Genomic DNA, 57,671 nt, shown 5'->3' on the forward strand with positions numbered 1-57,671 from the left:
CGGCGCCGACCCTCACCCAGAGTAGACGATTGGTGCCAGGGCCATCGAAAGGGCCTAGACGGGCTGCACAAGGTCGCGCAGCACGTCCTGGGCGCCAAGCCCGAACCGGGCGTAACGTCCGGTACGCCACTCACGGACAACGGGGAGGATGCGCGCCGCGTACGCCGCGGGCAACGAACTGCGCACGACTTCGTGGGCAAGCTTGTCTTCGAGCAGGTACAGGACGCTGGGTTCGGCGGTCGGCCCCAACAACGACGGCGCTCGCTCGGCCAATGCCCGAGCACGCGCAAGGAGCCGCCTGTTCCGCTCCGTACGTGGCGCTCGGAGCCTGCCGAGTCGTCCGGCTGTGTCGAGATTCGTGACGCCGATCTGGTTGGCATCGTGCTGGCGGTAGTCCACGAGTTGCTCGTCGAGCAGATCCATCGTTCCCGTCAGCACCGCGACCATTGCCAGCCATTCGTCGTGCACCCAGGCCGCTGGAAACGGCCGTGCCCGCTCGAGGAGCTCGCGACGCACCATCATGGTCGCCCCCGTCACGATATTCCGCTGCACCAGCAGCTCGAGGGCCCGCCCGTCGTGTTCGAGGGCTTTCGCGACGTCGGTCACACCGAGGGTCTGCAGCAGGGTCATCCCCAGCGGATGCCCGTCGCCGTCGACCAGGCGGGCGTCGGTGTGCAACAGCACCAGCTCCGGCCTGCGGGTGAATTCTGCCGTCATGAGTTCGAGCCGACGTGGATGCCAGATATCGTCCTGGTCGCTCAGCGCCAGGATATCGCCCGAGCATGCTGCGAGGGCCTGCTCGAAGTTCCCGGTCACGCCGAGCCCGCTCGCGTTGCGAATCACCCGCACCTCAATGGCGCCCAAGGGATTACGGGCGCGCCACTCCGCCACGACGGACTCCACGAGTTCGGGGGTCCCGTCACTCGACGCGTCGTCGGAGACCACGATCTGGGCGGGAGGCCGAGTCTGGCCGAGGATGCTCCGGAGCTGCTCCGTTACGTATGCCGCCCCATTGAACGTGCACATGGCGACCGACACGGGCGATCGCGACTCGATGCCGCTCATCTCACGCTCCCGTCACGAGCATGCCGCGAGCGCGGAACCGGGAACGCCGGGCGGACTTTGCGGTCGACCGTGGACGACCGGTTGGAATCGGATCTCGTGCGTTCGCTACGGCATGCCAATGGGCTCCAGCGTCGATTGTTCACTGTCGGGACGTCGTCACTTTACGCGCAAGGGCAAGATACTCACGCGAACGTATCCGCCATGACCATCGAGCCTCAAGAACCGCCCGCGACATCGGCGGCATTGGATTCCGCAGTGCGTCCTGGACAGAATCCACGAGATTGTCGAAGGACCCACGCGACACAAGACGAACAGGTCCGCCGTCAGCGAGCAACGGCGGGACGGATGGAACCGGATACGAAACGATCTGAGCGCCAGCAGCAACTGCCTCGAGGAGCGTCACTTGGAATCCTTCAGCGAGTTCGCTCGGGTTTACAAGCACCGAACGACTTAATGCGTCTCTGACCTCTTCCAGTTGGGCATGACCGTGAATCTCGACGGACTGTTCAATCCCTCGAAGGCGAACCCTCGCGATCACAGCATCGGCATCCGGACCGTCCCCCAGGATATGCACGACGAGGTCGTCAAAACCACGAACCTTAATAAGCTCAGCAGCAACGTCGATGACGGTTTCCCATCCTTTGCCGGGCACGAGCCTGCCGAGAAATGCGATTCCGTTCAGAGTCTGGGAAACCCCGTTGCTCGGCCAGTTCGCCATTTGTAGGGCATTCGGAAAGACTCGCGCATCGATTCCAGCAAGATAGGAGACGAATTGCGCCGACTGCTCAGAGACAGCCAGCACCTGCGCCGCACCGCGAAGCACGAAGCGCCCGAATGTGAGATCGACCAATCGAGAAAACATTTGAATCATGTTCGACGGGTTCTTCACGAAGCCGGCCCCATGTTCCGTATGAATGACGGGGATCCTGCGACTGGCTGCGGCACGAAGCCCCACATAGGACATCGGGAAGAACCTCGTATGCGTCGACACCAGGTTGATGTTTTCGGAAACAAGCAAACGACTCAACCTACGAGTCGTCCCATACGCAGGAAAGGAAATGACCGACGCTATGGGAAAGTGCATCTTCAACCGGATCACACGCACTCCGGCTTCAAGAGTGTCCGACGCTTGCTCGGCGAGACAGATGACGAGTACCCGCGCCCCAGCCGACTTCAATTCGGTGGCCAGCTGAATGACGTGACTCTCGAGGCCCCCTAGACGGGGCGGATAGCTATTGACGACTATGGCCACCCGCACATCCTCTGTGGGGGCGTCTTCAGACACTGTCTTTGCTCGCTCTCAGGGACGGCCATTCTTCCATCGCACCGAGTCTATCCGGGATACCGACTGCCACAGCATCGAGTGGGGTGGTCTACCATTCTCAAGTGGCGTCGAAACTGGTGAGGAACCGAGGACTCGTAACGACTGGCACCTCCTGCCTTGCAGTGGTGGGAAGAAGACGTCGTGGCGTGCGACCAGCGGAATCACAGCCGGATAGGATCGCGACGTGAAACGAATAGGCCTGACCAGCACCCGAAAAGGTCTACTGGCCGCCATACTCGCTCCGATCCTACTTTTTGTTGCGCTAGGCAGCTGGTCAGTGGCGTCACCCGCTGGGGCCAGCCCCGACGACAACTTCCACCTCGCAAGCATCTGGTGCGGGGACGGTCTGCGGCCCGGCTTGTGCGAAAGCGGTGTCAATCCCGATTGGCGGCTTATTCCCAAGGCACTAGCCGACTCTTATTGCTTCGCTTTTAAAGGAGATTTAAGCGCGGCATGCCAGACCTCGGCAGTCACGTCGTATTCGACGACACTCACTCCGACCTCTCACGGGAACTGGTCCGGCGCCTATCCTCCGGTGTTTTATGCATTGATGGGGCTTCTCGCCGGCAATAATGTGGCTGTCTCGATAGTCCTGATGCGCCTCGTCAATGCGGCCCTGTTCATTGGGCTTTCGACGTGGCTCTTCTTCTTACTGCCACGCTCACGACGAACCGCCTTAGTGGCCAGCCTGGCCGTCACCGTTGTGCCACTTGGAATGTTCCTGATTCCGTCAAACAACCCCAGCAGTTGGGCCGTCATTTCCGCCGGAACTCTGTGGATTTCACTCCTCGGCTATTTTGAAACCACAGGCCGTCGCAAGACCAGTCTGGGCGTTGTTGCCGTTCTTGCCACTGTGATGGGGGCGTCAGCACGCGCCGATGCTGCGATCTATGCGATCGTTGCAATCCTGGCCGTCACGGTACTCAAGATGAACGTGCGCAGGCGTTTCCTAGTCTCGTTTCTGTTGCCTTTGGGATTGGCGCTCGTCGCGGCATTCTTCTATTTCTCCGCCGGGCAAGCATCATTTGCCACCTCGGGTCTCCCCTCAGATGCCCCTCCAGATCCGCACCGGAGCTCTCAGTACTTACTATTCATTAATTTCCTCAACGTGCCGGAGCTCTGGGCAGGCACGCTCGGCCTAGGGAATCTGGGCTGGATGGATACCCATCTACCCGCCATCGTGGCCGTTATTGGTGTTGGGGTGTACTGCGCGATCACGTTCACAGGGCTTCGTTACATGAGCAGGCGGAAAGCAATCGCAATTGCGGGAGTGCTCGCAGCACTTTGGCTGGTTCCGCTGTTTGTCCTCTTACAGTCAAAGGCCATAGTCGGCGAGCAAGTCCAGCCTCGATACGTGCTTCCCCTCGTAATCCTTCTCGCCGGGATCTCCCTCGTGCAGCGTTCCGGAGCGCCTCTGAACATCACCCGTTCGCAAACAACCGTCGTTGTCGCCGGACTCGGTGTGGCCAATTCCGTTGCTCTTCACTTCAACATTCGGAGATATGTCACGGGACTCGACGTGGTGGGATGGAATCTCAACGTGCAACCAGAATGGTGGTGGCAGGGCGCTCCGTCGCCCATGGCGGTCTGGGCGATCGGGACTATCGCTTTCGCGGCCGCCCTCGCGATCCTCGCCGTGCAGTTTCATGCCTCATACACGACACCGAACTTATCGGTCCAGACTGCGCCTGTCGCCGTGAGGGACAAGAAGCCTCGCTGAGGCCACGATCTCCGACACACTGCCACCTCTCACCGGCGAACCTTCCCACGAGGGCGACCTAGCCTGGCGACTTGGGCAGGTCAGGCAGTCCCTTGGCCGCACTTCTCCTGGCCTAAAGGCGAACGGAGGATTCAGTAGATATGGCGATATGGCGCGTCGCCTCATCGGGTAGCGCTGTTCCGGCGATCCGGTGTGTGATCTCGTGGCATCGTGGACAGTGGATCTCATCACTTCGTAGACGCTGGGTCTCATGGCTTCGTGCACAGCTACCGCCCTGGCTCGCCGAGCACTGCGGGGAGGTCGGTCTGGCGCTGGGCGAACTGGGTCTGATACTCCGCGTTCTTGTGTTCCCAGGCCTTCGTCGGGTGGGCCACGCTGACGCCCTGAATAGAGTACGAGGCGACGTATCGGCCTCGGACGTTCAGCGCGACCATCGGCAGCGGGAACGAGAACACGATCTCAGCGGTGACAGGGTCGGTGAGCAAGAACTCGTCGTCGGTGATCGTCCGGTAGAACGTGCGGTCGGCGTACGTTGTCGGGAGGGAGACGTGGTAACCCTGAAAGTAGACCTGCCGGTTCGCTTTAGTGACCTCCACGAGTGACTGATCGGCGGTCTGTGGTCGCGCGCTGTCGTCGGGCAGGATCTGTCCGGTCTTGGAGATCGTCAACGACGCCCGGTGAAGGTCTGACTGTCGTCTCGAGCGAGCCTGCCGGTACTCTGAGGCTTTCGCTTCCAGCACCGACAGCGGGATCGGCTCGGTCGCCGGCGTGTGTTCGAGTAGGTCCCACGCGGCCCGCGGCGTGGCGTGTTCGAGGGCTTGATGCGGTCGGCGGTTGTTGTAGTGCTCCCGGAATCGCTGGATCCGGGAGCGTAGCTGCTCGAGAGTTGCTGGCCGGTCGGCGTCGAGGTATCGGATCAGCGTCTGGTGGGAGCGCTCGTTCTTCCCCTGTGTGGTGGGCTTGCCCGGCAGCCCGCTGATCGGCATGGTCCCCTTCGATGCCAGAAAAATTTCCACGGAGCCGATCGTGCCTGCCCGCAGCTGGTTGAACGCCAGCGAGTTATCCGAGAGCACCTCCTGGGGCGCCCCGTGCGCGGCGATAGCCCGTTCGAGCACGTCCTTGGCGTCGGCACTGTTCTCATGACGCGAATACACGTTGGTGCCCACGTCGTATCGGCTGGCGTCGTCGAGCAGTTGATACACCGTGACGACCTGCCCGCCAGCCAGCCGGTACTCGAACGCGTCCAGCTGCCACAGCGACATCACCGTCGCGCGCACGAACGGGATGTATGACGACTTCGGTCGCTTCTTTGGCGACGCGTCCACCTGCCCGACGCTGGCCAGCAGACGCGCGATCGTCGCCACCGACGGCACCTGCCCTCCCGGAAACCCGTCGTCCATGGCAGCTTCGTAGTAGACCGAGCGGGGACCATAATCCCAGCCATCCGCCTTGAGCTTTTTGCGGATCTTCACCAGTTCATTCACGACCACCTGCCCATACCGCCGGGCTGGGACCTTCGGGGCTCGGGAGCGCGGGTGCAATGCAGCAGCAGCCTCGTGGGCAGCTCGACCTCGGATCTTGTAGAACACGCTCCGAGAGATCTTCAGCGAGCGGCAGAACCCGGTAATCGACAGCGCGTGCGGCTGGGTCGGGTCGTAGTTCATGATCGCGGCACGAGTCTGGGGAGAAAGAGAATTCGTCATCCCCCGACTATCACCGGCGCAAGTGTCTCCGAAGCTGTGAGACATCCTGTCCACGATGTCATGAGATCGTGTGTCCACGATGCGTTGAGACAGGACATTCCGGCGATCCGGTAGTGCTCTTCTGGGGAAGTGGTAGCGGCCCGGGCTGTTTGCCCGGGCCGCTGTGGTGTCACTCCCAGTAGGTGTCGTGGCTGCGGGTTTGTTCGTTGCGGTGCCGGCGCATGTCGATCTGGCCCAGGTTGATGATTCGGGCGTGGTTGGTGAGTATTAGCGCTTGTGGGGGCCACCGTTATTGACTTTGGGGGCCACCGGGCGGTGTGGCCAGTAGTGCGCTCGGGGGCCACCGAATATTGCTGTTGGGGGCCGTCTGCTTAGCTCCTTCCGCCGCGTGTATAGGCACCCGGCAGAAGGAGTAATCAACAATGGTACGAAGGATCAACGCGAAGCTCGTGCTTCAACTCCGCGCCGAGGGCATGACGGGGCGCGCGATCGCTCTCGCGCAGGGCATGTCGCGGAAGAGTGTGCTGGCGGTGTTCGATGCCGCGGAGAAGACCGGCGTCGGCAGTGACGGCCATGCCGGCCGCAGCGAGGCCGAGGTGTATGCGCTGCTGTTCCCGGGCCGGGGCGAACACGAGAGTGTGTTCGTGCAGCCTGATTGGGACGGGGTGCACAAAGAGCTCGCCAAGGTCGGGGTGACGCTGAAGCTGCTCCATGGCGAGTACGTCGACGGCTGCACGGTGACAGGGCAGCCGGCGATGGGATATGACCGATTCTGCAAGTCCTACGCGGCGCACACCCTGGTCACGGGGGCGGCGTCGCGGGTGGGCCACAAGGCCGGGCGGACGGTCGAGGTCGACTGGTCGGGGCCAACGATGCAACTCACCGGCCCGGTCACGGGCGAGACGTCTCGGGTGTATTTGTTCGTCGCGTGCCTGCCGTTTTCTCGGTATGCGTTCGTGGAACCGGCGTTGGATATGCGGCAAGACACCTGGCTCCTGGCCAACGTCGCGATGTTCGAATGGTTTGGCGGAACGGTTCCTAGGATCGTGCCCGACAACCTGAAGACCGGCGTAATCAAGCACCCTCGCGAGGGTGAGGTCGTGTTGAACGACGCCTACCGGGAACTGGCGGCGCACTACTCGGCCGCGGTGCTGCCGGGCCGACCCCGGTCACCCAAAGACAAGGCGTCCGTGGAGAACACGGTCTCTCATGTTGCTACTTGGGTGATCGCCGGACTGCGTCATCGGAGCTTCGGAACGCTTCCCGAACTGCGGGCCGCGATCCGGGAGCGGATGAATGCCTACAACCGGGAACCGTTCCAGAAACGCGCCGGCTCCCGCCTCAGCGTGTTCGAAACTGAGGAGAAGGCGCTGTTGCGGCCGTTGCCGTCGGCGCCTTTCGAGATCAGCCGGTGGATCGTGGGGCGTCGGGTGCAAAAGAACGGGCATGTGGTCTGGGAGAAGAACTTCTACTCCGTCCCCTACGCGCATATCGGACAGGGCGTCGACCTGCGCATCACCAGCCAGGTGCTCGAGGTCTATCGCAACCATGAGCGGCTCACCAGCCACCTGTTGTTGGGTGAGCATGTCGTGAACGAATACCGCACCAACGATGGCGACCAGCCCCAGGGCGAGAAGTATCGGGAGTGGGACACCGTCCGGATCCGGGCTTGGGCCGAACGAGTCGGACCGAACATGGTGACCGTGGTGAACAGGATCTTCGAGGCCGTGCCGGTGGAAGAACAGGGGTTCGACGCCGCGCTGGCCGTGCTGCGGCTGAGCCGCCGCTACTCCAGCGAGCGAGTGGAGAAAGCGTGCCAGATCGCTTTGGAGGGTCGTGTTCGCTCGCCCCAGTATGCGCACTTGCAACCGATCCTGGAGACCGGGCAAGACAAGACAGGCATCCGCAGGATTCCACGCTTCGAACCCGTCGAACCTGAATCGGGCGGATACGTCCGCGGCGCCGACTACTACGGAGGCGGTGCACGGTGAGCCGGATCGATATCGAGACCAAACGCAAGCTCCGTGAAATGGGAGTGGCCACCCTGTTGGACGCGTTCGACGCCCAGGACGCCACCCTCACCCTCGGCCTCGCGTTCGAGGAGCGAGTCAAACTCGCCGTTGACGACGCGCACTCCGTCTTCACCCAGACCAAAGTCGAGGGGCTGATTCGCCGGGCGAACCTGCGCTACCCAAACGCTGACCTGCGCCGCCTGGACCTCGTCGAAGAACGCGGCCTCGACCGGTCAATGCTCGCGGGGCTCGGCACCTGCTCGTTCATCGATCGACAGCAGAATGTCGTTTTCCAGGGCTTCACCGGGTCGGGGAAATCGTATCTGGGCTGCGCGCTGGCGAAGGCCGCCTGCCGGCACCGGGTGCGAGCGCACTACATTCGGATGCCGGAGCTCGAAGAGGCTTGGCAGCTGGCCCGCGATAAGCCGTCCGGGTCGACGAAGTTTCTGAACAAGTACGCCGCGTTCTCGCTGTTGGTAATCGATGAATGGCTCCTGGACGAGCCCGACGAGAGCACCAGGAGCATGCTGCTCGAACTCCTCGAGCGCCGCTACGACCAGGCATCAACGGTGTTCTGCACTCAATACGCCCAGAAGGATTGGCACCAACGCCTCAGCTCCGGAGTTCACGCCGACGCGATCATGGACCGCATCGTGCACAACACCATCTGGGTCGAGACCGGCGGACACAACATGCGAGAACACACCGCCGGACAGGTCAACGCATAAAGGTTCGCGCGGTCGGGAGCCAGCGGCCCCCGACCGCGCGACAGCCTGGCACCCGGCGGCAATATCAGTGGCCCCCGAAGGCAATACTCACTGGCCCCCAAACCCGCAAATACTCAGTGGTTCACGATGGAGTCCGCCGCGACCCGGTCGGGGAGTTCGGCGACCCAGTGCGCGGGTCCGGTTTGTGAGGCGATCATCGTCGGCACCGGTGTTCCCGGTTCGCGAGCACGGCGAACAAGTCGCTGGCGGCATCGCTGTCGATGCCGACGGTGAGGAAGTCATCGATGATGAGTAGGTCGATGTTGGAGAGCTCGTTCAGCAGCTTCTGGTGCGCGATGCCGTTGCCGCGGGCGATGACGAGCCTCCGGGCGAGGTCGTCCATCCGGAGGTAGGCGACCGTGTGTTCGCTCTGGCAGGCGCTGATCCCGAGCGCGCAGGCGAGGTAGGTTTTCCCGCCTCCGCTGGGCGAGATGATGAGCAGGTTCGTCGAATCCGCCCGCCACTGATGGGCGGCATAACGGCGCATCCGAACCGGGGTGATGCCGCGCCCGTCGCGGTAATCGACTTCCGCGACTGTTGCTGCGGGAATCGGGAACTGTCCCTGGCGGATCAGCCGCTCGACCTTGTTCACTCGCCGGGATTCCAACGCGTCGTCAACGGCGGTGAGGAACAGCTGCTCCGGGGTGAGGGTGTCGTTGGCCTCGTCCTGGATGAGTTCCTCCAGCCGGGTCGCAACATGGGTGACCCGCAGCGCGCGGAACTTGTCGTAGTCGATACTCGTGAAGCTCATCGCCCGGTCCCGTCGCTGATCTCGTAGTGGGACGCGTCGCGAACATAGACGTCCGGTCCGACATCCCGGAAGACGACGGTGCTGCCGCGCTTGCGGGTCGAGGCTGCCGGGATCAACGGCTTGGGTTTCTTCGCGTCGCTGTCGATCGTGGCCATGAGGTGTTTCAGCGTCGTATAGGTCGGATGGGTCCGGCGGTTCAGTAGCTCCTGGCAGGCGGCGTCCAGCCGTTGCCGGTTGTTCTTGCCGAGCCCGTCGAGGATGTTCTGGCAGGCCAGATACCCTTGCGCCTCGATGCTCTGGGCGTCGAGGATCTGCTCGATCACCGTGACCGTCGCCGGGCCGAAACTGCGGGCCCGATCGGTGAACCACCGCCTGGACCACAGCCCGTCGATATTGCGGTGCTGCGGTGGAACATGCTCCGGCAGGGTCGAGTACTGGCCCTTCCGTCCCGTCAACCGCGGGTGTTCGCAGAGGATGTCGTTCCCGTCGAACACTGTCACCGTCGAGGCGGTCAGCCTCACCCGCAACAGCTTGCCGGCCAACGCGAACGGCACTGAATACCGCTGGGTGTCGGCGGTGACGTGGTAGTTGCGGCCTGCCTTGAGCTCCTTCCACTGGACGTCTTCGAATGCCGCGTCCGGCAACGATCCCAGCAGCTGCCTCTCTTCGGCGTCGAACCTCTCCCACCGGGTCGAGCCGTCAGCGCGGCGGATATCGTGGTTGATCTCCCGCACCCGCTCAACAATCGCGTCGTTCAACTCGGCCAGGGTCGTGAAGACATCGTCCTCGAGATACCCGATGACGCGTTTGTTGACGACGTTCACCGCGTTCTCGGCCGACGCCTTGTCCCGGGGCTTCTTCACTCGGGCGGGGACGATCGCGCACTGGTAGTGGTCGGCGAGCTGTTGATAGCGGGCGTTCACGACCCGCTCCGCATCGCCGGGGTGGGACCGGTTTGTCGCCGTCGTCGGGTTGTCCGGCACGATGATCTGCGGCACCCCGCCGAAAAACGCGAACGCCTGAACGTGGGCGTTGAGCCAGGCCGGCGATTTCATATCAATGAACGCGCGGCAGAACATCAGCCCGGAGAACGGCAGCACCGCGACGAACAGCACCGCCTTCGTGACCTCGCCAGTGATCGCGTCGACCAGCTCGATGGTGTCGCCGGCCCAGTCGACCAGCATCGCCCGGCCCGGCTCGTGGTTCAGCACCGCGACCAGGTCGTGGCTGCGGACGTAGTCGGTGAACAGGGCGCAGAACTGCGAATAGCCATACTTCTTGCCCGTGTCCTTCGTATCGACATAGCGGCGCCAGGCCAACAACAAGGTGAAGTGCCGGTTCGCCTTCATCGACGCCAGCACCCGAGACAGGTCGGGCTGGTCATACTCCTCGGACACTTTCCTGCGCCCGTCCGGGAACCACCCGGCCAGGTCAGCGTCGCTGACCGAATCCGCCGCGGTCACGCCCCGCGCCTGCATTTCCTGGCTCACCCGGGCCACGGTGCGGTGTGAGCACCCCGCGATCTCCACCACGTCCCGATAGCTGCGCCCCTCCAGCAACAGCACCAGGATCTTTCGATAATCCGTCATGAATCAGCACTCCAAACGTGAAACGACAACACCCCATGTGTTGTCGTTTCACAGCAGAGCAGCACACCCGCTTCGAGCGCTACCCTGTCCCCGGAATCCTGCTACCGCATCGCCGGAACACTGCTACCCGATAGGGCGACTCGCCAGCGATAGGTCGCTCGATGAGAGAGCCCCGTCCGGAGGACTCATCGAGCCCTGTGAAGGCTCAGATTCGGCTAGTCTCGCACGGCAAATCGAGTAGCGCTCAACGAGTGATTGCCGCTGAGTCCGTCCCTTTTCGTGGTCACGCAAGCGATGAGTCCGAAGACGGCACCGGCGAAGGAGAGTGTTCCAATTACCCAAACCCAGTTGGGAGTGACCGGCAGATTCCACCACCACTCGACGCTGGTGCTCAGGTTCACATCGACCACATCTATTCCGGTTACATAACGGCGGATATTGACGTGCAACGCATTCGAATTCGCAAGGGTCGCCAGGCTCCCCGCGATGATGAGCTGGGTCCGTGACATTCCAAGGTCATCGCGCTTGAGCTGAAGCAGCAACAGGCCCGCGAACAAGATCATCAGGGGATAGATGTAACGCGGCTGGACGCCCGCTCCCACCAGTACGCGATCGTGGATAAGGATATACATGGGCACGACAACGAGACTCAGCGCAACGAGCGCGACAGCGATCGCCTTGCGTGCACCCACCTTTTGCAGCCCCCAAAAAGCAAAGCCTCCGAATATCGCGAATGTCGGCACCCAGACGATGCCGGGCATAGCAGTGTCGAGCCAGCCAAGACCGAACGTACCCAGCGCTCCTGCCCAGAGCTGGGGCAGCTGCACCACGTTCGTCTGGAACAGTTCCCAGACGTTGATGTCCGTCGCCTTATCAAAGCCATCGGTATTCACGACGGACGACTGCCCCGATGTGAAGAATATGAAGATCGAGAACGCTGTCAAGACAATTGGCAGCAACAACATAGCCGAATGACCGCGTGTCCTCTTGAACGTGAGAACGAGCGCAACCAGGACCGCCAGAACGCTGTAAACCGCCGAATCGCTGCGGGCACCGGATCCGACAAGTGTCATCAAGGCCGCAATACCAGCGAAAGCCACCCGACGTTTCACGTTCTTTTCACGAAAGAAGCCGACAAGGGCGACCCACAACGTTCCTGCGGAAATAATGGCCCAACTACTCGGGTTCACACTCGGAATCAAAAACATGCCGAGGGGCACGATCGTAATTGCAGCACCCCAGACAAGTGGACCTCGACGCGAGCGGGGCAGGAGAAAGAACAAGGCCGAGACGACTGCCACGAAAAGGAAAGCGTTGAATGCGCGCATGAGCACTATGGATGCTGACACATCGCTACTCACGAAGATGCTCATTACGGCATAGAAGACGGGTGGGTAGCCGTGGTCGAAGAAATTGCCACGAGTGGTGTTGGCCATCACGTTCGACGGCATTTGCGTACAGGATGCGCTTTGATCCGCCTTGAAAGCGAAGCATCGAGACGAATCAAGCAAAATGGCAGGAACCTGCCTCGTCTGTGCCGAGTCTCCGGTTTCGCAAATTCCAGCCTTGATACCGCCACCGCACCAGATACTAGCCAGGTGATAGTCCTCATCGGGACTCGCGCCTACGGGAGAGGCAAGCGCCCAACTTACCAGTGAAATGAAGAGCATAATCGGTACCACGACAGCAGCAATGACTCGGGCTGGCAGACGATTCCCCATGACAAGCTCCCCACAACGACGCAGTCTCACTAACCGGCTACGTGCACGGCAGACTGTCCAACTCTAGTTTCTATTGCCCCGCCTGCCGACCCCGCCTCGACAAGAGACGCTGATTCGGGGTGGAAGGAGAACTCACCAACCACTTCGGCCTACCTACGGTGGACCCAGGAGCTCGCACCCTCATCACTCGAAGATCGGCACTCCCGTCCACCGCAATGCCGACCTCAGGTTCAGTGCGGTTCAGGGACGACGACGCACTGGAACGTCGGTAGCGCCCTCGGAGCGAACCGACCGTACTCTTGCCGATGATTCAAGTCGCCCGATACGCAGGTCCTGCAGCGCGGACATCTCCGCCAATGTTCTTGCCTTGCTTTCCAGATCAGTGAGCTCAGCACTGTGCTGGATGCAGACCAGCACCAGAACAGCAATACTCACGAAGAACACAAGGTTCGTCGGTATGTCGACCCCGACCAATCCGGCCGCCCATTCGAGTGCACCCGGAAAAACGCCAATCACAAGCGCGGCAGTGCCTGCTATGAGCCACCAGATAGCGTGCCGTTCCCGAAGCCGCCGACGGCGGAGCATCTCAACGACGACGGCAAGAGTCGCCAACGCCGCAAGGATGCCGAAAATGTAAGACGTGACGGTCATAGTTTTTGGGCTTTCATCGTAAGTGTCGATGGCGGGCGAACCAAGGCGAACCCGAGAGCCAGAAACGCACGGGCCAAGTACGTCGCGGCCTTGATCGGATTGTGAGATGGCTTGCCCCCAGCCCGAGGCCGCATCGCTACGGGAATCTGGAGGATTACGCAGCCGGCCTTTGCCGCAATGACTAGCGCTTCGATCGTGTCACCCAAATATTCGGCCGGATAGTGCTCCGCAAACAACCTAACTGCTCGTGGCCCGCACGCTTTGAGACCCGAGGTGGTATCCGTCAGACGTGTCCTTGTGGTTCGACTCAGGATGGCGGAGAGGAAACGCATTGCAGCCTTGCGCAGGCCGTGGACTTCGTAGTCGCCTTCGCCGGCAAACCTCGCCCCAATGACAAGGTCGGCGGTCTCAAGTTGAGCGAGTAAATCAGGGACACTGGCCGGGTCATGCTGTCCATCGGAGTCGATTTGAACAACATTGTCATAGCCGTATTCGAGAGCGTACTTGAATCCGAGGCGCATGGCCCCACCGACTCCGAGGTTAAAGGGAAGCACCGCCACGGACGCCCCAGCAGCCTGCGCAACGGCCGTCGTGTCATCATCTGAGCCATCGTTTACGACGAGGCAGTGCGCCCCCGGGAGCTTTGCGAAGACCTCCTTGATGACGTCCCCCACTGTATCGGCTTCGTTGAACGCGGGCATGACAATTAAGGTGCGCTCATACGGGGAATTCATAGCTTTAGTCTAACTATCTAACCTTGCGCACACGCAGGGACGCCCACGTGGCACCTCTTCTGTCTACTCGTCCTGTCTCGAACGAGATGCTGGTTCACGACTCGACGCCGCGACCATCAATCTTCGAGGACCTGAGGTGGACAAGGAAGAGGACAACCAAGGCAGCAAACCCGAGTATCCCGTTCAAGGCAATCATGGCGAGCACATCCGGGAGCAGTGCGGTAGAACCAATCCATTGGACTATTGCGACTACGACGAGTGCGACCAAGGCCAGTTTTGAGCTCGAGGCGGTCAGCCGGATAAGGAGTCCCTGAGCCATCGCCCAGGGCAGCCACGCCAGCGCGAGCCATGGCAGGAGTTGCAGGCTTGATTGGTATCCCGGTCCGAACACGGGAACGATCAGCCCACCAGCCAGGGACACGATAATGAACATGGCAACGCCAGACAAGAATGTAATGGCCAGCGTGACATTGACTCCATATTTAGTCATGGACGCATCCTTCTTTCGGCTCACGAAACGCGGCAGCAGGTAGAGGGAGAGGGTGGCCGGCACGATCAGGGTCGTCTTGATGAGAACCGCGGCGGCGGCATAGGCCCCCGCGATGTTCTCCGGCGATCCGGCCCGCACCAATACGACGTCCATGTTCGTCAACCAGGCGAATGTGATGGTCAGCAGGAGCACCACGGAACTCTCGACCGTAAACGGCCGACCGGACAGTCGAACCGATGATCGGCGTGCTTGAATACTTGATCCCGCGGCGCCAATAACCGCCGTGACTAAGAGAACAGAGAGAATGCCCAGCGCGCCAAAACCACACAGAAGTACTGCAATGCTCAGTAGGAGCTGTGCAATTTGGGCTCCAGTCGACCACCAGATCACCGAACGGGGATCTCCCGCACCCTGGAGAATTCCCTGGGCACGCGCGAATAGGAAGTACGGCGTGATTGTGCCGGCGACGAAGAGCAGTGCAATGACATCGGAGCTTTCGCGGCCCGTTCCTACTCCCAGCCACGGGACCACAAGCACTCCGACGGTGCAGATCGCGCCAAGTGCCAAGGCTTCGATCAGCGAACTGTCCATTCGCCTCTTACTTGCTACGGCTGAAGTCTCGCGCGAGGCTCCGCTCGCCGTCGCGACGGCGACCGAGTTCCTCAGTGCGCCGCTCCCAATCGACGCAATATTGATCAGCGCAAGGAAGGACGCGAGGAGCCCGAACGCCTGTGGGCCAAGACCTCGGATCGATACGATCTGAAAACCGGCCGACGCAAGGATCCCGAGCCCGCTGATCCCTCCAATGACGAAGATCGCTCTACCGTGCTGCGCAAGAAACGATCCTCCACGATTTGCCTTCACCGGCGATCGTTCAATCGCAGAGCCCCCGGAAGGGAACCTTTGTTAATTCTGGGCATAGCCGCGCTCAATCAGATCGTCAACGATGATCCCTGAAGGAGAGAACTTGGGCCGAGCGATTGGCTGTCGATAGCGCTCAAAGTTCTTGAGGAAGTCGATCAGGACCTCCGTTTTCCATTCCGAAAGGACGACGTTCTTACCCAACCCTTCACCGCGTTCGGTGGCTTTGCGATGGACGAGTGTCGGAACGCCCAGGAGGGCCGTCTCTTCCTGGATGCCACCGGAATCGGTAATAATGAATTCCGCTCTCTTGAGCAGCTGCACAAACTCCTCGTGCCGGAGTTTGGGTTGAGGCGTCAATTTCCCTTGTCCCAGCTTGAGGACAGCCTCCTCCATTGCGCCTTGGGAATACGCATCTACCAAGAGCTTGAGCGGGTATCGACTCTCAGCGCCCAAAGTCGAAATCGCTTCCTCGACAAGATGCTTATTAGAGATGAGCTCAAAGCGATGCAGCAACACCACACCGAACTTGGCGTCGTCACTACGTTTGACTTCACTGTGATCGAGAACAGCATCTACAACGGAGTTACCGTGGGTGAATACAATTCCGCGGCGCGATTTCAAGTTCGCCGAGGCTTCAAGTGACGGCGTGTAGTGGATTGAGGCCAAGACGCCGACAATTCTGCGGTCAATCTCTTCCGGAAACGGATGCCGCCAATTGCCGGACCGGAGACCCGCTTCCACATGAGCGCACTTGGCGCCGATCAGACGCGCGATTACTGCGCCGACGACACTCGTCATAGTGTCACCGTGAACGATGACGATCGTGTTCTTCGGGAGCTCTCTCCGGATGGCCCACGCGTTGCGAAGGACCCATCCCAGAATATGGAATAGCCAGACGAGCACGTCACTATAGCCACGCAGCGGCTGTCCGCGATTGCCATTTGCAATGATGCGATCTGGTTTCGGAAGGCCCAGGGTCGGAAGGCTATCGGCTAATGCCTGAGTGTGTTGGAAGGTCAACCACTGCTGATATGGAATCTTCCGCTCGTCGAGCCGCCGAGCGATCGGCGCGAGCTTGATCGCCTCGGCAGTCGTACCGTAGATGAAAATGATCAAGTGTTCGCCCCGTTTGAGAATTGCTTGTGAAATTGAAATGACTTTCGGTGAACCAGAATTCCTCTGACAAGGCCGGCCCAAAATGTTAGCCCGAAGGGGACGATGTAGCAAAGATAGGAGGCGCCTGCCCGTGGGGGGCAACCACGCGCGGACGCGATCAAGAACGGCGCGAGAATCGACCCGAGCCCGGTTGCCAACAGGACCGCAAACAGCACCCAAAGGCCCTGCATGGCGAACGCTGCGAGACCTAGCGCGACAAGCGGAGGCAGGATGGCCAAGAGGATGAGGATGAGGTCCCGGCCAGCGCTCGTTCCCGCGTAGCTGTCAACGAACAGCGTTCCTCGTCCTCGGCTGTGGGAAAGGAACCCCCGGAACGTCACACGAGGCCGATACGTGGCCGAGAACTCAGGATCGAGAAGTATCGGCGTCTCTTCGATTATGAATCGGAGAAGCTTGGTGTCGTCGGAGACTAGGTGCGCGTTCTCGCTTGGCCACGAAGCGAGGCACGCGCGTTCATAGAGGTCTTTGGGTAGCAGAAGGCATCCCGTTCCCTTGGGCAGCCTGTCGAAATTGTCTTGTGTAATCAGTGTGGGACGTGGATGGGCAAGATACCGACCCCAGAACAAGAAGGTCGGCACCTCCCAAAAACGTCCGACGAGGGGAGCTGTGGGATCGGTAATGACGTGGCCATTCCACACCATCACCCCTGGCCGTTCCAGAAGCGCACTTTCCAAATGAGCCAGTGCACTCTCGTGGATCAGAACCCGCGAGTCCAGAACGAAGACCTTGCTACTCGAAGCTCTCTGAATTCCCTCCCATCGAGCCATGAACCGGCCCTTGTTCTCCTGGTTCACGATCCGAAGTGGGTACGGGCTATTCGATATCTGTGATTCGATAACCTCGATAGTCGCATCGGTCGACCCGTCGTTCACGACAATGATTTCAGCCGTCCAGGATGTTTTAGAGAGCGCGAGCGCCAAAGCCGCGATAGTCGTCGGAAGCCATTCCGCCGAGTTGTATGTGGGGATAACCACCGACAAATCCGGGACGCCAGCGCCCCCGTGTCCGCTGTACAAGAAATCACTCCTAGCTCAATGGCATTCTGCCGGTACGTCCCAGTGTAGCGAGCAGCTCCTCCGGGTCCGGCGAGACAGACGAGCCGGAGTCACCTCGGGCGCCATCTCGTTGGGGAGTTAGGACCCGGCGCGTCTCATCACGGCATCCGATGACGAAGCTCTCGCACGAACCCGCGATGCAATGCGTTGCGAGAGGTGGTGCGCCGGTCGTTCAATTGCGAAATAGAAAAGGCATGCCACCACAAGGCTCACCACCACTGTCAGTACCGCCGATGTCTTGCCGATATGCAGCGCGAACGCCAACGCCACGGCGATGGGGCGATGCACCAAGTAGAGACTGAAGGAAATGGTCCCGAGAAAAACAGGCACCCGAGAACTCAGGAGAGCCCGAAGGGGAATCCAAACCTGGGCAAGCACGAGCAGCAAGGAGATGCCGCCGAGCGCGAGCGGCAAGGTCACGACGCGCGGCGGCCATCCTGCGTTCGAGATATCGCGTCCGAGCAGATAAAAGGAGCACATGGCCAAGATGCTGACAGTGATCAGCACGACTCCGGCCGCGAACGACCTGACACTTCTTGTGGTGAGAAAACTGAATGCTCGAGCAATTGAACTCCAATACTGTGCGAGTAGGGCGCCCAGTAGGAACATCGGGAGAAAGGATGTGACGGGATCGTTGATATACCAGCCAAGGAGGCAGGCCACGCCCGCGATAATCCCGGCCGCAAGACCATGGCGGCGCACCAAGAACAAGTACACGGGAAGCGAAAGTGAAAAGATGATTTCCCATTGGAGAGACCAGAGAACGCCCAACGACGTGCTGGTACCGCCTACGACCGTCAAATCATGAACGATCGAGAGCAACGGATAGTCGGTTGCAAGACCGGTGAGCGTATCCCCGTCGGCAGCGGTCGGCACGTGCGCAACGACGACGAACGAAACCCAAGCGAGGGCTACGGCGGCGAAGACCGGGAGATAGAGGCGGACCATCCGACTCGGATAGTACGCATCCCAGGAAAATGATTCCTTAGCCGCAACGCGTGTCAGTACAAAACCGGAGAGCACAAAGAACATCCATACGGCTTCAGCGCCTAGCCAGAAAACGTGGAGGGGCGAGTACACCAGCAGGTTGTTCGCAATTCCGGGAACTGGCGCCAAGCCAATCCCAGCCTGGAGAAAGGGGAAGTTAATTGCCAAAGTGTGATACATCAACACCGAAATCGCCGCGATGCCGCGCAGCGAGTCGAGTTCCTTATTCCTCTTCCCAAGGCCCCCCATTCGAGAGATGGTGGGACTTGTGGTTCCCAACGATGTCACTGAACAGTGACCGTGGTGCACCCGATCTGGGTGTTCACGCCTGAACCGGAATTGATTCCATACACGCACACTCGATGCGACCCGGCCGCAGCAGCAACAGTCTCTGAGAAGCCGTGATTGTTTCCATAACCGGAGTACGCAGCACCCACGTCGGTGCGAACCTTATCGGCCACGAACGCAACGCCAGTCCCGTCAACATAGACGTGCACAGCGATCGGTGACGCGGTATCGGGATCAATCGCCCACCCCGAAGCCTGAACGCCCCCTGCCACAACCTGGACGGCCTCCAACGAGCCAAACGGCGCACGACCCAACTCAACGATCCCCGTCGCACCCGGAACAGTGACCGTGGTGCACCCGATCTGGGTGTTCACGCCTGAACCGGAATTGATTCCATACACGCACACTCGATGCGACCCGGCCGCAGCAGCAACAGTCTCTGAGAAGCCGTGATTGTTTCCATAACCGGAGTACGCAGCACCCACGTCGGTGCGAACCTTATCGGCCACGAACGCAACGCCAGTCCCGTCAACATAGACGTGCACAGCGATCGGTGACGCGGTATCGGGATCAATCGCCCACCCCGAAGCCTGAACGCCCCCTGCCACAACCTGGACGGCCTCCAACGAGCCAAACGGCGCACGACCCAACTCAACGATCCCCGTCGCACCCGGAACAGTGACCGTGGTGCACCCGATCTGGGTGTTCACGCCTGAACCGGAATTGATTCCATACACGCACACTCGATGCGACCCGGCCGCAGCAGCAACAGTCTCTGAGAAGCCGTGATTGTTTCCATAACCGGAGTACGCAGCACCCACGTCGGTGCGAACCTTATCGGCCACGAACGCAACGCCAGTCCCGTCAACATAGACGTGCACAGCGATCGGTGACGCGGTATCGGGATCAATCGCCCACCCCGAAGCCTGAACGCCCCCTGCCACAACCTGGACGGCCTCCAACGAGCCAAACGGCGCACGACCCAACTCAACGATCCCCGTCGCACCCGGAACAGTGACCGTGGTGCACCCGATCTGGGTGTTCACGCCTGAACCGGAATTGATTCCATACACGCACACTCGATGCGACCCGGCCGCAGCAGCAACAGTCTCTGAGAAGCCGTGATTGTTTCCATAACCGGAGTACGCAGCACCCACGTCGGTGCGAATCTTATCGGCCACGAACGCAACGCCAGTCCCGTCAACATAGACGTGCACAGCGATCGGTGACGCGGTATCGGGATCAATCGCCCACCCCGAAGCCTGAACGCCCCCTGCCACAACCTGGACGGCCTCCAATGAGCCAAACGGCGCACGACCCAACTCAACGATCCCCGTCGCACCCGGAACAGTGACCGTGGTGCACCGGATCAGCGTATTCGGACCCGGGCCGGCATTGATGCCGTACGCACACACGCTATGGGAACCGGGACTGGCCGCCACAGTTTCGGCAAAGCCATGATTGTCTCCATATCCGACATAGGCCGCGCCGACATCTGGCCGAGCCTTGTTCGCAACGTATGCAGTACCAACTCCATCAACGTAAACGTGAACGGCGATCGAAGACGCCGTATCCGGATCCAGCGCCCACCCCGTGACGCCGATGCCGCCGGTCACGGCGCGGACTGTCTCCAAGACCCCCGTGGGTGCGCGGCCCTGTTCCCCGAGCACGTTCACCGTCTGACAACCCAATTGCGTGTTCGACCCATTTGCCACATTGATTCCATACGCGCATACAGAGTGGCTGCCAGGACCTGTCGAGACTGTCGCGCTATAGCCATGCGCGTTGCCATAACCCGGGTTTGCAGCACCAACGTCGGTTCTGGTTCCGTTGGCAAGAACCGGTACGCCAACTGCGTCGACGTAGACGTGGACTGCGATGGACGCCGCGGTATCAGGGTCGATCGCCCAGCCCGATGCTGTGACCGAGCCGACGGACGTCGACACCCCCTCAAGCATGCCCACGGGCGACCCGCCACGAGCGGCTACGACCAGGCAGCCGAGTTGGATCGTCGATCCTCGGCCGACATTGATCGCATAGGCACAGATGGTGTGATTTCCACTGGAGACGACAGGTACGGTCGCTGAGAAGCCGTGAGCACTTCCAAAACCGGGATATGCATTGCCGATATCTGCACGAGCGTTGTCTGCCACGGTGCGGGTACCCACACCGTCAACGTATACATGCACCTCAATCGGACTCGTCGAGTCAGGGTCGATGGCCCATCCACCGATCTGGATCCCACCCATGACCGCGACGGCACCGTCAACGAACCCGAACGGGTTGCCATTCCCGGTCGGCGAACCAAACCAGTTGGTGTAGAAGACCCAGAAATTCCGGTTGCCGTAGGAACCGCACCCGTCGCCGGCGCCGCCGAGGTTGGCGAGAGCTGAGGCGTTGGGCTGATACGGGGTGTAGTAGTAAAGAGCCGCTGTCGCGCTGTTCTTGATCTGTACCGGGCTCGATCCGCAGGATGCCGTCGGGCTGTACTGGACGTTGGACGTGCCCCCGACCTTGTACCAGGTGAAGCTGCCGTGGTTGTAGCGATTGAACTGGCGGGATGCCGCATAGACCTGATTGAAGAATCCGTAGTACTGCGCGTCACACACACTCGTATCGGGGCATCCCATACCCATCGCCTTGCGCAGGATCGCGTCGCTGGTGCTCGAACGGGTGACGAGTGCCTGTTCCTTTTGCAGGGTCACAAGGATGACCTTGGCGCTGATGTTGCAGGCGGCCTGGACTTTGAAAATGATCGACGCAGCCGATTCACCAGCAGCACCCGCATATGCGCTGCAGTAGTCCTCCGCCGCGACTGAAGGAGTGTCGAGGCGCAAGGATCTCAAGCACAGCGCATCATTGCAGGAACCACCCTGAGCGTTCAGGAACCCCTGAATCTGATCCTGCGACATTGCATCGCGGGAATAGAACTGAGCGTCCGAAATAATGTACCCAGGATCGAACTCAGACCCGCTGAGAGCGGTAGCTGGCTGGGGCGTCGTGGTGAGCAGCGTGCCGATAAGGCCGACAACTGCGAGCGCAGTGACGACTCTCCGTACTTTGGCTAACATATTCCGGCCTTCGTTACCGGCCGCGCATTGGTTGCGCGGCATCTTATGGGCAACGTTCTCTCGGGCTGAGGACACGACCGCAGGGGTAAGACTACGTGATTGAAGCGGCGATATCTTCGCATTCGCGAACGAAAAACGACCTATTTTAGGGTCTAGCCAGCCCTTGGACCCGAGCGCTGCCGCTTCAGGCCAGGTACGGATCGCGCTGCGGGCCACCCCATCGATCGAGGATCATTTTCTCCTCGAATGAATGGACCAGCGGGTTCCGTGAGCGCGATTCGAAATGGAAGAGTTCAACGTTGGCGAGCCAGATCAAGCGGAGATCGGCCTGGGTGACCTTCTTGCACAGATCGACGTCGTTGAAGTTGCCCGGAAAGAGCTCGGAGAATCCGCCGACCGCGGTGAAGACGTCCCGTCGCATGGCGATGCATGCAGCGGTCAGTCCTGATGCCTCCCGATTGATGAGCAGCGATGAGAAGGCCCCATAGTCGCCCTGCTTCGCGCCCAGGTAGGCGTGAGTGAACTGACCCATGTGGTGCAAATGACCCGCATGCTGGATAGCGCCATCCTCGAAGTAGAGCATGGCTCCCGTCATGCCGACGTCCGCCTCTTCCAGAGGGGCAATGAACTTTCCGACGAATTCGTCCGTGATGACCTGAGTATCGTCGTTCAGAAACAGCAGAACATCGCCGCGCGCAGACAGGAAGCCTTCGTTGCACTTTCGGGAAAAGTTGAACGGACCGTTGAAGAGCACCAAGGTAAGTCGGTCGCCGGCCAGTTCCGCGAGTGACTCAAGTACGGAAGCCGGGGTATCCGGGTCGTAAACGACCACGATTTCCAGGTTGCGGTGTTCGGACTTCGCAAGGAGGGAGCGCACTGCTTCCACGACGAAGACCCGGTGTTTCCCCCAGACGAACCCGGCAGTACCCCGGGTGGGGATGATGACGCTCACCGACCGGTCGAGGGTCGGAACACGTTCAATGCTGTACGTGCCCGGCACCGGGCCACGAACGGCAGTGGCATCGATGCCGACTCTGCCCAGATGGGCATTGACAGCACGCACGCCGGCGTCCCAGGCGTACGGCTTGTTCGTCGAGTCCTCAGCCGTTGATCCGGCGACGGCCCGCCAGTGATAGAGGACTTCCGGAATGTGCACGATCCTGCGCGCACGCTCGGTCACTCGAAGAACGAGGTCATGGTCCTGCGAACCTTCGGCATCCTGATGGAAACCGCCGACCTCTCGCACGAGTGCGGTCCGCAAAACCGACAGGTGCCCGGTGTACATCTGGCCGCGAAGGCGTTCCGGAGACCAGTCCGGCTTATCGAAACGATCGAAGTATCGTCCGTCCGCGTCGACCTTGTCTTCATCTGAATACAGATAGTCGGTGCCGGGATTTCGGCGGATGGCGGCGAACATCGTCTCGAGGGCATTCCTCGTGAGCAGGTCGTCGTGGTCGAGCAGTGCGATGAAATCACCGCGTGCGGCCGCGACAGCATCGTTGGACGCCTGCACGATTCCGCCGTTGACCTCACGCTCGACAACCCGGATCCGGCCATCGGCGGCAGCCGCCCGCTGGATCAGGTCACGGACGGCGACTTCAGACGAATGATCGTCAACGAGGATGAGTTCCCAGTCGACGAAGGACTGCGCCTCGACGGAAGCGATAGTCTCCCGAAGGATTGCGAGCGGGGTGTTGTAGACCGGAGTCAGAACTGAGAAATAGGGCTGGCCCACGGTACTCACTTCCGAAAACGACGAAGGAGTCGTTTCGCTGCCCCCACGGGAGAGGTCACGGCCCGGCCGATCCGCCAGGTCGTGGAACTGCGCGTGAGTTCGAGGTCCCGAGCTCCTCGCTCGCGCGCCCGTTCGATCTCATGGTGCGCGCGTCCTCGTTCATGCTCAATGTCGATCTTGGCCTGCATCAGCTCCGCGCGAAGACCGAGTTCGATATCCCTGCTGATAAGTTGCGCATGAGTCGAGTCTCTCAAGCTCGCCACGAGCAAGTCTCGCTCCTGGCGCGACTTGGCGCAATCCGGATCGCTGCACACCGGCGAGCCGGTCTCTTCGGCACTCATCATTACACTCTCATCGCTTTTCATTTCGTTGTGAAGCTTACCGATTGGATGCGAACGTCCCGGCTAACCAGCGCCCGTTTGCGTGTACCCCCTTGTAGGGCCTAGTCGTCAGTGGCCTTCTTGCGCGCCTGCCTGGCCTGGACCCGTTCGATGACGGCGCCCGGGCCACCCTGCTGCAAGTAGTAGGCCACCCGCCCCAGGTCTCGACGAAGTCCGGTGTGGCGAACGGACTCGAGTTGTGCGCTTTTCGGCGCCCCGCTCTTACCGCGTTTCCTCTTCTTCTCGACGGTGATCTGCTTGTCCGCAGCGTGCTGGGGAGCGCGGCAGAACTCGATGAGCGGCTTCAGGGCCTTGTCCCAGGTGAAGGACTGGCGAACCCGGCTCACGTTTTCGCGAGCGGCCGCCACTGCCACCTCATCGTAGAGATAAGTCTCAATGGCCGACGCCAGGGCGTCCACATCCCGCTCGGGAACCGCCGCACCGAGCGATTCACTCGCGACAAGACTTCCGAAGGAGTCCCCATCGGTCGTCACGATCGGCAGACCGGCCCACAGGTAGTCGAGGATCCGGGTCCGGAAGGAGAAGGTTGTTTCGACGTGCTGGAAATGGGTCGAGACACCCAGGTCGGCCTCCAGCAGGTAATTCTGCCTGTCGTCGTAAGGCACCCAGTTCTCATTGAAGAAGACGTGTGTTCCGGAGATGCCGAGCTCATCGGCCAAAGCGCGCGCCGCACCAACGGCTTCCATTTCCGGCACCAGCGGATTCGGATGCTTCACGCCCATGAAGAACAGTCGGATATCGGGATGCTCCACGGAGAGCTTCGCAACGGCGCGAATGAGGGTATTCGGGTCGAACCAGTTGTAGATCCCACCGCCCCAGATGATGATCTTGTCGTCTGCGCCAAGCCCAGGGACCACACCTCGCATGGCCGGCTTGAGTTGCTTTGGTTCCTCAGACGGGATCCCGAATGGCGCGACAGCGATCAAGGAGTCGAGGTCGTTGTCCCGCGAATACGTGTACGGGTTGACCCGACCGAGCGCGGACAACTGGCCGAGCCAGAAGTGTCGCTGGCGCTCGCTCGCACACAGGAAGAAATCCCCGAGCAGAAGCTGGTGGTTGAGTGCATCCTTCGCCTCGGTCACCTGCTTGTCCCACAGGGCGAGGGTCTGGCCGCGGCCCTGTTCCAGCTGTTCCAGCTGGAGGGGGTCATAGACGTCGACGACGAGAACCTTCCTGGACGTCTCGAGACTCGGGAACAGCTCCAGGGCGTGCCCCTGGACGATGATGACGTCGGCCCATTTCTCATGTTCGTCGACCGAACTCGGGTGGTGATGGGAAATAACGCCGACCTCGACGACGTCATCGAGCGCCACGGCCTTCGACATGCTGAGCAGGCGAACGTCATGTTCGTCCGACAGGAGCTTGGCGATGTTCCAAGCCCTGATGGCGGGTCCTGCCATCCGGTGACCGACGGGATCCCCCGTGATGACGAGGATATGGCGGCGGCCGCCGATGTTCAGCTGGCCGAGGTTGTCCACGATCTTCTCGTAACCGCGGAGGTAGCCTTCGATGGGATATGCGGGCTCGTCCGTGTTCCCGAAGAGGCTTTTGAGCTGGCGATCCGATATTGCCCGAGTCTCCTGCACTTTTGCGCGGGCGGCACGCATTTCGGGAAGGAGCTCCACGAACTGGTCGACGGCATAGATTCCGGCCATGGTCTGCTTGGAAATCGGCAGGGTCGGTTCATCGTCGTTGCCGGGGTTACGGAGGTCGAGCGAAGTAGAGTCGAGGCCTCCCCGTGCGACTCCGCGCCGCGTTGCCAGGAGCAGCGCGCCGGGGAACACCTGGGCCAGGGACTCGTCGTCGAGGTTCTTGTACAGGGTGAAGAGCGCGTTGCGCTCGAGGAGATACGTCTCACGGAAATTGCCGAACTTGTTCATCGACGCGTGGTGCTTGTGGAAGGCCAGGGACTTCGGCTGAAAACGGAAGCGATAACCCAGAAGGTTCAGCCGCCAGCCCAGATCAACGTCGTCATAGAACATGAAGAAGTTGTCGTCGAATCCGCCGAGTTCTTCGAAGACAGCGGCGCGGATGAACATGGCAGCGCCCGTTCCGAAAAGGACGTCCTTCTCGTCGTCCCAGGAACCGTGGTCTGCCTCGCCGGCGTGCGGCTTGTAACCCATCCCGTACCAGGTGACGGCCGCGCCCACGTAGTCGACGCGGTCGCCCTCCCAGTCCAGAACCTTGCTCGCAACGGCGCCGATGTTCGCGCCGGTCGAGAACGTGGCGATCGCCTCGGTGATCCACGCCTTGTCCGGCTTGGCGTCATTGTTCAGGAACGCGACGAACTCGCCGGAAGACTTGGAGACACCGAGGTTGCAGCCGCCGGTGAATCCGAGATTCTCATCGGATTCGACGAGCACGACACTCTCCGCGATCTGCTGCAGTGTCGCGAGACTGTCGTCCCCCGAACCGTTCTCGACCACAATGATCTCGAGCAGTTCATGGGGCCAGTCAAGGTCCAGGAGCCCACGGACGCACTCGATCGTGTCCTCGGCGCCTCGAAAATTGACCAGAACGACCGACACCACACCTGAACGTCGTTTCTTCACAAACTCACCTCTTGCTTGGGGCTGGGGGGACAAACGTAATTCACAGATCCAGCCGATCCATGTATTCGGGAGACAACGTCACTCCGGCATCCGACTGATTCAGAGCTGCGCGCCGCCGTGGAGTGAATCGAGGTAGGAAGAAATTGTCGATTCCGCGTCGCCGACCGATACCAGCTGACCATGACTGAGCCACGCAGCGCGGTCACACATCTCCCGGACGGACTCCATCGAGTGGCTGACCAGGATGACGGTCTTGCCGGCAGCCTTGAAATCCACGAACTTCTGCGCGCATTTGCCCTGGAACTCGGCGTCGCCCACGGACAGGACCTCATCGACGACCAGGACGTCGGGATCGACGTTGATGGCGATGGCGAAGCCCAGCCGCACGTACATTCCCGAGGAATAGTTCTTGACCGGCTGGTCGATGAATTGCTCGACACCGGAGAAGTCGACGATCTCCTCGAATTTGCGGGTGACTTCCTTTTTCGACATGCCCAGAATCGAGCCGTTCAGGAAGATGTTCTCGCGGCCGGAGAGTTCAGGATGAAAACCGGAACCGACCTCGAGGAGGGCGGCGATTCGACCCTGGTACGAGATCGAACCCTTCTCGGGGTAGTAGATCTTGGCCAGGCACTTGAGCAGGGTCGACTTGCCGGATCCGTTGCTGCCGATGAGGCCGAACGTGGACCCCGTCGGCACCTCGAAGCTCACATCCTTGAGTGCCCAGAAATCCTCATGCACAGAGCGTCGGCCGCGCATGATCGCCGATTTGATCGACTGGTTGCGTTCCTGGTACATCCGGAACTTCTTGCTGACATGGTCAACCTGCACAGCGATATCGCTCATAGTGCTTCGGCCAGTCCCTTCTCGCTCTTGCGGAAAACCCACACGCCCACCAGCATCGAGGCGCATGCCCATACGGCGCAGAGAGTGAGATCCTGGACGTTCGGCCAGGTGTTGTCGTAGAGAAGCTGCCGAAAGACCGCGACGAAGCGCTCCAACGGGTTCAGCCGGTAGACGTCCATGATGGTAATCGAGGTTCCGAAGAGTCCGCCGTGGGCCCTGGACTGGTCCTCGACGAGGCTGATCGGATAGATGATCGGCGTGAGGTACATCCAGATCTGCATCAGGATGGACACGAAGTACTGCGTGTCCCTGAAGTGCACGTTGGCCACGGCGAGCATGAGCGACAGGCCGGCGGCGAAGACCGCCAGGAGCACCATCACGACCAGGACAATCGGGATCCAGGGCCAGACGAACGAACCGAACAGGGCGAGTGCGATGACGAGCACGCCCATTTCGAACAGCCAGTTGTAACCGACGGATCCGACCTTGGAGAGCGGAAGTACGATGCGTGCGAAGTACACCTTCTGCACGAGTCCCGCGTTGGAGATGATCGAGCCCATGCCCTGCTGCACGACGTTGGAGAAGAAGGCCCAGGGCAGCAGTCCGCACATCAGCCAGAGCGCGAAGATATTCAGGCCGCTCGGGTTGCCGGGAGGAGGGGTGACGCGCAGGATGAACGCGAAGACGATTGTGTAGACCAGCATCGTGGCAAGTGGGTTGACCAGGGACCACAGCTGTCCGAAGATGGTGCGCTTGTACTGGCCTCTGATTTCACGCAGGGTGAGATTGGCCAAGAGCTCTCGCGATGCAAGAACTTCCGTGATGTATCGCATGTAGCCTCACTGAGCGGCCGGTCGGGATGGCCGCAGACCAATCTAGCCTAGAACTATGATGATGGGACTTATGTCCACCGCACCCACCCCCTCTCCGGAAGCTGCACGCGTCGCAGTCGTGACCGTCAGTTACGGCTCAGAAGTCGTGTTGGCGCCGTTTCTCTCGTCGCTATCCGCGGCGGCCTCGACGCCGCTCTACATCGTCGTCGCGGACAACAAGCCGACCGATGATTCGCAGGCGGTATCGACAATCGCTCGCGCCGCAGGGGCGGTCTATCTACCCCTCTCCGCGAATCGCGGATACGGTCACGCCATCAACGTCGCCGTTGCGGGGCTGCCTCCGGAAATCGATTGGGTAGTCGTCAGCAACCCCGATGTCGTTGCGAATTCGAGCGCGATCGACCGCCTTCTCGCCGTTGCTCGTAGCGACTCGGGAATTGCCGCCGTCGGACCCAGCATCCTCGAGGCCGACGGCACGGTCTACCCGTCGGCACGTGCCATTCCATCGTTGAGGTCCGGTGTTGGACATGCCCTCTTCGCGAACATCTGGCCCGCTAATCCGTGGACGCGCCGATACCGCGCGGAAACGGACCAGGTCCTCGTTCAGAGAGACGCCGGCTGGCTATCGGGCGCGTTCCTTGTTATTCGCCGTTCGGTTTTCGACGAGCTGCGCGGCTTCGATGAGTCCTATTTCATGTACTTCGAGGATGTCGACCTGGGTTTCCGGATCGGCAAGCTCGGCCTGCGCAGCGTCTATGCGCCATCCGCCGTCGTCGTGCACACCGGAGCGCATTCGACCCAGGGTGGAGAGTCGGCACGCATGGTGCGAGCCCACCACGACAGTGCGCGGAAGTTCCTCTTCAGGCGCTACCCCGGGCCATTGTTCTGGCCCGTGCGCGTCGTCCTCGCTGCCGGCCTGGGTATCCGGGCCCACTTCGCGGAACGACGCGCCACGCGTTAGAGGGTCGCGACGAGGCCGCTCAGGTACTTGCCGTAACCGCTCTTCTGCAGCGGTGCCGCGAGAACGGCCAGCTGCTTGCTGTCGATCCAACCGGCACGCCAGGCGATCTCCTCGATGCAGCCAACCTTGAAGCCCTGGCGGTCTTCGATCACGCGCACGTATTCCGAGGCCTGCATCATGGACTTGAAGGTACCGGTGTCGAGCCAGGCCGTGCCGCGATCGAGCACCTGCACCCGCAGCTTTCCCTGTTCCAGGTAACGCTCGTTGACGGTACTGATTTCGAGCTCGCCGCGAGCGCTGGGCTCGATGGACTTCGCGATTTCGATGACCGAGTTGTCGTAGAAGTACAGTCCGGGCACCGCGTAGTTGCTCTTGGGCTTGGCGGGCTTCTCCTCGATCGAGACGGCCGTCATGTTCTCGTCGAATTCGACGACACCGTAGTCGGTCGGATTGCTCACGTGATACGCGAAGATCCGCGCGCCGTCGATGTCGGTGTGGTTGCGGAGGGCTGAGCCGAGGCCGGCGCCGTGGAAGATGTTGTCACCGAGGACGAGGGCGACACTGTCGTCGCCGATGAATTCCTCGCCGATGATGAACGCCTGGGCGAGGCCGTCAGGCGACGGCTGTACCGCGTATTCGATGCGAACGCCGAAGCTGGATCCGTCGCCGAAGAGGGCACGGAACTGGCTGTTGTACTCCGGGGTCGTGATGATCAGAATCTCGTTGATCCCGGCCATCATCAGCGTCGACAAGGGGTAATAGATCATGGGCTTGTCGTAGATGGGCATCAGCTGCTTGGAGATGCCCTTGGTGATCGGCCACAGGCGTGTGCCGGAGCCGCCGGCGAGGATGATTCCGCGCATGTCTAGTTTCCTTCGTTCAGTGCCGCGTAGAACGCCTTCGCGTCTGCCCAGGTCGGGAGAAGCCCGTTCGCGGCAGACTCGGCGAGTCCGGGGGCGTCGGTGTCTTTCGGGGAGAGCAGGAGTTCGCCGGCCTCGGGCGGGAACACCAGTCCGATGTCGGTGTCGAGCGGGTTGATGCCGTGTTCGCGGCCCGGGTTGAACGGGGCCGTCACGAGGTAGCTGACGGTGGCGTTGTCGGTCAGGGCGACGAAGCAGTGCCCGATGCCCTCGGCGATGTAGACGGCACGACGGTCGGTGTCATCGAGGAGGACGCTGTCCCACTGGCCGAACGTCGGCGAACCGACCCGGATGTCGATGATGTAGTCCAGGACGGCGCCGTAGGTCGCGGTGACGTACTTGGCCTGGCTCGGCGGAATGTCCGCGAAGTGGATGCCGCGCACCGAACCACGCTTGGAGACGCTCGTATTCGCCTGCACCACGTTGAGCTTGTGGCCGATCGATTCCTCGAGGCGGTCGAACCTGCCCCATTCCAGGAACACCCCCGGTCGTCACCGAACTGCTTCGGAGTGATTTCGTAGGAATCGGGGATGGAGAGTTCGCGGATCTGCACGCGCAGAAGTCTACCAAGCGGGTACCGCTAGCATTGAAGCGATACTTTCAGCAAACGGAATGGTCACCTCTTATATGAAGATCCTCGTTACCGGCGGCGCCGGTTTCATCGGCTCCAACTTTGTTCGTCGCACCATCGAAGACGCCTACCCGGGTCTGGAAGGGGCCGAGGTCGTCGTCCTGGATGCGTTGACGTATTCGGGCAACCTGGCGAACCTTGCGCCGATCGCCGATTCGCCCCGGTACTCGTTCGTGCACGGCGACATCCGCGATGCGGCGTTGCTCGACACGATCTTCCCGTCCCTGGACGCGGTGGTGCACTTCGCGGCCGAGTCGCACGTGGACCGGTCCGTGCGCGACGCCTCCATCTTCGTCGAGACCAACGTTCTCGGCACCCAGCAGCTCCTCGACGCCGCTTTGCGCCACAACCTGGCCCGGTTCGTGCACGTGTCCACGGATGAGGTCTACGGGTCGATCGCGGAGGGCTCCTGGAACGAGGAACGCGCCCTGGAACCCAACTCCCCGTATTCCGCTTCCAAGGCCGGCAGTGACCTGCTCGCCCGCTCGTACCACCGCACCCACGGGTTGAACGTGTCGATCACGCGCTGCTCGAACAACTACGGCCCGTACCACTTCCCCGAGAAGGTCATCCCGTTGTTCGTGACGAACCTGATCGACGACAAGCACGTTCCCCTGTATGGGGCGGGCAACAACATCCGCGACTGGTTGCACGTGGACGACCACACCCGCGCGATCGCGATGGTCCTCGTCGGCGGTCGTGCCGGTGAGATCTACAACATCGGCGGCGGCACCGAGCTGACCAACCTCGAACTGACCCAGCTGCTGCTGGACTCCACCGGCAAGGACTGGTCCTACGTGGACCGGGTCGCTGACCGTCTCGGCCATGACCTGCGCTACTCGGTGGACATCAGCAAGATCCAGGCCGAACTCGGCTACGCCCCGCAGGTCCCCTTCGAGAAGGGCCTCGCCGACGTCGTGCAGTGGTACCGCGACAACCGCGCCTGGTGGGAACCCCTCAAGGCCCGCGCGGCACTCGGCTCATGACCCGGTACCTGATCACCGGCGCTGCCGGGATGCTCGGCCGCGACCTGCAGAAAGCCCTGACCGGGCAAGACGTGACCGCGTTCGACCGCGGTGAACTCGACATCACCGATGAAGCCGCCGTCCAGGCGGCCGTGACCGGGTTCGACGTCGTGATCAACGCGGCCGCGTACACGAAGGTCGACGACGCCGAAACGAACGAGGACGCCGCCTACCTGCTGAACGCGGTCGGACCGCGGAACCTCGCCCGCGCCGCGAAAGCAACCGGAGCGCGCCTCGTGCAGATCTCCACCGACTACGTCTTCGCAGGCAACGCCGAGTCCCCCTACCAGGAGGACGCACCCGCCGCACCGATCTCCGCATACGGGCGGACCAAGGCCGCCGGCGAGGAATTCGTCCTCGCCGAGAACCCGGGCAAGACCTACATCGTGCGCACCGCATGGCTCTATGGGAAGAACGGTCCGAACTTTCCTAAAACCATGCTGAAACTCGCCGCCACCCACCCCACCCTGAACGTGGTCGAGGACCAGGTCGGCCAGCCCACCTGGACCGTGGACCTCGCCGCGCAGATCGTCGCCCTGCTCGACGCCGATGCCCCCGCCGGGATCTACCACGGCACCAACTCCGGTGTCACGAGCTGGTTCGGCTTCGCCCAGGCCGTGCTCGAAGCCAACGGCCTCGATCCCGCCCGGGTGCACCCGACCGACGGGGCCTCCTTCGTGCGGCCGGCACCCCGCCCGGCCTACTCCGTACTCGGCCACGATGCCTGGGCCAACGCCGGACTCACCCCCATGCGCGACTGGCACGACGCCCTCACCCAGGCCGTGGCCGAAGGAGTCCTCAAAACCGAATGATCACACTGCGGGTTATCGTCGACCAGATGATCGCGCCGGTTCCCGGCGGGATCGGTCGATACACCGAGGAGCTGACCCGGGCGCTCATCGCGAGCGCTCCGCTCAACTGCGAGGTTGAGGGCATCGTCTCCGCGTCGCAGCCCGAGCAGTACGCCGCCATCGAGGCGGCCCTGCCCGGGCTCGCCGGGCTCTACAAGACCGCGCTCCCCCGTCGCGAGCTCGCCGCGGCCTGGCAGCTCGGGGTGACCACGTCCCCCGGGCCCGGCATGATCCACGCGCCGGGCCTGATGGCTCCGCTGCGCCGTCACGACCGGGTGAACGACCACACGCAGGTCGCCGTGACCGTGCACGACGTGCTCGCGTGGACGCATCCTGAGGCATTGACCCCGACGACCGTTGCCTGGACCAAGGCGCGGATGAAGCGTGCACGGAAGCACGCGGACGCGATCGTCGTGCCGAGCCATGCCGTCGCAGCGCAACTCGCCGAGATCGTCGACCTCGGCGACAGGGTGCGCGTCATCGGGGGCGCCGTCGGCACCGGCTTCCGGCTGCCGTCCAACTCTTCGGCCACTGAGCTGCTCGCCACGGCCCTCGACCTGCCGTCCGAATACATCGTCACCGTCGGAACGCTCGAGCCGCGTAAGGGCGTCACGGCCCTCATCACGGCCCTCGGCCTGCCGGGCGCTCCTGACCTGCCGCTGATCGTCGTCGGACCGGACACCTGGGGCGAAGTCGACCTCGGTTCCGTCGCCGAGGAGGCCGGACTCACGCCGGGACGGGTGCGGGCGATGCCCGCGCTCACCGACGAGGAACTCGCCGTCGTGATCGCCCGCGCGAACGTGCTGGTCGTCCCGAGCCTCGAGGAAGGGTTCGCGCTGCCCATCATCCAGGGCTTCCACGTCGGCACCCCGGTCGTGCACTCCGACGCTCCCGCTCTCCTCGAGGCGGGCGGCGATGCCGGTCTCGTCGTCGAGCGCGAGGATGCCGCCGGGTACCCCGAACGCCTCGCCGAGGCCATCGCCCGGGTCCTGACCGACCGGGCCCTCGTGCAGAGGCTGCGCGTCTACGGCGGCGACCGGGCGAAGGCCTTCAGCTGGCGGGATTCCGCCGAGCGTGTCTGGCAGCTGCACGCAGACCTGTAGGGGCCGAGCGAGGCATCCACTCGAGCAGTATCGCCCTGCCCCGTGCTGAGTTGCGGCCCGTCCGGGCGCGGTGAGGGCGTTTTCCCGGCATCTCAACCGGGGCTACGGGCGCGGGGCTACGGGGTGGGCGTCGCGGTGGCCGGGGTGAGGGCCGCGTTGATCAGTGACCTGATCACGGTGTAGTCGGGATTCTCCGGGTCGACGTTGTTCGCCGGGGTCAGCTCGACCGTGTTGATCGGGTGCGTCTTGGTCTTGGCGGCGAGCGTCACGAAGTAGCCGAGCATGCTCTGCGGGATGTCGGTCTTCACGACCTGGGACCCGGCTGAGGCCACGGACTCGAACTTGGCGAGCACGTTGGCGGGGCTGGCCTGGGCGAGGATCGCCTCCTGAAGCTGGTGCTGGCGCTCCATGCGGCTGTAGTCGCTCGTGCCGTGCCGCGAGCGGGCGTACCAGAGTGCGTGGTAGCCGTCCATGTGCTGCATGCCCGGCTCGAACCAGAACAGCACGGTGGTGAAGGTGTCGTCGGTGTGGACCGGCACGCGTTCGGTCACGTTGATTTCGACGCCGCCGAGCGCGTCGACGAGTTCGGAGAAGCCCTGCATGTCGATGAGCCCGTAGTACTGGATGGTCAGCCCGGTGATGCCCTCTGCGGCGTCCCGCATGCCCTCGATACCGGGCTCGCTGCCGGCGTCGATGGCCTTCGGGTACATCTCGGGGCTCTTCAGCTCGACCTCGGTGTAGATCGAGTTGAGCATGCACGCGTCGACCCTGCAGGTGTCGTGGTATCCGTATCCCTTGGGATACTCGGCGGCGAGCGGGGAATTCGCTACGAAGGGCACGTATGCGAGGTTGCGGGGCAGGCCGATCATGGTGACCTGGCCCGTGGTCGCGTCGATGCTCGCAACGGTGATGCTGTCCGGGCGGAGACCCGACCGGTCGGCTCCGGCGTCGCCGCCGAGAAGCATGATGTTGTAGCGCCCGTCAACCGGAGGGACCGTCGGCCCGGCCACGAAGACCGAGGACAGGAAGTCGCTCGCCGTCGCGGCGACGTAGGCGCCGTAGCCGGCCGTTCCGGCGATGACGACCATGATCACGGTCGCGAATCCGGCGATGAGGGGGCGGGCACCGGGGCCCGCCTTGACGAGGCGCACGAGCCGGAGGGTGTCGAGGGTCAGCACGACCCAGACGATGCCGTAGAACACCAGTACCGCTGCGGCGACCCAGAGCCCGATCGAGTTGGTGAAAGCCGTGAGCACGAACTCAGGCCAGAACAGGTAGGCGAGCCCCACGATCACGACAAGGCCGATCAGGGTGAACGTGCAGCGCAGGCCGAACCGGCCGAGGCTGCGACTGCCGGCGAGCACTTGCGCCGAGCCGGGCAGGACGACGTTCAGCAGCACGAGCCACCAGGCCCGTTTTGTCATCACACGGGCGGACCCGGATTCCGGGTTCCTGATCGGATTGGTGGCGATGCTCATAGCTTGGCTTGGAGATCCGAATTCTTCTGTTCGACCTGGGCGGCAAGGTCGAGTGCGTAGGCGACGAGTTTGTCGTGCAGGCCAGCGTCGGCGAGGGCCAGGATCTTCACGGCGATGAGCGCCGCGTTACGGGCCCCGCCGATGGAGACGGTCGCGACGGGCACTCCGGCCGGCATCTGCACGATCGAGAGCAGGGAGTCGAGGCCGTCGAGCCGGCTGAGTGGAACGGGAACGCCGACGACGGGAAGCGCGGTGACGGCGGCGAGCATGCCGGGGAGGTGCGCTGCACCGCCGGCGCCGGCGATGATGACCTTGAGGCCGCGCCCGTGGGCGTCTTCGCCATAGGCGATCATCTTCCTGGGCGTGCGGTGCGCGGACACCACCTGGACTTCGTAGTCAATCCCGAAGTCGCGCAGGAGCTGCGCGGCGTCGCTCATAACCGGCCAGTCGGAATCGGAGCCCATGACGACGCCGACGAGCGGCGCGTGCGGCACCGGGGGCGTTTCTCGGTTCTCCGACAGCGGGGTGGTTGCTATGGGGTTCTCGGGCACGCAGTCGATCTTAGGTGTCAGTCCTGAAAAAACGCCGCAGTGGCACGCGCTTCATAGGCGACGTCGTCCAGATCCGCCCCTCCCACGGTGACATGGCCGACCTTGCGGCCGGGTCGCGGGTCCTTCCCGTAGTTGTGCACCTTCGCCGACGGATGCGCGGCGAAAGCCGCCGGGTACCGATCGGCGAGCGTGCCTTCGGCGGGTCCGCCGAGGATGTTCACCATCACCGACCACTCGTCGCGCGGCGTCGTCGCACCGAGCGGGAGGTCGAGGACGGCACGGAGGTGCTGTTCGAACTGGCTCGTGGTCGATCCTTCGATCGACCAGTGGCCGCTGTTGTGCGGGCGCATCGCCAGCTCATTGATCAGGAGGCGCTCATCCGTCGTCTCGAAGAGCTCGACGGCCATCACGCCGCACACGCCGATGCCCTCCGCGACCCTGATGGCGATGTCGGCGGCGACCGCCGCGAGTCGTCCGCTCGACAGCGGCGCGGGGGCGATCACTTCTGCACAGACGCCGTCGCGCTGCACGGTCTCGACGACGGGCCAGACGGCGACCTGGCCGGACGGGCGCCTGGCCACGAGCTGGGCCAGCTCCCGGGTGTACGGCACGTGCTCTTCGACGAGCAGGGCGCCGCCGTTGGCGTCCTCGGCGAGCGCGATGAACCAGTCGTCGACCTCGTGCTTGTGCGTGACCACCCGGACGCCCTTGCCGTCGTAGCCGCCCCGCGGCGTCTTGACAACGGCGCGGCCGCCGTGGTCGGCGATGAAGACGGCGAGCTCAGCCGTGTTCTCGACAGCCGCCCAGTCCGGAACCGGGAGCCCGAGCTCGCCGAGGCGCCGGCGCATCTCGATCTTGTCCTGGGCGAAGACGAGGGCCTCCGGTCCCGGGCGCACGGTGACCCCGCGGGCGACGAGTTCACGGAGCACGGCCTGGGGCACGTGCTCATGGTCGAAGGTGATCACGTCGACGGTCTCGGCGAAGGCGAGGACCGTGTCGAGGTCGTGATAGTCCCCCACCCTCGTCGCGGCGAGGCCGGCCGACATGCCGTCGGCCTCGGCCAGGACACGCAGGTCGATCCCGAGGTTCACCGCAGCGGGGATCAGCATCCTGGCCAGCTGGCCGCCCCCGATTACGCCGACTGTCGTGCTCATTTCGTCACCGATTTCTGTGCGACCCTTCATTTTCGGACGCACCGATTTTCAGTCTGAGGCGGTGTCTGCGCCGTAGACTCGTGGATTGTTGTTCTATCTTCGCCCATAGACCGGATGGATGTATGCCGATTACCTCGGGAAAATCAGCACGGCTCGTCGCTCTCGCGATTCAGATCGCGAGCTTCGGCGCCGTGGGACTCGTCGGCTTCGCCGTCGACTTCTCGGTGTTCAATCTGCTCCGCACCACGGTCTTCGATCCGCACCTGGTCCACGCCGGGCCGATCTACGCCAAGGTCGTCTCGACCATCCTCGCCATCGCCGTGAACTGGATCGGGAACCGGTACTGGACCTTCGGCAAGAGCCGCCAGTCCCAGACCCTCCGCGAAGGAATCGAATTCTTCGGCGTCAGCCTCGTCGGTATGGGCATCGGACTCGCCTGCCTGTGGGTGAGCCACTACGTGCTCGGCCACACCAGCGTCGTCGCCGACAACATCTCCTCGAACGTGATCGGCCTCATCCTCGGCGCGATCTTCCGCTTCGTGCTCTACCGCTACTGGGTCTTCGCCCCGCACCGTCGCGTTGTCGCTCCGGTAACGGCGAGCCTAGCGACCATTCCAGATGGTCGTCTGGTCGGCAGCGAACGCTGATTCCTCGCGCCGCCGCGAATCGAATCCGGTCTGCGACTGCTCGATGAGGTCGTGCAGCACGCGCTGCACCAGGGTCGCATTGGGAACGTCCTTCAGCACGAGCGGCCGTTCGGAGCCGGAGGCGATGATCACGTCGCCGGAACCGCTCAGGGTCTGCAGCCAGGTCGTCCGCACCCTCACGTCGTAGCCACGGCTGTGCAGCAGCTCCTGCCGGGTCCGCACGAAGAAACCGCGCCGGAAGATGATGCGCCGGGTCGTGATCGTGTACCGCCGGTTCAGCCAGGACGCGAGCGGCAGCAGCCAGACCAGCACGACGACCGCGGCCGCGACCCAGAGCAGGGCGCTGTCCTGCCACGGCTCCGCGAGGTTGCCGTAGAAATACCCGGTTGCCGTGCAGACGCCGACCAGCGCAAGGGTCGGCCAGAGCAGCACGCGACCGTGCGGGCGCAGCGCGGCCACGACCCGTTCGGCCGGAGCCCCCGGATCTGCCGGGCCCGTCCCCCTGTTGTTCGTCATGACCCTATTAATACCTCAGGTGGGTCACATCGCCCGCCGCGACGGCCTGCGGCTCGCCGGTGGCCTGGTTCTCCACGATCAGCCGGCCCGACTCGTCGAGCGCGATCGCGACCCCGACGAGGTCGTCACCGCCGGGCAGTTGCACCCGCACCTTCGAGCCGAGGGTGCCGCACAGTGCCGTGACGGTGCCAAGGAGACCGCTCGCGACCGGGTCCCCGTTCACCGCGAGGAACTCGGCCGTGAGACGGGAGAGTTCGATGAGGTAGCGGGCGAGCACGGCATCCGCCTCGGGGGCCCGGCCGGTCACGAGCAGCAGCGAGGTCGAGGTGAGCGTGGGCAGGTCGTGTTCGTCGAGCGAGAGGTTGAGGCCCGTGCCGATCACGAGCCCGCGGGTGTCCGGCAGCAGCTCCGAGAGGATGCCGGACACCTTGTAGCCGTCGATCAGCACGTCGTTGGGCCACTTCAGGGTGACCTCGTGGGCGGGGTGTTCACCGTCGTCGGGGCCGGCGGCCGACGTGCCGGCGGACGGGGCGCCCGCGACGAGGCTCGCCTCGACCTCTGCGCGCACGGCGATGGTCATCGCGGCGCCGGCGAGGAGCGGGAACCAGCCGAAGCGGTCCACCGGGAGCGGGGCGCCCTCGCCGGTGCCCTTTCCGACGAGCGGGCGCAGCAGCACGGAGATGGCGAGCGACTTGCCGGTGGGGGCGAGCCAGGTGCGGCCGAGCCGGCCCCGGCCGCGGGTCTGGTTGTCGGTGACGACGGTCGACAGGTGCGGCCAGCCGGCGGCATCCGCCCCCGTCGCGTGGCCGACGAGCACGTCGTTCGTGGACCCGGCCTCGTCGAGGTAGTCGAACCGGCTCACCGCCTCACGGCTGAGTGGAAACTGCATCTGACCTACTTCCGCTTCCTGCAATTCTCCCGGAAGATGCCCCCGATGCCACATTTTGAACCGAATTTGCGGAATCTGCAGGAGTTATGCCCGCCCGGGGGAACAGAACGGCCAGCGATCGGGCCGGGTTTTGTAGGGTTTCGTCAACGGTCCGGGCCGAGGGCTGGCCGGTAGAGTGAACGGCGTGAGTGACAATTCGCCCGTTTCGGGACCAGATCTGTACACGACGGCTGGAAAGCTCGCCGACCTCAAGATTCGCTATCACGAAGCCGTGACCGCGAGCGGTGAGGCGGCGATCGAAAAACAGCACGCCAAGGGCAAGATGACCGCGCGCGAGCGTATCGAGCTCCTTCTCGACCAGGGCTCGTTCGTCGAACTCGACGAGTTCGTGCGCCACCGCACCCACGGCTTCGGCATGGAGAAGAAGCGGCCGTACGGCGACGCGGTCGTCACCGGCACCGGCACGATCCACGGGCGCCAGGTCGCGGTCTACTCGCAGGACTTCACCATCTTCGGCGGATCGCTCGGCGAGGTGGCCGGCGACAAGATCATCAAGGTGATGGACCTCGCCCTCAAGACGGGCGTGCCGATCATCGGCATCCTCGACTCCGGCGGAGCGCGTATCCAGGAGGGTGTCGTCGCCCTCGGCAAGTACGGCGAGATCTTCCGCCGCAACACCGCAGCCTCCGGCGTCATCCCGCAGATCTCGATCATCTGCGGCCCCGCCGCCGGTGGCGCGGTCTACTCCCCCGCACTCACCGACTTCGTGATCATGGTCGACAAGATCAGCCAGATGTTCGTCACCGGCCCCGACGTGATCAAGACCGTCACCGGCGAAGACGTCGGAATGGAGGAGCTCGGCGGCGCGCTCACCCACAACAAGGTCTCCGGTGTCGCGCACTACCTCGCGAGCGATGAGGCCGACGCGCTCGACTACGCCCGCACCCTGCTCGGTTTCCTGCCGGACAACAACCTCGCCGAGCTTCCGGTCTTCGACAGCGACGTGGAGCTCGAGACGACGGATGCCGACCGCGCGCTCAACACGATCATCCCTGACTCGCCGAATCAGCCATACGACGTCAAGACCGTGATCGAGCACATCGTCGACCGCGGCGACTTCCTCGAAACGCAGCCGCTGTTCGCCCCGAACATCGTCGTCGGCTTCGCCCGCGTCGAGGGCCGGTCCGTCGGCATCGTCGCCAACCAGCCCAACGCCATGGCCGGGACGCTCAACATCCAGGCCGGCGAGAAGGCCGCCCGTTTCGTGCGGTTCTGCGACGCGTTCTCGATCCCGATCCTCACCCTCGTCGACGTTCCCGGCTTCCTGCCCGGAACCGATCAGGAGTGGACCGGCGTCATCCGCCGCGGCGCGAAGCTGCTCTACGCCTACGCAGAGGCGACGGTGCCGCTCGTGACCGTGATCCTGCGGAAGGCGTACGGCGGCGCATACATCGTGATGGGTTCCAAGCAGCTCGGAGCCGATATCAACCTCGCCTGGCCGACCGCCGAGATCGCCGTGATGGGTGGCCAGGGCGCCGTGAACATCCTCTACCGCGCCGAGATCAAGAAAGCCGAAGCCGCGGAGGAGGACGTCAACGCCGTGCGCACCCGCCTCGCCAACGAGTACACCTACAACGTCGCGAGCCCGTTCCTCGCCGCCGAACGCGGCGAGCTCGACGGGATCATCGAGCCGGCAGCCACCCGGGTCGCCATCACCAAGGCGCTGCGTGCCCTGCGCACCAAGCGCTCGAGCCTGCCGCCCAAGAAGCACGGCAACATCCCGCTGTAGGGAGCGACCATGGCAGACGAAGAGAACGCCCGACCGGACGCACCGGAGGGCACCCCCGCGGATGCTCCGGCGCACCTGCGGTTCCTGACCCGCGGCATCAGCCCGGTCGAGGCCGCGGCCGTGTCCGCCGTGCTGCACGGTCTGCTCCGCGAGGAGACCGGCAGCCTGCACAAGAAGCCGACCGGCGCCCGCAGCGGCTGGCAGGCCGGCCAGCGGGCCATCCGGCCGCCCTTCGTGTCCGGGCAGAGCAGCTGGGGCGAGTTCCGGGCCTGAACCGTCCGGGTCCTGGCCGGTCCCCCTAAATGCCGACTTTTGAATTGCGAACGGCTCGACCACTATAGATATTGCTAGGTGTCGCTCACTGAGTTACACAGCCAGAATTCGTCGACTAGGGTAAGCAGGCGAATTCTGGGGGCACGTCAGGGTGACATTCGGGTTGTCGCCCTGGCACAACGTAAAAAGGGGACCAGCCTTCGGGTTGGTCCCCTTTTTTGCGTTCCGGGCCGGTCCGTTCCCCGCAGGCCCTCAGGCGCCGAGGGCGGATGCCGTGGCCGGGTCTCTGGGGATCTCGAGCCAGAGGTCGACCTCGGGCTCCGGTGAGTCCTGTCCCAGGGCGCTCAGCCGGGCATCAGCGCTGCTGAGGCCGACCACGGTCACGGCCGTCGCCGAGCCTTCCCCGCGGTGCGTGCGATGATCGTGTCGGCCGTCGATTCGCCGATGGCGGCGGCGAGCTGGTTGAGGACGGTTTCGAGCTCGGCACCGTCGAGGTCGTCGATCGTGCCCTCGTCGAGAAGCGTCACGATGCCGCCACGGCGCCTGGCCGTCATCACCTGCTCGCGCACGGCGTCGTTGAGCAGCTTGCGGCCGCGGATCTCGTCCCGCACGGCGGCTTCGAGGTAGCGGCACTCCTGGCGGTCCTCCGCGTCGAGCTCGCCGCGCTTGTCGATGATGCGGCGCAGCATGGGGGACGCGAGGCGCAGCGTCTGCGCGAGGCGCACCTGGCGTTCGAACAGGTGCGCTTCCTGGGCGGCCTGCCACTCCGTCGCCTCCGCTCCGCGAGCGCATACTGGCGGGCGTCACGCCCCGCCTTGGCGAGGGCGCGGGCGAGGAGGACGGCAACGGTCACCCAGACGACACTCCCGATCACGCCCATGTCGAGCAGCTGGGCCGGGCCGGCCCAGATGATCGTGTGCACGACGAGCGCGCCGACACCGACCCAGGCGAGCGCCGTTCGGCGGCGCGTCGCCGTAATCGTCATGAGGGTGCCGACGGCGGCGACGTACCAGGTCGCGTAGCCGTTCCTGGCGGAGCCGTCGAGCTGGCTGCCGACGAGGAGCGGGATCACGACGCAGACCGCGACGTTGAAGAAGGCGAGCGCAAGGCCCATCCGCATCGGGCTCGACGGCCAGAGGCTCAGGACCGTCGCGAGTGCGTAGAGCGCGAGCGCGATGATCGTCGGTCCCGGGGTGCGCGGCAGGTCGATGGAGTAGATGCCGAGCACGACGTGGTACGCCGAGAAGAGGCCGGCGAGGAACAGGACGAGCCCGCGTGGGACGGTGATCATCAGGGGGTCACCCCGCCGTCCTTCGGCCACTCGATGGTGATCGTGGTGCCCTGCCCCGGCGTGGAGCACACCGACACGGAGCCGCCGACGCTCTGCATCCGCTCCGCGATCGAGATGCGCAGGCCGAGGCGCGCGCTCGGGACGAGGGCCGGGTCGAAGCCGACGCCGGTGTCGGAAATCTGGATGGTGCATCCGCCCTGGCTGTTCGCACTCATCGTCAGCACCCGCTCGGGATCGGGCGCACCTGGGCCTGCGCCGGCGTGCTCCACGCTGTTGGCCATGGCCTGGACGGAGGCCGCGAGGATCGCCTCGGAGACGTGCGTGGGCACGGCGAGCTTCGGGATGGCGCACTCGACGATCGTGAACGGCCGGGCGAGCCGGGAGGCCGCGAGGCGGATCTGCCCGGCGAGCTCGGAGAAGCTCACCGTGCTGTCGTCGACGGCCGGGGTGATCGCGGCGTCCGTGAGGCGCTGGAGGGCGTCGGTGGCCATCCCGGAGGCGAGCTGCGCGGCCTTCGGGCTGCCGGCGGCGGCCGCGGCGAGGAACGTCGCGAGCACGCTGTCGTGCACGATCGAGTCCACCTGCACGCGCTCGACCTCGGTGGCGTGCTGGCGCACGGCGTTCGCGTACTTGTTGAGCGCATTCGTCTGCGCGGCGTCGACGGAGGCGGCCGTCTGCCGCAGCATGAAGATTATGATCAGGAGGACCTGGCCGAGGAGCGTCGCGTAGACGGCGTCGAGGGAGGCCAGCAGCGCATCCGCGTCACCGCCGGAGGGCAGCGAACGCACGATCCCGTAGGCGAGCGGGGCGGCGAAGGTGTACGCGCACGCCCAGCCGAGCGGGAACGAGATGGCCGCGCACGAGGTCGCGACCGTGCAGACGTACCAGAGCCAGGGCTTCCCGTCGAGGACGGCCGCCGGGTCCCGCATCAGGAACGGCCACCCGATCAGGGCGACGAAATACATGAGTGCAACGGCGCCGGTCGTGATGCGCACTCCGACCTTGGTGATCGAGGCCACTACGACGGCGGCGACCGCCACGGCGAGGGCGACCGGCATCGCGACGCCCATGACCGGCAGCCGCAACGGGATCTGCTGCAGCATCGCCGGGAGGGCCTGCAGGGAGAAGACGACGGCGACCCCGGCGACGGACCGGGAGATCACGACCTCGATCCGGGACCGGCTGATCGGGTTGCGGGGCTGGCGGATGCCGGGCGCCCGGATGCCCTCCGCCGCGACGGGTACGAGTTCCAGGCGGTCGGGAGGCAACCGTGTCGGGAGCTGCGGGATCGTGCCCGCTGCTTCAGCCGCGGCCATCTCCGCCATCCGGGTCCAGCCCCGGCAGGATTCCGTCTTCAACGGCCCGGCGCAGCAGGTCGACCTTCGTCGGCGCGGGACGTCCGACCTCGACGTACTTCACGCGGATCCGGTCGAGGTACTCCCGCGCGGTCGAGTGCGCGATGCCGAGCTGCATGGCGACCATCTTGAGCGGAAGGCCGGAGGCGTAGAGGTGCAGCACGTCCCGTTCCCTGCGGCCGAGCTGGGCCTTGGAGAAATCGCGGTCGGCGTCGATCGCGGTCGCCCATTCGAGGTTGTTGAGCACGTCGCCGCGGGCGACCGAGGCCACCGCGGCCATCACGGTCGTCGTCGGCGACGACTTCGGGATGACGCCGGCGGCGCCCGCTGCGAGGGCCTCGCGAACGAGGGCGACCCTGTCGGCGATGCTGTGCACGAGCACCGAGGCGCCCGTGCTCTGGGCCAGGTGCACGTTGTCGGTGACGAGAGAGCCGTCGCCGAGGGAGAGGTCGAGCACGATCACGTCGCAGGGACGCCCGCCGATCCCGTCGACGAGTCCCTGGACGGTCGCCGCGGTTGCGACGACCTCGTAGCCGACGTTCTCGCAGGCGGCCTGGATGCCGAGGCGGACGGATTCGTGATCGTCGGCGATGCCCACCCGGACGGGGTGGTCGAGCGGCATACGGGCTTCAGTGGCGTGCGTCGACCCCACGGTCGCACCGGCCGGACCGGCGGGGGCATCCGCCGTCGTGGTCGGAGAGGTCGCGGGTGTTGTCGGGTGCGTCACTAGTTCCTACATTCTTCCATTGCACGTACACGTCAACGATAGCTATTTGGACAGCAGGGCGACGGCTTCCACGTGATGAGTGTTCGGAAAGAGATCGAACGCGCGCAGCTTCCGCAGCTCGTATCCGTGCCCGTTGAGGAGGGCGATGTCGCGGGCGAGGGCGACGGGATCGCAGGCCACGTACACGATCTGCTTCGGGGACAGCACCGCGAGCTGGTCGATGACCTCGTGGCCTGAGCCGGAACGCGGCGGGTCGAGGACGACGGTCGCCGCCTGGTGCTTCGCCCGTTCGGCCGCGCTCGCGTCCCGGACCAGGCCGGCCAGGAAGCGGTCGACCCGGTCGGTGCGAACGCTCGCTCCGACCCATTCCGCGAGGTTCTCTGCGGCGAAGTCGGTCGCGTGCGCGTCGCTCTCGACGGAGGTGATCCGGACGGTGCTGCCGAACTTGTCACCGACGGCCGCAGCAAGCAGCCCGACGCCGCCGTACAGGTCGAGGTTGGTGGCACGGGGGTCGAACAGCTCGGGATCGATCAGGTCCTGGACGGCGTGGTAGAGGGTGTCCGCGGCGCGGACGTGCACCTGCCAGAACCCGCCGGCGTCGAGACGGAATTCCCGGTCACCGACGACCTCACGGATCAGGGTGCGCGAGGTGGCCTTGGGCTTACCGCGCGCGTCCGGCTCCGAGACGAGGATCTGCACGGTGCCGAGGCTCGGGGAGACGACGTCGACCGAAGCCGCTCCGGGGAAACGCTGGTCGAGCGGGGCGGCCGCTTCGAGCATCCGCTCGGCGAGGGGAAGATCGCCGACGGGGATCACCCGGTGGGAGCGGGCCGCGTATGGGCCGACCGTGCCGTCTTCGTCGACGTGCAGGCGCACCCGGGTGCGCCAACCTGTGCCGTCCGCCGCGTCGCCTGGCGAGGCGTTGGGGCCGAGCGGCACGGGTTCGACGACCACGTCGGACTCGATCTTCGCCATGCGCTTCAGGGAGTCTGCGAGCACCTGGCGCTTGAGTTCGCGCTGGAAGCCGAGTTCGATGTGGCCGAACTCCGCGCCGCCGGCCCGGTCGTCCGGGTCGCGCTCGACGGCAGCGGAGGCCCAGATGTGCGGCTGGCGTTCGCGGGCCGCGTCGAGGACCTCGACGGTCTCCGCGCGCCAGAAGCTCTTGTGGTTCGCGGAGGTGAGCCGGGCGCGCACGCGCTCCCCCGGCAGGGTGTCGCTCACGAAGACCACGCGGCCTTCGTGCCTGGCGATGAAGATACCGCCGTGAGCTACGTTGGTGACGAGGAGTTCGAGTTCAGTACCCACCTCGGCTGCGTGTGCGGGGAGATTCGCCGGTGTGTCATTGCTGGTGGCCATTGTTCGAGCATCCCACATCGCTTCTATCGCCGCTTCTTTCGCGGCACAAAGGGAACCATGCGCCTCTATCTGGCTTCGACCTCTCCGGCCCGGCTCACGCTCCTGCGTGCCGCGGGCATCGAGCCGGTCACGATCGCGCCCGGCGTCGACGAAGACGAAGTCGCAGCGGATGCCGCCGAAATGCTGGGCGCACCGCTGACGCCCCGTCACACGGTCGAGTTGCTCGCTCGCGCCAAGGCGGAGGACGTCTCCCGGGCGATCGTCGCCCTGGACGCCGAGGCCGCCGACGGTGACGACGTGCACCTCGTGCTCGGCGGGGACTCCGTCTTCGTCATCGATGGCGTGATCTACGGCAAGCCGCACACGGCCGAGCGGGCCAGGGAACGCTGGGAGCTGCAGCGCGGCCGCACCGGGCAGCTCTACTCCGGCCACTGGCTCATCGAACACCGGGCCGGTGTGCCCGGCCGGGCCGTCGGGGCCGTCGCGGTCGCCGACGTGACCTTCGCCGACGACATCGACGACGCCGAGCTCGACGCGTACATCGCGACGGGAGAGCCCCTGTTCGTGGCGGGGGCCTTCACGATCGACAGTCTGGGAGCCCCGTTCATCACCCACATCGAGGGCGATCCCTCGACCGTCGTCGGCTTGTCCCTGCCGACGCTGCGTCGGCTCGTGCTGAGTCTCGGGCACTCCTGGCCGAGCCTCTGGAACCGCTCGAACGCCTGACTCTCAGCGGGTTCCGGAGGCGCTTTGTAGGCATCCATACCTTTTTGGGGGTTCTTTTTGTTGAGGAGAACCAAAGTCTCGGGCGGGAACTCCAATAAGCTCAGGCACTGTGTCCCGCATAACGAAGGTCCTCATCGCCAACCGGGGCGAAATTGCCGTGCCGGGTGATTCGAGCCGCGAAAGACAGCGGCATTCTCTCGGTCGCCGTCTACGCCGACCAGGATCGTGACGCCGTGCACGCCCGCCTCGCAGATGAGGCGTACGGGCTCGACGGTACGACAAGCGCAGAAACCTACCTGGTCATCGAGAAGATCCTCTCGGTCGCCCGCCGTTCGGGTGCCGACGCCGTGCACCCCGGCTACGGTTTCCTCGCCGAGAACGCCGATTTCGCCCGCGCCGTGATCGACGCCGGCCTGGTCTGGATCGGCCCGTCTCCCGACGCCATCGAGCAGCTCGGAGACAAGGTCTCCGCGCGGCATATCGCCGAGCGGGTGAACGCTCCGATGGCCCCAGGCACGCTCAACCCGGTGGAGGGCGCGTCAGAGGTCCTCGACTTCATCGACCAGTACGGGCTGCCGGTCGCGATCAAGGCGGCCTTCGGCGGCGGCGGACGCGGCCTCAAGGTCGCCCGCACCCGCGAAGAGGTCCCTGAGCTCTTCGACTCGGCCGTGCGCGAGGCCGTCACCGCCTTCGGTCGCGGCGAGTGCTTCGTCGAGAAGTACCTCGACAAGCCCCGCCACGTCGAGACCCAGTGCCTCGCGGACGCCTACGGCAACGTCGTCGTCGTCTCCACCCGCGACTGCTCGCTGCAGCGTCGCCACCAGAAGCTCGTCGAGGAGGCACCGGCACCGTTCCTCACGACCGTTCAGCACGACGAGCTGTACCGCGCGTCCAAGGCCATCCTCAAGGAGGTCGGCTACCTCGGCGCAGGCACCTGCGAGTTCCTGATCGGCCAGGACGGCACCGTCTCCTTCCTCGAGGTCAACACCCGGCTCCAGGTCGAACACCCCGTCTCCGAGGAAGTCACGGGCATCGACCTCGTCCGCGAACAGTTCCGCCTCGCCGAGGGCGGCCGCCTCGACTACGACGACCCGATCCCGCGCGGGCACTCCTTCGAATTCCGGATCAACGGCGAAGACCCCGGCCGCGGGTTCATGCCCTCTCCCGGCCCCGTGCACGTCTTCAGGGCGCCGGGCGGCCCCGGCGTGCGCGTCGACAGCGGCGTGCAGGCCGGCGACGTCATCTCCGGCTCCTTCGACTCCCTGCTGGCCAAGCTCATCGTCACCGGCGCGAGCCGCGAGGAGGCGCTCGAGCGTTCGCGCCGCGCCCTCGACGAGTTCGACATCGCCGGCCTCCCGACCGTGCTTCCGTTCCACCGCGCGATCGTGCGCGACCCCGCGTTCGCACCCTCGGACGGCGAGCCGTTCTCGATCTACACCCGGTGGATCGAAACCGATTTCGTCAACGACATCGAACCGTGGAACGGCTCCCTCACCGACTTGGGCACCGCCGAGAAGCGCCACAACGTCGTCGTCGAGGTCGAGGGCCGCCGCATCGAGGTCAGCCTCCCCGTGCGTCTCCTGCCCGGCACCGCCGAAAGCACCGCCGGTCCCGCCCCGCGTCGCCGCGGCGTGGCCCACTCGGTGAACACGGCAATCGGCGACGCCGTGGTCGCGCCGATGCAGGCCACGATCGTCAAGCTCGCCGTCGCTGAAGGCGACGTCGTCGTCAAGGGCGACCTGCTGCTGGTGCTCGAAGCCATGAAGATGGAACACCCGCTCACCGCGCACAAGGACGGCGTGATCGGCAGCATCGGCGCCGTCGTCGGTGCCACGGTGTCGAGCGGGTATCTGTTGCTCGCCGTGACCGACGCCGCGTAGGCACCGCACTGCAGGCATCCGCTCGCTCATCGTCGGCCGGGAAAGGGGACCGTCGTGGATCCGGACGAACTGACCGCGTTCCTGCTCGACCTGAACGGCGCCGTCGAGACGTACCCGTTCGGGCCGGAGGCCCGGGTGATGAAGGTCGCGGGCAAGATGTTCTCCGTCGACCAGCCGGATGCCCCGCGCCGGTCGATCACGCTCAAGGCGCTCCCGGAGAACGTGCCGCGGCTGATCCGGAGCGTTGCCGGCATCGAGCCCGGGTACCACATGAACAAGCGGCACTGGGTGACCGTGAGACTCGACGGCTCCGTTCCCGCCGACCACGTGCGCGAGCTGATCACCGAGTCGCACGCGATCATCGTCGCCGCTCTCCCCCGCGCCATCCGGCAGTCCCTCCAGGGCTGACCCTCCGTCCCGCGAGAGTACGTTTTCGGCCCTTAAAACCGCGCTTTATGGGCCGAAAGTGCACTCTCGCGAGGACGCGGGTCGGGGTGTGTGGGGATCCGTTCGGGATTAGAGGACGATGTGCATCGCCCGGGCGGCATCCGTGATCGAGCCCGTCAGCGACGGGTAGACCGGGAAGGCCCTGGCGACCTCATCGACGGTGAGCCGGTGCTCGACGGCGAGCGCGAGCGGGAAGATGAGTTCGCTCGCCTTCGGGGCGACGATGACGCCGCCGATCGTCGGTGCCGGTGGTCGTGGTCGCGAAGAGCTTGACGAAGCCGTCCTTGATCCCCATCATCTTCGCCCGCGGGTTCGCGGCGAGGGGCAGCTTGTAGATGGTCCCGCGCACGAGCCCGTCCTCGATCTGCTTCTGCGTCCAGCCGACGGTCGCGATCTCGGGCTGGGTGAAGATATTGGCCGCGACATTGCGGATCTCGATCGGGTTCACCGCGTCGCCCATCGCGTGGAACACCGCCGTGCGGCCCATCATCGAGGCGACGGATGCGAGGGGCAGCTCGGTCGTGCAGTCTCCGGCCGCATAGATGTTCGGCATCGAGGTGCGGGCGACCCGGTTCACCCGGATATGCCCGGAGTCGGTCAGCTGCACTCCGGCCTCCTCGAGGCCGATCCCGTGGGTGTTCGGCACAGAGCCGACGGCGATCAGGCAGTGGCTGCCCTCGACCTTGCGGCCGTCGGACAGGGTCGCGAGCACCCTGGTGGAGGTGACGACGACGGATTCGGCGCGGGACTTGCTGAGGACGACCATCCCGTTGCGCTTGAAGACGTTCTCGATCACGGCGGCGGCGTCGGCGTCCTCGCCGGGCAGCACCTGGTCGCGGCTCGAGATCAGGGTGACGCGGGCACCGAGGGCCCGGTACGCCGAGGCGAACTCGGCGCCGGTGACGCCGGACCCGACGACGATCAGGTGCTCGGGCACCGCCCGCAGGTTGTAGAGCTGGGTCCAGGTGAGGATGCGCTCACCGTCGGGGACCGCGGTCGGGAGGATGCGCGGGCTCGCGCCCACGGAGACGACGATGGTGTCGGCGCTGATCCGGTCGAAATCGGTGCCGGAGGCCTCCGAGGTCGCGACGATCACGCCGCTCGTGCCGTCGAGGCGGCCGTGGCCCTGCACGAGGCGCACTCCGGCGGTGACGAGCGTGGCCCGCATATCCTCGGACTGCTGGCGGGCGAGCGCGAGGAGGCGCTTGTTGACGGCGGCGAGGTTGATCGCGACCTCGGGGCGGCTCGGCTTACCGTCGGCGCCGCGCACGTAGAGCTGGACGCCGAGCTCGGTCGCGTCGCCGATGGAGTTGGTGGCCTCAGCGGTTGCGATGAGGGACTTCGAGGGCACCACGTCCGTGATGACCGCCGACCCGCCGACGCCGACCTCTTCGACGAGGGTGACCTCCGCCCCGAGTTGTGCTCCGGCGATCGCCGCTTCGTATCCGCCGGGCCCTCCGCCGAGAATGACGATCTGCTGCTTGCGTTCGAACTCGTAGGCCATGGTGACATTCTGCCGTCCGCCGCCCTTCGCCACCAATCCCTGCAGGGGGCATCCGCCCGCCCCAACGCCCGCGCCGGACGAATTCGACGAAGTTTCTGAGATTTCCGCGCGTGAGAGGGCACTTTGGGCCCCGAATGCCCAAAATCTCCGTCGAATTGGTTCGGGCGAATAGAGTGGGGGGATGCCGACGATCGACGCAAACCCGCTGGACGAGCCACAAACCGATCCATTCGAGATCGCCCGGATCGCGGCGGAGGAAATCGCCGAGCTGACCGGCGTCACCCATCACGACGTCGCGCTGACCCTCGGCAGCGGCTGGGGCAAGGCCGCGGAGCTCATCGGCGAGACCACGCACACGATCCCCGCGCAGTCGATCACCGGATTCAGCGCCCCCGCGCTCGAAGGCCACGTCGGCACTCTGCGTTCCGTGCTCCTGCCGAACGGCAAGCGGGCTCTCGTCATCGGCGCGCGCACCCACTACTACGAAGGCCACGGCGTCCGCCGGGTCGTGCACAGCGTACGCACCGCTGCGGCAACGGGCGCGACGACCATGATCCTCACCAACGGGGCGGGCGGCATCCGCGAGACCTGGACCCCCGGAACGCCGGTGCTGATCAGCGACCACATCAACCTCACCGCGGACTCGCCGCTCGAAGGCGCGACCTTCATCGACCTGACCGACCTCTATTCGAAGCGGCTGCGCGACCTCGCCCGCACCATCGACCCCGGGCTCGACGAGGGCGTCTACTGCCAGTTCCGCGGACCGCACTACGAGACCCCCGCCGAGGTGCAGATGGCGAAGGCGATCGGCGGCCACATCGTCGGCATGTCGACGGCGCTCGAGGCCATCGCCGCCCGCCAGGCCGGCATGGAGATCCTCGGCCTGTCCCTCATCACCAATCTCGCGGCCGGGATCCAGAAGGAGCCGCTCAGCCACGCCGAAGTGCTCGTCGCAGGCAAGCAGGCCGAACCCGTGATCAGCGCACTCCTCGCCAGGATCGTGGCCGCCCTGTGAGCGCGACCGAGACCGGCACCGGGCCCACGAGCACCGGGCCCACCAGCACAGGGCCCGTCGACTCCGAGCTGACCGGCACCGGTGAGGTTCGCGCGCGCGGGCGTCACCGGGCATTGCCGGATGCTCCCGCTTCCGCACTGCCCCCGACCCTCGCGCTCGAGATCGTGGAGATTCCGGTCCCGGCGGCCGCCCAGGCGGTTCCAGTATCGGCAGCAGCCGAAGCGGCGGAGGCAGTTCCGGCAGCAGCCGAGGAACCCGCCGCTGCCCCACTGACCGCCCACCCGGCATCCGCCGCGGACGAACAAGCCCCCGTCACTGCGGAAATGGACGCCACCGTCGCGGCGGCCTTCGTCCCGGCAGCGCGCGCCCACCCCGTTCGGGCATCGACGACGTCTGCACCGGCCCCTGCGCCCGACGACGCCACCACGGTCGCCGCGGCCACCGCCTGGCTCGCCCAGGACCCGGACCCCGAGACCCAGGCCGAACTGCGCGCCCTGCTCCGCGGGGCACAGTCCGCGGACGAGACAGCCATCACCGAGTTGCACGCCCGCTTCGACGAGCGCCTCGCCTTCGGAACGGCCGGCCTCCGCGGCGCGATCGGCGCCGGCTCCAACCGGATGAACCGCGTCCTCGTGTCCCAGGCCGCGGCCGGCCTCGCCGCGTTCCTGATCGGAACCGCCCTTCCCGGCCAGACCCCCTCCGTCGTGATCGGCTACGACGGCCGCAAGAACTCCCAGGTCTTCGCGGCCGACAGTGCCGCGATCATGGCGGGTGCCGGCGTCCGCGCCATCCTGCTGCCCCGACTGCTGCCGACGCCCGTCCTCGCCTTCGCCGTCCGCCACCTCGACGCGAGCGCCGGCGTCATGGTCACCGCCTCGCACAATCCCGCGGCCGACAACGGCTACAAGGTTTACCTCGGCGGCGCGAACAGCGGATCCCAGATCGTTTCACCGGACGACGCGTTCATCGCGGCGGAGATCCACCGCGTGGCGACGCACACGACCATCCCCGACCTGCCGCGCGGCGTCTACGAGACCGCGGAGGAGACCGTCGTCCAGGCCTACATCGCCGCGACCGCCGCTACCGTCGGCCCGCCGCGCGCCCAGGTCAACGCCGTGTACACGGCCATGCACGGGGTCGGCTGGGACACCACCCGCCGCGTGCTCGAGGCTGCGGGCTACGACCTGCCGACCCTCGTCGACGCGCAGATCGCCCCGGACCCGACCTTCCCGACCGTCGCGTTCCCGAACCCGGAGGAGCCGGGCGCCCTCGACCTCGCCTTCGCGACCGCCCGCGAGATCAACGCCGAACTCATCATCGCGAACGACCCGGACGCCGACCGCCTCGCGATCGCGATCCCCGACGCCGACGCCGCGGGCGGATACCGTCGCCTCACCGGCAACGAGGTCGGTGCGATCCTCGGCTGGCGTGCCGCGGAACGGGCAGAACTGGCGCCCATCGCCGACGACGCCGCCACGGACGACGACGCGGACACATCCGCCCCGGCCCCGCGCAGCGGCACTCTGGCCTGCTCGATCGTCTCGTCGCCGGCCTTGAAGGCCGTGGCGGATGCCTACGGCATGCGCTTCGAAGAGACACTCACCGGGTTCAAGTGGGTCTCGCGCGCCCCCGGTCTGGTGTTCGGCTATGAGGAAGCCCTCGGCTACCTCGTGAACCCGACGACCGTGCGCGACAAGGACGGCATCTCCGCGGCCCTCGCGCTGCTGTCCCTCGTGAGCGACCTGAAGAACGAGGGCTTCACCCTCGCGGACCACCTGCACCACTTCAGCGGCCGGTTCGGGCACTTCTCGTCGAGCCAGATTTCGGTGCGCGTCACCGACCTGTCGTCGATCTCCCGGGTGATGGACCGGCTGCGCTCGAACCCGCCCGTGTTCATCGGCCGGATCCGCGTCGACCACATCGACGACCTCGCCGGCGGCTTCCTCGGCTTGCCCCCGAGCGACGTGCTCCGGATCCGCCTCGTCGGAGGGGCCCGGGTGATGGTGCGCCCGAGCGGCACAGAACCCAAGCTCAAGGTCTACCTCGACACGAGCAGCGTCGTCGGCACGGTGGTGGAGCGCCAGGTCGCCGCCAACGCCGTGCTCGCCGAGCTCGAGCGCGGTATGCGCGAGCTCATCGCGTAGGGCTCACCGCGCAGGACTCGGACCTCAGGGCCCGGCACGCGAAGCACCGCACCGCACCGCACCGGGCTCAGCCGAGCGCGTCCTCGAGCTTGGTGGTGAGCTCGTCGAGGTCGAAATAGTTGTCGATGACGACGATGTCCGCGTTGGTCTTGCCGATGTGGGCCACGAGCTCCGATGAGGTCAGGATCACCTGCGCGTCCGCGCCGACGGTCTGCACGGAGGCAACGTCGGTCGCCGTGACCTCGGCGTCGATGTCGAGCCGGGCGAGAGCCCGTTCTGCGTTCATCTTCAGGATCGCGGAGGTGCCGACTCCGACCCCGCACAGGGCGACGATCTTCATTCCTGGACCCCGTTGGCTTCTCCGGCGGGTGCCGTCACGCCGAGCAGCGAACGGATGCCGGCGGCATCCGTCGCGGCCGCAAGCGCAGGGATGACCCGCGGGTCATTGAAGAGGTTCGCGAGTTCGGCGACGAGCAGCACGTGCTCATCGCCCGTCGTCACGGCGAGGCCGAGGACCACGCTGACCGGGTCGTTGTGCGGGTGGCCGAAGGCGACGGGTTCCGCGAGCGTCACGACGCTCAGGCCCTCTGCGATGACGTCGGGGCCTGGGCGCGCGTGGGCGAGGGCCAGGCCCGGGGCGATCACGACGTAGGCGCCGAACTCGTCGATGACGTCGATCATCCGTTTCGTGTAGCCGGGGCCTGTCGACCCCGAGCGCACGAGACCGTCGCCGGCCGCGGTCACGGCGGCGCGCCAGTCGGCCACGTGGATGCCGATCGCGATGGCGGTAAGAGGCAGGTCTGGGAGTTGCATAGGTTCTTTCACTGGGGTTGCGTGGCGGGGTCCGCGGACTCTCAGGCCTCTTCGAAGCCCGCGACGATGGCGTCGGCGAGTTCTTCGCGCTCTTCGAGCGGGAGGAACGCGGACTGGGCGGCGTTGAGCTGGAAGACCTCGAGGTCGTCGATGTCGTAGCCGAAGGCGTCGCTCAGCAGCGCGAGTTCCTGGCTCAGGCTCGTGTCGCTCATCAGCCGGTTGTCGGTGTTGACGGTGACCCGGAAGCCGAGCTGATACAGCAGGTCGAAGGGATGGTCGAGTAGGTCATCGCCCCAGGCGGCGATTGCGCCGGTCTGCAGGTTCGACGACGGGCTCAGTTCGAGGGCGATCTCACGGTCGCGCACCCACTGGGCGACCGGGCCGAGGGTGATGTAGCGTGTTGTCGTCGTCCTCGCGGCCGATGACGATGTCTTCGGCGAGGCGCACGCCGTGGCCGAGGCGCAGTGCGCGGCCGTCGAAGAGGGCACCGCGGATGCTGCCCAGCCCGTCGGCCTCTCCGGCGTGCACCGTGACCGGCATGAACTCCTTGGCGAGGTAGTCGAATGCTGCAAGGTGGTTGCGGGCGGGGAAGCCGAGCTCCGCGCCGGCGATGTCGAAGCCGATGACGCCGTTGCCGCGGTGGCGTACGGCGAGTTCGGCGATCTCGAGGCCGCGGTTCGCGTGGCGCATCGCGGTGATGAGCTGGCCGACCCGGATGGTGGACCCGAATTCTGCCGCCTGGTCGACGCCGGACTCGAGGCCTTCCTGCACGGCCTCGACGACTTGGTCGAGGGTGAGCCCGCGGGTGAGGTGCTGTTCGGGTGCCCAGCGGATCTCCCCGTAGATGACACCGTCTGCGGCGAGGTCCTGCACGAATTCGCGGGCGACTCTGATGAGGCCCTCCCTGGTCTGCATCACGGCCGTCGTCACGTCGAAGGTCTTGAGGTAATCCACGAGCGAGCCGGAGTTGGCCTGGTCGGCGAACCAATCGCCGAGGGCGGCAGCTTCCGTCGACGGCAGGGCGAGACCGATGGCCTCCGCGAGCTCGATGATCGTCTGGGGGCGCAGGCCGCCGTCGAGGTGGTCGTGCAGCGATATTTTGGGCAGCGCATTGATGCTCGTACCACCGGGCAGCAGGAATTCCTCAAGGCTCGTATTCACGCTCACCAATCTACCGGCCCCGGCCTCCCCCGGCCCCTCCCCAGGCATAACTCCCGTAATTTATCGTGATCGGCAACAAACCGATCCCGTTCAGGAGATCGAGCCGGGCTCAGCCACCGATGCGCTCGGCGATGAGGGGGCCGCCGTCGAGCACGGGCTCGCCGGGTTCGCCGATCCGGTACGCGCCCTCGAGGGCCTCGAGGGCCCTGGCGAAACGCTCCGGCTCGTCGGCGCTGAGGGTGAAGAGCGGCTGCCCTGCGCGCACGGTGTCGCCCGGCTTGGCGTGCAGGTCGATCCCTGCGGCGTGCTGCACGGGGTCCTGCTTGCGGGCACGGCCCGCCCCGAGACGCCAGGCGCCGATCCCGAACGGCAGAGCCTGCTGCTCGACGAGCACTCCGTCACGGTCCGCCGTGACGACGTGGGTTTCCTTCGCGACCGGCAGCGCGGCATCCGGGTCGCCGCCCTGGGCGCGGATGACCTCGCGCCACTTGTCCATGGCCCGCCCGTCGGTGAGGGCAGCGGCGACGTCGACGCCTTCGATTCCGGCGAGGTCGAGCATCTCGGTCGCGAGGGCGATCGTGAGTTCGACGACGTCTGCAGGTCCGCCGCCGGCGAGCACCTCGACCGATTCGCGGACCTCGTTCGCGTTTCCGATCGCGAAGCCGAGCGGCACGTTCATGTTGGTGAGCAGGGCGGATGTCGCCACCCCGGCATCCTCGCCGAGCGCGACCATCGTGCGGGCGAGTTCCCGGGAGAGCTCGATGTCCTTCAGGAAGGCGCCGGACCCGAACTTCACGTCGAGGACGAGCGCGCTCGTGCCCTCAGCGATCTTCTTCGACATGATCGAGGAGGCGATCAGCGGGATCGCCTCGACGGTTCCGGTGATGTCGCGGAGGGCGTAGAGCTTGCCGTCCGCCGGGGCGAGGCCGCCGCCCGCCGCGCAGATCACGCCGCCGTGGTCGCGGAGCTGCGCGAACATCTCCTCGTTGCTGAGGTGGGCGCGCCAGCCGGGGATCGACTCGAGCTTGTCGAGGGTGCCGCCGGTGTGCCCGAGGCCGCGGCCGGAGAGCTGCGGGACGGCCGCGCCGAAGACCGCGACGAGCGGCATCAGTGGGAGGGTGATCTTGTCGCCGACGCCGCCGGTGGAGTGCTTGTCGGTGGTCGGCTTCCCGAGGCCGGCGAAGCTCATCCGCTCGCCGCTGTTGATCATGGCGAGGGTGAGGTCCTTGATCTCCCGCCGGGTCATGCCGTTCAGGAAGATCGCCATGGTCATCGCGGCCATCTGCTCGTCGCCGACGTAGCCGCGGGTGTACGCGTCGATCAGCCAGTCGATCTGGGGGGTGGCGAGTTCGCCGTGGTCGCGCTTGGTGCGGATCAGGTCGACGGCGTCGAAGGCTTCGAGGTGGGTCTGGGTGTTCACTGGTGTTCTTCCCGGTAGTCGGCGAGCTGGCGGGGCCCGAAGGCATCCGGCAGGACCTGGTCGATGGTGCGGAGGCCCGAGACTGTTTCCAGCAGCATGCCGGGTGCGGAGTGTTCGTAGAGGAGCTGGCGGCAGCGGCCGCACGGCATCAGCAGGTTGCCGTTGCCGTCGACGCAGCTGAAGGCGAGGAGCCGGCCGCCGCCGGTGAGATGCAGCACGGAGACGAGGGCGCACTCTGCGCACAAAGTGAGGCCGTACGAGGCGTTCTCCACGTTGCATCCGCTGATTACCCTGCCGTCGTCGACGAGGGCGGCCGCGCCGACGGGGAACTTCGAGTACGGCGCGTATGCGAGGCTCATCGCCTCGGTCGCGATGCTGCGGAGGAGCGCCCAGTCGATGGCGGGAGCCACGTGGCCGGACTCCGGTTCGTTATTTCGTGCGGGTTCGTTCTTTCGGGAGCTCACGATTTGATGTACGGCTTTCCGGAGGCCGCCGGCCCCCGTGACTGGCCGACGAGGCCGGCGACGGCGAAGATCGTGACGAGGTAGGGCAGCATCAGCATGAATTCGCTCGGCACCGGGGAGCCGATGATGCTGAGCACGTTCTGCAGGTTGCTCGCGAAGCCGAAGAGCAGCGCGGCGAGGGTGGCCCTGATCGGGTCCCAGCGGCCGAAGATGACGGCGGCGAGGGCGATGAACCCGGCACCGGC

49 protein-coding genes and 4 pseudogenes (1 of these 53 running past the window's edge) are annotated in these 57,671 nt (G+C 64.7%); 15 read left to right on the top strand and 38 right to left on the bottom strand.

Going from position 1 to position 57,671, the window contains the following annotated elements:
- Window positions 1-54 precede the first annotated feature (54 nt).
- Entirely contained in the window at window positions 55-1,065 is a 1,011-nt protein-coding gene (locus tag RGU41_RS12675; RefSeq protein WP_322136387.1) for a glycosyltransferase family 2 protein, read from the bottom strand.
- Between the two features lie 139 nt (window positions 1,066-1,204).
- Window positions 1,205-2,317 carry a glycosyltransferase family 4 protein gene (locus RGU41_RS12680; protein WP_322136388.1) on the bottom strand — a complete coding sequence of 371 codons (1,113 nt, stop codon included), beginning with the start codon at window positions 2,315-2,317 and terminating at the stop codon, window positions 1,205-1,207.
- A gap of 256 nt (window positions 2,318-2,573) precedes the next feature.
- On the opposite strand from RGU41_RS12680, the gene RGU41_RS12685 reads away from it, so the two are divergent.
- Window positions 2,574-4,109: a DUF2142 domain-containing protein gene (locus RGU41_RS12685; protein ID WP_322136389.1), complete on the top strand. Its 1,536-nt coding sequence runs from the start codon at window positions 2,574-2,576 to the stop codon at window positions 4,107-4,109.
- A 266-nt stretch (window positions 4,110-4,375) separates the two neighbouring features.
- Here the strand turns inward: RGU41_RS12685 and RGU41_RS12690 are convergent, their stop codons facing one another.
- Complete coding sequence (locus RGU41_RS12690; protein ID WP_322136390.1) at window positions 4,376-5,812, bottom strand: integrase core domain-containing protein; 1,437 nt, start codon at window positions 5,810-5,812, stop codon at window positions 4,376-4,378.
- Window positions 5,813-6,234: 422 nt separating this feature from the next.
- Between RGU41_RS12690 and istA (RGU41_RS12695) the strand changes: the two genes are divergently transcribed.
- On the top strand, window positions 6,235-7,803 hold the full coding sequence (gene istA, locus RGU41_RS12695; protein WP_322136391.1) for an IS21 family transposase: 1,569 nt from the start codon (window positions 6,235-6,237) through the stop codon (window positions 7,801-7,803).
- The gene (locus RGU41_RS12700) at window positions 7,800-8,552 is read left to right on the top strand and encodes an ATP-binding protein (protein ID WP_322135676.1); all 753 of its coding nucleotides are present in this window, start codon (window positions 7,800-7,802) and stop codon (window positions 8,550-8,552) included. The genes istA (RGU41_RS12695) and RGU41_RS12700 overlap by 4 nt, the downstream gene beginning before the upstream one ends.
- A 193-nt stretch (window positions 8,553-8,745) precedes the next feature.
- Here the strand turns inward: RGU41_RS12700 and RGU41_RS12705 are convergent, their stop codons facing one another.
- The 15 genes from RGU41_RS12705 to RGU41_RS12775 form a co-directional block, all read right to left on the bottom strand.
- On the bottom strand, window positions 8,746-9,342 hold the full coding sequence (locus RGU41_RS12705; RefSeq protein ID WP_322136392.1) for an ATP-binding protein: 597 nt from the start codon (window positions 9,340-9,342) through the stop codon (window positions 8,746-8,748).
- Window positions 9,339-10,931 carry an IS21 family transposase gene (gene istA, locus RGU41_RS12710; protein WP_322136393.1) on the bottom strand — a complete coding sequence of 531 codons (1,593 nt, stop codon included), beginning with the start codon at window positions 10,929-10,931 and terminating at the stop codon, window positions 9,339-9,341. The genes RGU41_RS12705 and istA (RGU41_RS12710) overlap by 4 nt, the downstream gene beginning before the upstream one ends.
- 215 nt (window positions 10,932-11,146) lie before the next feature.
- Complete coding sequence (locus RGU41_RS12715; RefSeq protein WP_322136394.1) at window positions 11,147-12,652, bottom strand: DUF2142 domain-containing protein; 1,506 nt, start codon at window positions 12,650-12,652, stop codon at window positions 11,147-11,149.
- A gap of 240 nt (window positions 12,653-12,892) precedes the next feature.
- Window positions 12,893-13,303, bottom strand: coding sequence for a DUF2304 domain-containing protein (locus RGU41_RS12720; RefSeq protein WP_322136395.1), 411 nt, complete (start codon window positions 13,301-13,303; stop codon window positions 12,893-12,895).
- Window positions 13,300-14,037 (bottom strand): glycosyltransferase family 2 protein, encoded by a 738-nt coding sequence (locus RGU41_RS12725; RefSeq protein ID WP_322136396.1) that lies wholly within the window; start codon window positions 14,035-14,037, stop codon window positions 13,300-13,302. The genes RGU41_RS12720 and RGU41_RS12725 overlap by 4 nt, the downstream gene beginning before the upstream one ends.
- Before the next feature lie 94 nt (window positions 14,038-14,131).
- The gene (locus tag RGU41_RS12730) at window positions 14,132-15,391 is read right to left on the bottom strand and encodes a hypothetical protein (RefSeq protein WP_322136397.1); all 1,260 of its coding nucleotides are present in this window, start codon (window positions 15,389-15,391) and stop codon (window positions 14,132-14,134) included.
- Window positions 15,392-15,433: 42 nt separating this feature from the next.
- Entirely contained in the window at window positions 15,434-16,507 is a 1,074-nt protein-coding gene (locus RGU41_RS12735) for a UDP-N-acetylglucosamine 2-epimerase (protein ID WP_322136398.1), read from the bottom strand.
- On the bottom strand, window positions 16,504-17,541 hold the full coding sequence (locus RGU41_RS12740) for a glycosyltransferase family A protein (RefSeq protein ID WP_322136399.1): 1,038 nt from the start codon (window positions 17,539-17,541) through the stop codon (window positions 16,504-16,506). Before RGU41_RS12740 ends, RGU41_RS12735 begins: the two co-directional genes overlap by 4 nt.
- A 159-nt stretch (window positions 17,542-17,700) precedes the next feature.
- Window positions 17,701-18,858, bottom strand: a complete 1,158-nt coding sequence (locus RGU41_RS12745) for an acyltransferase (RefSeq protein WP_322136400.1) — start codon at window positions 18,856-18,858, stop codon at window positions 17,701-17,703.
- Between the two features lie 35 nt (window positions 18,859-18,893).
- Window positions 18,894-22,010, bottom strand: coding sequence for a hypothetical protein (locus tag RGU41_RS12750; protein ID WP_322136401.1), 3,117 nt, complete (start codon window positions 22,008-22,010; stop codon window positions 18,894-18,896).
- 142 nt (window positions 22,011-22,152) lie between these two features.
- Window positions 22,153-23,712 carry a glycosyltransferase family 2 protein gene (locus tag RGU41_RS12755; protein WP_322136402.1) on the bottom strand — a complete coding sequence of 520 codons (1,560 nt, stop codon included), beginning with the start codon at window positions 23,710-23,712 and terminating at the stop codon, window positions 22,153-22,155.
- Window positions 23,709-24,047 carry a hypothetical protein gene (locus RGU41_RS12760; RefSeq protein WP_322136403.1) on the bottom strand — a complete coding sequence of 113 codons (339 nt, stop codon included), beginning with the start codon at window positions 24,045-24,047 and terminating at the stop codon, window positions 23,709-23,711. Before RGU41_RS12760 ends, RGU41_RS12755 begins: the two co-directional genes overlap by 4 nt.
- 98 nt (window positions 24,048-24,145) lie before the next feature.
- Window positions 24,146-26,632, bottom strand: coding sequence for a glycosyltransferase (locus RGU41_RS12765; protein ID WP_322136404.1), 2,487 nt, complete (start codon window positions 26,630-26,632; stop codon window positions 24,146-24,148).
- Window positions 26,633-26,755: 123 nt separating this feature from the next.
- Window positions 26,756-27,574 carry an ABC transporter ATP-binding protein gene (locus RGU41_RS12770; RefSeq protein ID WP_322136405.1) on the bottom strand — a complete coding sequence of 273 codons (819 nt, stop codon included), beginning with the start codon at window positions 27,572-27,574 and terminating at the stop codon, window positions 26,756-26,758.
- Complete coding sequence (locus RGU41_RS12775) at window positions 27,499-28,296, bottom strand: ABC transporter permease (RefSeq protein WP_322136406.1); 798 nt, start codon at window positions 28,294-28,296, stop codon at window positions 27,499-27,501. Before RGU41_RS12775 ends, RGU41_RS12770 begins: the two co-directional genes overlap by 76 nt.
- A gap of 94 nt (window positions 28,297-28,390) precedes the next feature.
- Between RGU41_RS12775 and RGU41_RS12780 the strand changes: the two genes are divergently transcribed.
- Window positions 28,391-29,296, top strand: coding sequence for a glycosyltransferase family 2 protein (locus tag RGU41_RS12780; protein WP_322136407.1), 906 nt, complete (start codon window positions 28,391-28,393; stop codon window positions 29,294-29,296).
- On the opposite strand, the gene rfbA is transcribed toward RGU41_RS12780, so the two are convergent.
- A complete protein-coding gene (gene rfbA / locus RGU41_RS12785; protein ID WP_322136408.1) occupies window positions 29,293-30,159 on the bottom strand; it encodes a glucose-1-phosphate thymidylyltransferase RfbA in 867 nt (288 codons plus the stop codon). The genes RGU41_RS12780 and rfbA overlap by 4 nt on opposite strands.
- A gap of 2 nt (window positions 30,160-30,161) precedes the next feature.
- A pseudogene (locus RGU41_RS12790) lies at window positions 30,162-30,769 on the bottom strand (dTDP-4-dehydrorhamnose 3,5-epimerase family protein).
- 74 nt (window positions 30,770-30,843) lie between these two features.
- Between RGU41_RS12790 and rfbB the strand changes: the two are divergent.
- The 3 genes from rfbB to RGU41_RS12805 are packed head-to-tail and all read left to right on the top strand — an operon-like array spanning window position 30,844 to window position 33,826.
- Window positions 30,844-31,833, top strand: coding sequence for a dTDP-glucose 4,6-dehydratase (rfbB, locus tag RGU41_RS12795; protein ID WP_322136409.1), 990 nt, complete (start codon window positions 30,844-30,846; stop codon window positions 31,831-31,833).
- The gene (gene rfbD / locus RGU41_RS12800) at window positions 31,830-32,684 is read left to right on the top strand and encodes a dTDP-4-dehydrorhamnose reductase (RefSeq protein ID WP_322136410.1); all 855 of its coding nucleotides are present in this window, start codon (window positions 31,830-31,832) and stop codon (window positions 32,682-32,684) included. Before rfbB ends, rfbD begins: the two co-directional genes overlap by 4 nt.
- Window positions 32,681-33,826 carry a glycosyltransferase family 1 protein gene (locus tag RGU41_RS12805; RefSeq protein ID WP_322136411.1) on the top strand — a complete coding sequence of 382 codons (1,146 nt, stop codon included), beginning with the start codon at window positions 32,681-32,683 and terminating at the stop codon, window positions 33,824-33,826. Before rfbD ends, RGU41_RS12805 begins: the two co-directional genes overlap by 4 nt.
- A 116-nt stretch (window positions 33,827-33,942) precedes the next feature.
- On the opposite strand, the gene RGU41_RS12810 is transcribed toward RGU41_RS12805, so the two are convergent.
- The 3 genes from RGU41_RS12810 to RGU41_RS12820 form a co-directional block, all read right to left on the bottom strand.
- Entirely contained in the window at window positions 33,943-35,304 is a 1,362-nt protein-coding gene (locus RGU41_RS12810) for an LCP family protein (protein ID WP_322136412.1), read from the bottom strand.
- Window positions 35,301-35,768 carry a 5-(carboxyamino)imidazole ribonucleotide mutase gene (purE, locus tag RGU41_RS12815; protein WP_322137349.1) on the bottom strand — a complete coding sequence of 156 codons (468 nt, stop codon included), beginning with the start codon at window positions 35,766-35,768 and terminating at the stop codon, window positions 35,301-35,303. Before purE ends, RGU41_RS12810 begins: the two co-directional genes overlap by 4 nt.
- A 104-nt stretch (window positions 35,769-35,872) precedes the next feature.
- Window positions 35,873-37,009 (bottom strand): 5-(carboxyamino)imidazole ribonucleotide synthase, encoded by a 1,137-nt coding sequence (locus RGU41_RS12820; RefSeq protein WP_322136413.1) that lies wholly within the window; start codon window positions 37,007-37,009, stop codon window positions 35,873-35,875.
- Between the two features lie 122 nt (window positions 37,010-37,131).
- Between RGU41_RS12820 and RGU41_RS12825 the strand changes: the two genes are divergently transcribed.
- Window positions 37,132-37,656 (top strand): GtrA family protein, encoded by a 525-nt coding sequence (locus RGU41_RS12825; RefSeq protein ID WP_322136414.1) that lies wholly within the window; start codon window positions 37,132-37,134, stop codon window positions 37,654-37,656.
- Here RGU41_RS12825 and RGU41_RS12830 read toward each other — a convergent pair.
- A complete protein-coding gene (locus RGU41_RS12830) occupies window positions 37,612-38,172 on the bottom strand; it encodes a PH domain-containing protein (RefSeq protein ID WP_322136415.1) in 561 nt (186 codons plus the stop codon). The two genes, RGU41_RS12825 and RGU41_RS12830, sit on opposite strands and share 45 nt — an antisense overlap.
- A gap of 7 nt (window positions 38,173-38,179) precedes the next feature.
- Entirely contained in the window at window positions 38,180-39,061 is an 882-nt protein-coding gene (locus RGU41_RS12835) for a biotin--[acetyl-CoA-carboxylase] ligase (protein ID WP_322136416.1), read from the bottom strand.
- Window positions 39,062-39,236: 175 nt separating this feature from the next.
- On the opposite strand from RGU41_RS12835, the gene RGU41_RS12840 reads away from it, so the two are divergent.
- Window positions 39,237-40,850 (top strand): acyl-CoA carboxylase subunit beta, encoded by a 1,614-nt coding sequence (locus tag RGU41_RS12840; protein WP_416172932.1) that lies wholly within the window; start codon window positions 39,237-39,239, stop codon window positions 40,848-40,850.
- Window positions 40,851-40,859: 9 nt separating this feature from the next.
- Window positions 40,860-41,123, top strand: a complete 264-nt coding sequence (locus RGU41_RS12845) for a hypothetical protein (protein WP_322136418.1) — start codon at window positions 40,860-40,862, stop codon at window positions 41,121-41,123.
- A gap of 252 nt (window positions 41,124-41,375) precedes the next feature.
- On the opposite strand, the gene RGU41_RS12850 is transcribed toward RGU41_RS12845, so the two are convergent.
- The 6 genes from RGU41_RS12850 to RGU41_RS12875 form a co-directional block, all read right to left on the bottom strand.
- Entirely contained in the window at window positions 41,376-41,507 is a 132-nt protein-coding gene (locus RGU41_RS12850) for a hypothetical protein (protein WP_322136419.1), read from the bottom strand.
- Window positions 41,504-41,734 carry a hypothetical protein gene (locus tag RGU41_RS12855; protein WP_322136420.1) on the bottom strand — a complete coding sequence of 77 codons (231 nt, stop codon included), beginning with the start codon at window positions 41,732-41,734 and terminating at the stop codon, window positions 41,504-41,506. The genes RGU41_RS12850 and RGU41_RS12855 overlap by 4 nt, the downstream gene beginning before the upstream one ends.
- On the bottom strand, window positions 41,677-42,414 hold the full coding sequence (locus tag RGU41_RS12860; protein ID WP_322136421.1) for a hypothetical protein: 738 nt from the start codon (window positions 42,412-42,414) through the stop codon (window positions 41,677-41,679). The genes RGU41_RS12855 and RGU41_RS12860 overlap by 58 nt, the downstream gene beginning before the upstream one ends.
- A complete protein-coding gene (locus RGU41_RS12865) occupies window positions 42,414-43,730 on the bottom strand; it encodes a sensor histidine kinase (RefSeq protein ID WP_322136422.1) in 1,317 nt (438 codons plus the stop codon). The genes RGU41_RS12860 and RGU41_RS12865 overlap by 1 nt, the downstream gene beginning before the upstream one ends.
- Window positions 43,717-44,391, bottom strand: a complete 675-nt coding sequence (locus tag RGU41_RS12870) for a response regulator transcription factor (RefSeq protein WP_322137350.1) — start codon at window positions 44,389-44,391, stop codon at window positions 43,717-43,719. Before RGU41_RS12870 ends, RGU41_RS12865 begins: the two co-directional genes overlap by 14 nt.
- 147 nt (window positions 44,392-44,538) lie before the next feature.
- A complete protein-coding gene (locus tag RGU41_RS12875; RefSeq protein ID WP_322136423.1) occupies window positions 44,539-45,852 on the bottom strand; it encodes a class I SAM-dependent RNA methyltransferase in 1,314 nt (437 codons plus the stop codon).
- A gap of 57 nt (window positions 45,853-45,909) precedes the next feature.
- Between RGU41_RS12875 and RGU41_RS12880 the strand changes: the two genes are divergently transcribed.
- The 3 genes and pseudogenes from RGU41_RS12880 to RGU41_RS12890 all read left to right on the top strand — a co-directional run bounded on the left by RGU41_RS12880 (window position 45,910) and on the right by RGU41_RS12890 (window position 48,866).
- Entirely contained in the window at window positions 45,910-46,578 is a 669-nt protein-coding gene (locus RGU41_RS12880; protein ID WP_322136424.1) for a nucleoside triphosphate pyrophosphatase, read from the top strand.
- A 109-nt stretch (window positions 46,579-46,687) separates the two neighbouring features.
- Window positions 46,688-48,458 (top strand): annotated as a pseudogene (locus tag RGU41_RS12885) (acetyl/propionyl/methylcrotonyl-CoA carboxylase subunit alpha).
- Between the two features lie 54 nt (window positions 48,459-48,512).
- A complete protein-coding gene (locus RGU41_RS12890; RefSeq protein WP_134449077.1) occupies window positions 48,513-48,866 on the top strand; it encodes an MmcQ/YjbR family DNA-binding protein in 354 nt (117 codons plus the stop codon).
- A gap of 108 nt (window positions 48,867-48,974) precedes the next feature.
- On the opposite strand, the pseudogene RGU41_RS12895 reads toward RGU41_RS12890, so the two are convergent.
- Window positions 48,975-50,409, bottom strand: a pseudogene (locus RGU41_RS12895) (NAD(P)H-quinone dehydrogenase).
- 181 nt (window positions 50,410-50,590) lie between these two features.
- On the opposite strand from RGU41_RS12895, the gene RGU41_RS12900 reads away from it, so the two are divergent.
- Both RGU41_RS12900 and RGU41_RS12905 read left to right on the top strand, forming a co-directional pair.
- Window positions 50,591-51,424 (top strand): purine-nucleoside phosphorylase, encoded by an 834-nt coding sequence (locus tag RGU41_RS12900; RefSeq protein WP_134560705.1) that lies wholly within the window; start codon window positions 50,591-50,593, stop codon window positions 51,422-51,424.
- A 323-nt stretch (window positions 51,425-51,747) separates the two neighbouring features.
- Complete coding sequence (locus RGU41_RS12905) at window positions 51,748-53,568, top strand: phospho-sugar mutase (RefSeq protein ID WP_416172972.1); 1,821 nt, start codon at window positions 51,748-51,750, stop codon at window positions 53,566-53,568.
- Between the two features lie 67 nt (window positions 53,569-53,635).
- Here the strand turns inward: RGU41_RS12905 and RGU41_RS12910 are convergent, their stop codons facing one another.
- The 6 genes and pseudogenes from RGU41_RS12910 to RGU41_RS12935 all read right to left on the bottom strand — a co-directional run.
- Window positions 53,636-53,908: a PTS sugar transporter subunit IIB gene (locus RGU41_RS12910; protein WP_134449402.1), complete on the bottom strand. Its 273-nt coding sequence runs from the start codon at window positions 53,906-53,908 to the stop codon at window positions 53,636-53,638.
- Window positions 53,905-54,381 carry a PTS sugar transporter subunit IIA gene (locus RGU41_RS12915; RefSeq protein ID WP_134560706.1) on the bottom strand — a complete coding sequence of 159 codons (477 nt, stop codon included), beginning with the start codon at window positions 54,379-54,381 and terminating at the stop codon, window positions 53,905-53,907. The genes RGU41_RS12910 and RGU41_RS12915 overlap by 4 nt, the downstream gene beginning before the upstream one ends.
- A 41-nt stretch (window positions 54,382-54,422) precedes the next feature.
- A pseudogene (locus RGU41_RS12920) lies at window positions 54,423-55,542 on the bottom strand (adenosine deaminase).
- Between the two features lie 109 nt (window positions 55,543-55,651).
- Entirely contained in the window at window positions 55,652-56,962 is a 1,311-nt protein-coding gene (locus tag RGU41_RS12925; protein WP_134449405.1) for a thymidine phosphorylase, read from the bottom strand.
- The gene (locus RGU41_RS12930; RefSeq protein WP_323508119.1) at window positions 56,959-57,372 is read right to left on the bottom strand and encodes a cytidine deaminase; all 414 of its coding nucleotides are present in this window, start codon (window positions 57,370-57,372) and stop codon (window positions 56,959-56,961) included. Before RGU41_RS12930 ends, RGU41_RS12925 begins: the two co-directional genes overlap by 4 nt.
- A gap of 50 nt (window positions 57,373-57,422) precedes the next feature.
- Window positions 57,423-57,671, bottom strand: the 3' end of a protein-coding gene (locus RGU41_RS12935) for an ABC transporter permease (RefSeq protein ID WP_416172931.1). It continues 1,062 nt past the right edge of the window; only the last 249 of its 1,311 coding nucleotides appear in the window; its start codon lies beyond the right edge, outside the window; its stop codon occupies window positions 57,423-57,425.

It is taken from the genome of Cryobacterium sp. 10C3 (genome assembly GCF_034314285.1).
In the GTDB taxonomy this organism is placed as follows: Bacteria; Actinomycetota; Actinomycetes; order Actinomycetales; family Microbacteriaceae; genus Cryobacterium; species Cryobacterium glucosi.

What these genes read in the sequence shown, in the direction of transcription:
- RGU41_RS12675 (WP_322136387.1), bottom strand. Translation starts at nt 1,065, where the DNA reads ATGAGCGGCATCGAGTCGCGATCGCCCGTGTCGGTCGCCATGTGCACG.
- RGU41_RS12690 (WP_322136390.1), bottom strand. Translation starts at nt 5,812, where the DNA reads ATGACGAATTCTCTTTCTCCCCAGACTCGTGCCGCGATCATGAACTAC.
- istA (WP_322136391.1), top strand. Translation starts at nt 6,235, where the DNA reads ATGGTACGAAGGATCAACGCGAAGCTCGTGCTTCAACTCCGCGCCGAG.
- RGU41_RS12705 (WP_322136392.1), bottom strand. Translation starts at nt 9,342, where the DNA reads ATGAGCTTCACGAGTATCGACTACGACAAGTTCCGCGCGCTGCGGGTC.
- istA (WP_322136393.1), bottom strand. Translation starts at nt 10,931, where the DNA reads ATGACGGATTATCGAAAGATCCTGGTGCTGTTGCTGGAGGGGCGCAGC.
- RGU41_RS12715 (WP_322136394.1), bottom strand. Translation starts at nt 12,652, where the DNA reads ATGGGGAATCGTCTGCCAGCCCGAGTCATTGCTGCTGTCGTGGTACCG.
- RGU41_RS12720 (WP_322136395.1), bottom strand. Translation starts at nt 13,303, where the DNA reads ATGACCGTCACGTCTTACATTTTCGGCATCCTTGCGGCGTTGGCGACT.
- RGU41_RS12725 (WP_322136396.1), bottom strand. Translation starts at nt 14,037, where the DNA reads ATGAATTCCCCGTATGAGCGCACCTTAATTGTCATGCCCGCGTTCAAC.
- RGU41_RS12745 (WP_322136400.1), bottom strand. Translation starts at nt 18,858, where the DNA reads ATGGGGGGCCTTGGGAAGAGGAATAAGGAACTCGACTCGCTGCGCGGC.
- RGU41_RS12750 (WP_322136401.1), bottom strand. Translation starts at nt 22,010, where the DNA reads ATGCCGCGCAACCAATGCGCGGCCGGTAACGAAGGCCGGAATATGTTA.
- RGU41_RS12760 (WP_322136403.1), bottom strand. Translation starts at nt 24,047, where the DNA reads ATGATGAGTGCCGAAGAGACCGGCTCGCCGGTGTGCAGCGATCCGGAT.
- RGU41_RS12770 (WP_322136405.1), bottom strand. Translation starts at nt 27,574, where the DNA reads ATGGGCATGCGCCTCGATGCTGGTGGGCGTGTGGGTTTTCCGCAAGAG.
- RGU41_RS12780 (WP_322136407.1), top strand. Translation starts at nt 28,391, where the DNA reads ATGATGATGGGACTTATGTCCACCGCACCCACCCCCTCTCCGGAAGCT.
- rfbA (WP_322136408.1), bottom strand. Translation starts at nt 30,159, where the DNA reads ATGCGCGGAATCATCCTCGCCGGCGGCTCCGGCACACGCCTGTGGCCG.
- rfbB (WP_322136409.1), top strand. Translation starts at nt 30,844, where the DNA reads ATGAAGATCCTCGTTACCGGCGGCGCCGGTTTCATCGGCTCCAACTTT.
- rfbD (WP_322136410.1), top strand. Translation starts at nt 31,830, where the DNA reads ATGACCCGGTACCTGATCACCGGCGCTGCCGGGATGCTCGGCCGCGAC.
- RGU41_RS12805 (WP_322136411.1), top strand. Translation starts at nt 32,681, where the DNA reads ATGATCACACTGCGGGTTATCGTCGACCAGATGATCGCGCCGGTTCCC.
- RGU41_RS12810 (WP_322136412.1), bottom strand. Translation starts at nt 35,304, where the DNA reads ATGAGCATCGCCACCAATCCGATCAGGAACCCGGAATCCGGGTCCGCC.
- purE (WP_322137349.1), bottom strand. Translation starts at nt 35,768, where the DNA reads ATGGGCTCCGATTCCGACTGGCCGGTTATGAGCGACGCCGCGCAGCTC.
- RGU41_RS12820 (WP_322136413.1), bottom strand. Translation starts at nt 37,009, where the DNA reads ATGAGCACGACAGTCGGCGTAATCGGGGGCGGCCAGCTGGCCAGGATG.
- RGU41_RS12825 (WP_322136414.1), top strand. Translation starts at nt 37,132, where the DNA reads ATGCCGATTACCTCGGGAAAATCAGCACGGCTCGTCGCTCTCGCGATT.
- RGU41_RS12830 (WP_322136415.1), bottom strand. Translation starts at nt 38,172, where the DNA reads ATGACGAACAACAGGGGGACGGGCCCGGCAGATCCGGGGGCTCCGGCC.
- RGU41_RS12835 (WP_322136416.1), bottom strand. Translation starts at nt 39,061, where the DNA reads ATGCAGTTTCCACTCAGCCGTGAGGCGGTGAGCCGGTTCGACTACCTC.
- RGU41_RS12845 (WP_322136418.1), top strand. Translation starts at nt 40,860, where the DNA reads ATGGCAGACGAAGAGAACGCCCGACCGGACGCACCGGAGGGCACCCCC.
- RGU41_RS12860 (WP_322136421.1), bottom strand. Translation starts at nt 42,414, where the DNA reads ATGATCACCGTCCCACGCGGGCTCGTCCTGTTCCTCGCCGGCCTCTTC.
- RGU41_RS12865 (WP_322136422.1), bottom strand. Translation starts at nt 43,730, where the DNA reads ATGGCCGCGGCTGAAGCAGCGGGCACGATCCCGCAGCTCCCGACACGG.
- RGU41_RS12870 (WP_322137350.1), bottom strand. Translation starts at nt 44,391, where the DNA reads ATGCCGCTCGACCACCCCGTCCGGGTGGGCATCGCCGACGATCACGAA.
- RGU41_RS12875 (WP_322136423.1), bottom strand. Translation starts at nt 45,852, where the DNA reads ATGGCCACCAGCAATGACACACCGGCGAATCTCCCCGCACACGCAGCC.
- RGU41_RS12880 (WP_322136424.1), top strand. Translation starts at nt 45,910, where the DNA reads ATGCGCCTCTATCTGGCTTCGACCTCTCCGGCCCGGCTCACGCTCCTG.
- RGU41_RS12900 (WP_134560705.1), top strand. Translation starts at nt 50,591, where the DNA reads ATGCCGACGATCGACGCAAACCCGCTGGACGAGCCACAAACCGATCCA.
- RGU41_RS12905 (WP_416172972.1), top strand. Translation starts at nt 51,748, where the DNA reads ATGGACGCCACCGTCGCGGCGGCCTTCGTCCCGGCAGCGCGCGCCCAC.
- RGU41_RS12910 (WP_134449402.1), bottom strand. Translation starts at nt 53,908, where the DNA reads ATGAAGATCGTCGCCCTGTGCGGGGTCGGAGTCGGCACCTCCGCGATC.
- RGU41_RS12915 (WP_134560706.1), bottom strand. Translation starts at nt 54,381, where the DNA reads ATGCAACTCCCAGACCTGCCTCTTACCGCCATCGCGATCGGCATCCAC.